General features: G+C 35.5%; 48 protein-coding genes and 1 rRNA gene (1 of these 49 running past the window's edge). 16 read left to right on the top strand and 33 right to left on the bottom strand.

The annotated features are described in order from the left end of the window. Window positions 1–2,242, bottom strand: the 5' portion of a protein-coding gene (locus DLK05_RS07765; RefSeq protein ID WP_127343445.1) for a bifunctional UDP-N-acetylmuramoyl-tripeptide:D-alanyl-D-alanine ligase/alanine racemase. Its footprint begins 239 nt before the window's first position; the window shows 2,242 of its 2,481 coding nt (coding positions 1–2,242); the start codon lies at window positions 2,240–2,242; the stop codon falls past the left edge of the window. 70 nt (window positions 2,243–2,312) lie between these two features. Continuing rightward, window positions 2,313–2,885: a thymidine kinase gene (locus DLK05_RS07760; protein WP_127343444.1), complete on the bottom strand. Its 573-nt coding sequence runs from the start codon at window positions 2,883–2,885 to the stop codon at window positions 2,313–2,315. 345 nt (window positions 2,886–3,230) lie between these two features. On the opposite strand from DLK05_RS07760, the gene DLK05_RS07755 reads away from it, so the two are divergent. Then, window positions 3,231–3,833, top strand: coding sequence for a DUF8457 domain-containing protein (locus tag DLK05_RS07755; protein ID WP_127343443.1), 603 nt, complete (start codon window positions 3,231–3,233; stop codon window positions 3,831–3,833). 1 nt (window position 3,834) lies between these two features. Then, window positions 3,835–4,548, top strand: coding sequence for a 16S rRNA (cytidine(1402)-2'-O)-methyltransferase (gene rsmI, locus DLK05_RS07750; RefSeq protein WP_127343442.1), 714 nt, complete (start codon window positions 3,835–3,837; stop codon window positions 4,546–4,548). 58 nt (window positions 4,549–4,606) lie between these two features. Here the strand turns inward: rsmI and DLK05_RS07745 are convergent, their stop codons facing one another. The 11 genes from DLK05_RS07745 to DLK05_RS07695 all read right to left on the bottom strand — a co-directional run bounded on the left by DLK05_RS07745 (window position 4,607) and on the right by DLK05_RS07695 (window position 19,846). Then, a complete protein-coding gene (locus DLK05_RS07745) occupies window positions 4,607–5,665 on the bottom strand; it encodes a PorP/SprF family type IX secretion system membrane protein (protein WP_209319779.1) in 1,059 nt (352 codons plus the stop codon). 207 nt (window positions 5,666–5,872) lie between these two features. Beyond that, window positions 5,873–8,404: a T9SS type B sorting domain-containing protein gene (locus tag DLK05_RS07740; protein ID WP_127343440.1), complete on the bottom strand. Its 2,532-nt coding sequence runs from the start codon at window positions 8,402–8,404 to the stop codon at window positions 5,873–5,875. Between the two features lie 18 nt (window positions 8,405–8,422). Further along, window positions 8,423–9,127, bottom strand: a complete 705-nt coding sequence (locus DLK05_RS07735; RefSeq protein ID WP_127343439.1) for a hypothetical protein — start codon at window positions 9,125–9,127, stop codon at window positions 8,423–8,425. A gap of 12 nt (window positions 9,128–9,139) precedes the next feature. After that, the gene (locus tag DLK05_RS07730) at window positions 9,140–9,868 is read right to left on the bottom strand and encodes a hypothetical protein (protein WP_127343438.1); all 729 of its coding nucleotides are present in this window, start codon (window positions 9,866–9,868) and stop codon (window positions 9,140–9,142) included. Window positions 9,869–9,878: 10 nt separating this feature from the next. Further along, on the bottom strand, window positions 9,879–10,631 hold the full coding sequence (locus DLK05_RS07725) for a hypothetical protein (RefSeq protein WP_127343437.1): 753 nt from the start codon (window positions 10,629–10,631) through the stop codon (window positions 9,879–9,881). An 85-nt stretch (window positions 10,632–10,716) separates the two neighbouring features. Further along, window positions 10,717–11,577, bottom strand: coding sequence for a hypothetical protein (locus DLK05_RS07720; RefSeq protein WP_127343436.1), 861 nt, complete (start codon window positions 11,575–11,577; stop codon window positions 10,717–10,719). Between the two features lie 28 nt (window positions 11,578–11,605). After that, a complete protein-coding gene (locus DLK05_RS07715; protein ID WP_127343435.1) occupies window positions 11,606–12,424 on the bottom strand; it encodes a hypothetical protein in 819 nt (272 codons plus the stop codon). Window positions 12,425–12,444: 20 nt separating this feature from the next. Beyond that, window positions 12,445–13,119: a hypothetical protein gene (locus DLK05_RS07710; RefSeq protein ID WP_127343434.1), complete on the bottom strand. Its 675-nt coding sequence runs from the start codon at window positions 13,117–13,119 to the stop codon at window positions 12,445–12,447. A gap of 21 nt (window positions 13,120–13,140) precedes the next feature. Further along, window positions 13,141–14,892 carry an HYR domain-containing protein gene (locus DLK05_RS07705; protein WP_127343433.1) on the bottom strand — a complete coding sequence of 584 codons (1,752 nt, stop codon included), beginning with the start codon at window positions 14,890–14,892 and terminating at the stop codon, window positions 13,141–13,143. A gap of 312 nt (window positions 14,893–15,204) precedes the next feature. Then, window positions 15,205–18,714 (bottom strand): choice-of-anchor L domain-containing protein, encoded by a 3,510-nt coding sequence (locus DLK05_RS07700; RefSeq protein WP_127343432.1) that lies wholly within the window; start codon window positions 18,712–18,714, stop codon window positions 15,205–15,207. Between the two features lie 643 nt (window positions 18,715–19,357). After that, complete coding sequence (locus tag DLK05_RS07695; RefSeq protein ID WP_127343431.1) at window positions 19,358–19,846, bottom strand: hypothetical protein; 489 nt, start codon at window positions 19,844–19,846, stop codon at window positions 19,358–19,360. 301 nt (window positions 19,847–20,147) lie between these two features. Here DLK05_RS07695 and DLK05_RS07690 point away from each other — a divergent pair, with 301 nt between their 5' ends. Continuing rightward, window positions 20,148–20,846, top strand: coding sequence for a YjjG family noncanonical pyrimidine nucleotidase (locus tag DLK05_RS07690; RefSeq protein WP_127343430.1), 699 nt, complete (start codon window positions 20,148–20,150; stop codon window positions 20,844–20,846). Window positions 20,847–21,181: 335 nt separating this feature from the next. Here DLK05_RS07690 and DLK05_RS07685 read toward each other — a convergent pair whose 3' ends face one another. Further along, complete coding sequence (locus tag DLK05_RS07685; RefSeq protein WP_209319778.1) at window positions 21,182–22,471, bottom strand: hypothetical protein; 1,290 nt, start codon at window positions 22,469–22,471, stop codon at window positions 21,182–21,184. Window positions 22,472–22,491: 20 nt separating this feature from the next. Further along, window positions 22,492–24,099, bottom strand: a complete 1,608-nt coding sequence (gene dnaB, locus DLK05_RS07680) for a replicative DNA helicase (protein ID WP_235831972.1) — start codon at window positions 24,097–24,099, stop codon at window positions 22,492–22,494. Between the two features lie 116 nt (window positions 24,100–24,215). On the opposite strand from dnaB, the gene ispE reads away from it, so the two are divergent. Then, window positions 24,216–25,031 (top strand): 4-(cytidine 5'-diphospho)-2-C-methyl-D-erythritol kinase, encoded by an 816-nt coding sequence (gene ispE / locus DLK05_RS07675; RefSeq protein ID WP_127343429.1) that lies wholly within the window; start codon window positions 24,216–24,218, stop codon window positions 25,029–25,031. 74 nt (window positions 25,032–25,105) lie between these two features. Here ispE and DLK05_RS07670 read toward each other — a convergent pair whose 3' ends face one another. From DLK05_RS07670 to tgt, 4 genes are all read right to left on the bottom strand, one after another. After that, complete coding sequence (locus DLK05_RS07670) at window positions 25,106–25,414, bottom strand: biotin/lipoyl-containing protein (protein WP_127343428.1); 309 nt, start codon at window positions 25,412–25,414, stop codon at window positions 25,106–25,108. An 11-nt stretch (window positions 25,415–25,425) separates the two neighbouring features. Beyond that, window positions 25,426–26,970: an acyl-CoA carboxylase subunit beta gene (locus DLK05_RS07665; protein WP_127343427.1), complete on the bottom strand. Its 1,545-nt coding sequence runs from the start codon at window positions 26,968–26,970 to the stop codon at window positions 25,426–25,428. 203 nt (window positions 26,971–27,173) lie between these two features. Then, window positions 27,174–28,250 (bottom strand): LptF/LptG family permease, encoded by a 1,077-nt coding sequence (locus DLK05_RS07660; RefSeq protein ID WP_209319777.1) that lies wholly within the window; start codon window positions 28,248–28,250, stop codon window positions 27,174–27,176. A 117-nt stretch (window positions 28,251–28,367) separates the two neighbouring features. Beyond that, complete coding sequence (gene tgt / locus DLK05_RS07655; RefSeq protein ID WP_127343426.1) at window positions 28,368–29,498, bottom strand: tRNA guanosine(34) transglycosylase Tgt; 1,131 nt, start codon at window positions 29,496–29,498, stop codon at window positions 28,368–28,370. Window positions 29,499–29,738: 240 nt separating this feature from the next. Between tgt and DLK05_RS07650 the strand changes: the two genes are divergently transcribed. From DLK05_RS07650 to DLK05_RS07620, 7 genes are all read left to right on the top strand, one after another. Next, window positions 29,739–30,839, top strand: a complete 1,101-nt coding sequence (locus tag DLK05_RS07650) for a glycosyltransferase (RefSeq protein WP_127343425.1) — start codon at window positions 29,739–29,741, stop codon at window positions 30,837–30,839. Between the two features lie 5 nt (window positions 30,840–30,844). After that, a complete protein-coding gene (locus tag DLK05_RS07645; RefSeq protein WP_127343424.1) occupies window positions 30,845–31,459 on the top strand; it encodes an RNA polymerase sigma factor in 615 nt (204 codons plus the stop codon). A 66-nt stretch (window positions 31,460–31,525) separates the two neighbouring features. Further along, window positions 31,526–32,146: a 16S rRNA (guanine(527)-N(7))-methyltransferase RsmG gene (gene rsmG, locus DLK05_RS07640; RefSeq protein WP_127343423.1), complete on the top strand. Its 621-nt coding sequence runs from the start codon at window positions 31,526–31,528 to the stop codon at window positions 32,144–32,146. Window positions 32,147–32,249: 103 nt separating this feature from the next. Next, window positions 32,250–32,408: a 50S ribosomal protein L34 gene (gene rpmH / locus DLK05_RS07635; RefSeq protein ID WP_127343422.1), complete on the top strand. Its 159-nt coding sequence runs from the start codon at window positions 32,250–32,252 to the stop codon at window positions 32,406–32,408. Window positions 32,409–32,675: 267 nt separating this feature from the next. Further along, window positions 32,676–33,503, top strand: coding sequence for a PASTA domain-containing protein (locus DLK05_RS07630; protein ID WP_127343421.1), 828 nt, complete (start codon window positions 32,676–32,678; stop codon window positions 33,501–33,503). A 10-nt stretch (window positions 33,504–33,513) separates the two neighbouring features. Then, window positions 33,514–34,572: an RluA family pseudouridine synthase gene (locus DLK05_RS07625; RefSeq protein ID WP_127343420.1), complete on the top strand. Its 1,059-nt coding sequence runs from the start codon at window positions 33,514–33,516 to the stop codon at window positions 34,570–34,572. Window positions 34,573–34,583: 11 nt separating this feature from the next. After that, the gene (locus tag DLK05_RS07620; RefSeq protein WP_127343419.1) at window positions 34,584–35,555 is read left to right on the top strand and encodes a D-alanine--D-alanine ligase; all 972 of its coding nucleotides are present in this window, start codon (window positions 34,584–34,586) and stop codon (window positions 35,553–35,555) included. Between the two features lie 344 nt (window positions 35,556–35,899). On the opposite strand, the gene gcvP is transcribed toward DLK05_RS07620, so the two are convergent. The 3 genes from gcvP to thpR all read right to left on the bottom strand — a co-directional run bounded on the left by gcvP (window position 35,900) and on the right by thpR (window position 40,406). Beyond that, window positions 35,900–38,791 carry an aminomethyl-transferring glycine dehydrogenase gene (gene gcvP, locus DLK05_RS07615; RefSeq protein WP_127343418.1) on the bottom strand — a complete coding sequence of 964 codons (2,892 nt, stop codon included), beginning with the start codon at window positions 38,789–38,791 and terminating at the stop codon, window positions 35,900–35,902. Window positions 38,792–39,048: 257 nt separating this feature from the next. Next, entirely contained in the window at window positions 39,049–39,699 is a 651-nt protein-coding gene (locus tag DLK05_RS07610; protein ID WP_127343417.1) for an MBL fold metallo-hydrolase, read from the bottom strand. Between the two features lie 131 nt (window positions 39,700–39,830). Next, the gene (thpR, locus tag DLK05_RS07605) at window positions 39,831–40,406 is read right to left on the bottom strand and encodes an RNA 2',3'-cyclic phosphodiesterase (protein WP_127343416.1); all 576 of its coding nucleotides are present in this window, start codon (window positions 40,404–40,406) and stop codon (window positions 39,831–39,833) included. 124 nt (window positions 40,407–40,530) lie between these two features. Between thpR and elbB the strand changes: the two genes are divergently transcribed. Together elbB and DLK05_RS07595 are read left to right on the top strand one after the other, a co-directional pair. Then, complete coding sequence (gene elbB, locus DLK05_RS07600) at window positions 40,531–41,184, top strand: isoprenoid biosynthesis glyoxalase ElbB (RefSeq protein ID WP_127343415.1); 654 nt, start codon at window positions 40,531–40,533, stop codon at window positions 41,182–41,184. Window positions 41,185–41,278: 94 nt separating this feature from the next. Next, window positions 41,279–41,833, top strand: coding sequence for a hypothetical protein (locus DLK05_RS07595; protein WP_127343414.1), 555 nt, complete (start codon window positions 41,279–41,281; stop codon window positions 41,831–41,833). Here the strand turns inward: DLK05_RS07595 and DLK05_RS07590 are convergent, their stop codons facing one another. From DLK05_RS07590 to DLK05_RS07580, 3 genes are all read right to left on the bottom strand, one after another. Then, a complete protein-coding gene (locus DLK05_RS07590; RefSeq protein ID WP_127343413.1) occupies window positions 41,834–42,931 on the bottom strand; it encodes a TIGR04133 family radical SAM/SPASM protein in 1,098 nt (365 codons plus the stop codon). Next, complete coding sequence (locus DLK05_RS07585; RefSeq protein ID WP_127343412.1) at window positions 42,928–43,374, bottom strand: radical SAM-associated putative lipoprotein; 447 nt, start codon at window positions 43,372–43,374, stop codon at window positions 42,928–42,930. The genes DLK05_RS07590 and DLK05_RS07585 overlap by 4 nt, the downstream gene beginning before the upstream one ends. Window positions 43,375–43,798: 424 nt before the next feature. Continuing rightward, window positions 43,799–44,428, bottom strand: a complete 630-nt coding sequence (locus DLK05_RS07580) for a DUF4294 domain-containing protein (RefSeq protein WP_127343411.1) — start codon at window positions 44,426–44,428, stop codon at window positions 43,799–43,801. Window positions 44,429–44,576: 148 nt separating this feature from the next. On the opposite strand from DLK05_RS07580, the gene ggt reads away from it, so the two are divergent. The 3 genes from ggt (at window position 44,577) to DLK05_RS07565 (ending at window position 48,542) form a co-directional block, all read left to right on the top strand. Continuing rightward, complete coding sequence (ggt, locus tag DLK05_RS07575) at window positions 44,577–46,265, top strand: gamma-glutamyltransferase (protein WP_127343410.1); 1,689 nt, start codon at window positions 44,577–44,579, stop codon at window positions 46,263–46,265. Between the two features lie 240 nt (window positions 46,266–46,505). Then, the gene (locus tag DLK05_RS07570; RefSeq protein ID WP_127343409.1) at window positions 46,506–47,795 is read left to right on the top strand and encodes an arginine deiminase; all 1,290 of its coding nucleotides are present in this window, start codon (window positions 46,506–46,508) and stop codon (window positions 47,793–47,795) included. A gap of 216 nt (window positions 47,796–48,011) precedes the next feature. Next, window positions 48,012–48,542 carry an RNA methyltransferase gene (locus DLK05_RS07565; protein ID WP_127343408.1) on the top strand — a complete coding sequence of 177 codons (531 nt, stop codon included), beginning with the start codon at window positions 48,012–48,014 and terminating at the stop codon, window positions 48,540–48,542. Between the two features lie 8 nt (window positions 48,543–48,550). Here the strand turns inward: DLK05_RS07565 and DLK05_RS07560 are convergent, their stop codons facing one another. The 8 genes from DLK05_RS07560 to rrf all read right to left on the bottom strand — a co-directional run. Then, a complete protein-coding gene (locus DLK05_RS07560) occupies window positions 48,551–49,360 on the bottom strand; it encodes an ATP-binding protein (protein WP_127343407.1) in 810 nt (269 codons plus the stop codon). A 127-nt stretch (window positions 49,361–49,487) separates the two neighbouring features. Further along, window positions 49,488–51,212: a tetratricopeptide repeat protein gene (locus tag DLK05_RS07555; protein ID WP_127343406.1), complete on the bottom strand. Its 1,725-nt coding sequence runs from the start codon at window positions 51,210–51,212 to the stop codon at window positions 49,488–49,490. 114 nt (window positions 51,213–51,326) lie between these two features. Continuing rightward, the gene (locus DLK05_RS07550) at window positions 51,327–51,962 is read right to left on the bottom strand and encodes a deoxynucleoside kinase (RefSeq protein WP_127343405.1); all 636 of its coding nucleotides are present in this window, start codon (window positions 51,960–51,962) and stop codon (window positions 51,327–51,329) included. A gap of 136 nt (window positions 51,963–52,098) precedes the next feature. After that, complete coding sequence (locus DLK05_RS07545) at window positions 52,099–54,222, bottom strand: prolyl oligopeptidase family serine peptidase (protein ID WP_127343404.1); 2,124 nt, start codon at window positions 54,220–54,222, stop codon at window positions 52,099–52,101. 64 nt (window positions 54,223–54,286) lie between these two features. Next, window positions 54,287–54,775 (bottom strand): hypothetical protein, encoded by a 489-nt coding sequence (locus DLK05_RS07540; RefSeq protein WP_127343403.1) that lies wholly within the window; start codon window positions 54,773–54,775, stop codon window positions 54,287–54,289. A 101-nt stretch (window positions 54,776–54,876) separates the two neighbouring features. Further along, on the bottom strand, window positions 54,877–57,009 hold the full coding sequence (gene pnp, locus DLK05_RS07535; RefSeq protein ID WP_127343402.1) for a polyribonucleotide nucleotidyltransferase: 2,133 nt from the start codon (window positions 57,007–57,009) through the stop codon (window positions 54,877–54,879). Between the two features lie 103 nt (window positions 57,010–57,112). Continuing rightward, window positions 57,113–57,382 carry a 30S ribosomal protein S15 gene (rpsO, locus tag DLK05_RS07530; protein WP_127343401.1) on the bottom strand — a complete coding sequence of 90 codons (270 nt, stop codon included), beginning with the start codon at window positions 57,380–57,382 and terminating at the stop codon, window positions 57,113–57,115. Between the two features lie 205 nt (window positions 57,383–57,587). Next, window positions 57,588–57,671, bottom strand: a 5S ribosomal RNA gene (rrf, locus tag DLK05_RS07525); the annotation flags it as partial.

The raw sequence follows: 57,671 nt of genomic DNA, 5'->3' as shown, positions 1-57,671 counted from the left end.
GCCTTCGGTTAAAACCATCGGCATATCCAATTGGAATAATTCCAATTGCTGTTTCTTTTTCCAAAGTCCCTTTGCGGGAATATCCAATAGTTTCAGAAGAAGAAATAGTCTTAATTTGAGAAATTGAAGTTTTGAGAGAACTTACATTCATCAAGTTCTCCTGATGCCTGAATGTACCAATTCCATACAATCCAATACCAAGTCTAACCATTTCGAATTGAGCATCAGGAAATCGTTCAATACCTGCTGAGTTTAAAATATGTCGATCAATTGGGTAATTAAAATTACTTCTAATTATATCACACCAACTTATAAAAGACTTTATTTGTTTCTCGGTATAGATATCGTGTTGTTCCTCATCAGCACCGGCCAAATGTGAAAATATACTTCGAATATAAAAGTTATCATTTTTTCGCAATTGCAGGATTAAATCATTCAAGTCATGCTGCATAAATCCCAATCGGTGCATCCCTGTATCCAATTTAATATGGATCGGATAATTTTTCACTCCACTTCGTTTCAATGATTTTTCAAATTCCTGAAGAATCGAAATATTATAAATTTCAGGCTCCAGCTGATACTCAATTATTGTTTCAAAACTGTGAATTTCCGGATTCATTACTATTATTGGAATAGTAATTCCCGCATTTCTCAATTCTACACCTTCATCTGCAATCGCTACAGCCAAATAATCCACCCGATGATATTGAAGTAGATTTGCTATTTCAGTAGAACCGCTTCCATAGGAGAAAGCCTTCACCATTACTACTATTTTTGTGCTCGGCTTTAAGAGTGATCTAAAATAGTTGAGATTATAGACCATCGCATTTAAGTTCACCTCTAATACTGTACGATGTGCTTTATATTGCAATGCATTGGATATCCTTTCGAAATGAAAGCTACGAGAACCTTTTATCAGGATAATTTCATTCTTGAACTCATTGCGATTTAAATCTGATAAAAAAATATCTGTTGTTCGATAAAAAGACTTTTCTAAAGAAAATAATTCTGATTGAGAGGCAATTCCTTCCCCAATGCCGATAATCCTATCAACCTTCTTTTGTTTTAATATTTTAGAAACCTCTCTATATAACTTTTTAGGACTATAACCTGTTTGATAAATATCGGAAAGAATAAGTGTTTTTTTCTTATCCGTTTTTTGTTGATTCATTAAATTTAAGGCAATCTCCAACGACCCTAAATCAGAGTTATAATAATCATTAATGATTGTACTCTCTCCAATGCCTTCCTTTATCTCCATTCGCATCGCGACCGGTTCTAAATTCGAAAACCTACGTTTTATTTCACTATCATCAACCTCTAATAGTAATAAAAACAACCAGCATAAAATAGCATTATCAATAGATGCCTTATCTGTAAAAGGAATCTCAATCTCTTTGATACACTCATAATAAATACCTTTCAGTTTAGTTCTCTTATTTTCTGAAATTTCCGTTAAAATTCTCAAATTGGCATTTTCTTTTCTTGACCAGCAAACCAATCGTTTTTCAGTTCCAAACTTTTTATACAATTCCTGATGAACCAATTCTTCATCTACACAATAGGCAATCCAATTGCAAGAATCAAATAGTTTTATTTTCTCCTCTAATTTCTGCTTGTCACTCGCAAAGTTTTCACGATGAGCATCTCCCAAGTGAGTAAATAATCCGATCGAAGGTTGAATTATTTTTGCCAGATGCTGCATCTCGTTAGGTTTAGAAATACCTGCCTCGATAATTGCCATATTCGATTCCTCCGCCATATTCCATATAGAAAGCGGAACGCCTATTTGTGAATTATAACTTTTAGGACTCCGAACAACCGAATAGTTCTCGCAAAGCAATTGATACAACCATTCTTTAACAATAGTTTTTCCATTACTCCCGGTTATTCCCAATACTGGATAAGAAAATCTATTTCTGTGATATTGCGCTAAAGATTGAAGTGCGGTAAGCGTATTATCAACTAATATAAAAGCAGCATCACCAAATTCTTCATCAGGTAATATGGAGTCCTTATTACTCACAACATAAGCTCTTACTCCTTTCTCATAAAGCTCGATAATATGAGAATGCCCGTCGTGTCGCTCGCCTTGTAGAGCAAAAAACAAGGCTTCGTTAGGTATTATTAGAGATCTGCTATCTATTGACAGAGAATGAATTTTCAGATTTGGATTGCCAATAAGGCTTCCCGTCAAAATTTGACTAATGAATTTTATCGTATAGTTATTGGCAGATCTCATTGATTTTTCATTTGCTTTTTATTCTTCTATCAAATTCTCCATTTTGTAATTTCATTCAATTAATATCCAATTACAATTTTTTCTGATAACAAGTTCTGCACAATGGTTCATATGCTTCTTTCTCTCCTAATACCACCAATTTCTCAGCTTCCGATAACCTGTGAGAATAATTTGCAAGACTCCCGCATCGCATACATACAGCATGTACCTTAGTTACGTATTCTGCCGTCGCCATCAGACTTGGAATAGGACCGAAGGGCTTTCCTCTAAAATCCATATCCAGACCAGCTACAACAACTCGAATCCCCTGATTTGCAAGCTCATTACATACCTCAGCCAAACCATCATCAAAAAATTGTGCTTCATCAATTCCAATAACATCAACATTACTTGCTAGAAGAAGAATATTTGCAGAAGTTTCAACAGGTGTAGAACGAATAGAATTGGCATTATGCGAAACTACTTCGTCCTCAGAATATCGAACATCAATATGAGGTTTAAATATTTCAACCTTTTGGCGGGCGATTTTGGCACGATTTAATCGGCGAATCAGCTCCTCTGTCTTACCAGAAAACATGGAACCAACTATTACCTCAATCCAACCTTGGCGACCAGCTCTGCTAATATCATTCTCGAGAAACATATATAAATAAGATTAAATATTTTTCACAAAAAACAATTAAAAAGTAATGAAAAGTGTAAGATTACGCTTCTCAGAATTGATTTATTGTTGAAAAATTTACGTTTAGTTATTTTATTGATATACAAAAATAAAAAAACAGTTTAAACTTACATTATCTATTGTATAAACTTATAAACAATCCATAAAAGAGAAAATTGTATCAATTGAATAGTAAGTATCAATAAGCAATAACAAAAAAATCTCCTTACTTTGCACTTACAAAGATTCTTGATTTTAATTTTATAGAAATAAAAGCAGTTGCTAGTCAAAAGCTTTAATTGATAGGCCTTTTTTAAAAATCTGGTTATGGATAATACACTAATGATTCAATTGCTCCGGAATAAAGCGGAAGAAATTAAAAGCTTATTGGAACATTTTCAAAACCACCCAAATGAACTACAGAATGAAATAGGGTTATTAGAGGATAGAATTAAAAGCTTGAGTAAAGATTTTAATTTACTCCAAACAAATATCAAAAACGATTCTGAGGAATTCGAATTAAACAATGAGAAGGAGCAAAACCTTCAAGGAAACAAGGAAATAAAAGATAATCCCGTATTTAAAACCAAGAAGAATCATATTAACGAAGACATATCAAAGGAATCTAAATTCCTTGATAATTCTACAATAAATGATCAACTAAAATCAGATTCTACGAATATTATTAGTGATAAATTATCATCCCAAAAACTAACAGATATTCGAACTGCAATAGGAATTAATGATAAATTTTTATTTATCAAGGAATTATTTGATAGTAAAAAGGAGGATTATAATTCCAGTATTGAATTTCTTAATCAATCTACAGATTTAGGAAAAATTCAAGAATGGATGGTAAACGAAAAGAATTGGGATATAGAAAACCCTACAGTTAAGCAATTTACTGAAATTATTAAAAGAAAATTCTAAAATGTCTAAATTATATCTTGTTCCAACACCTATTGGTAATCTGGAAGACATAACGCTGCGAGCATTAAAAATTTTAAAAAGTGTAGATCTAATTTTGGCTGAAGATACCAGAACATCAGGCTTTCTTTTAAAGCATTATGAGATTAATAAGCCTTTAATTTCACATCACAAATTCAACGAACACAAAAGCACAGAAGCTGTAATAAACAGATTGAAGGCCGGAGAATCGATTGCTTTAATTTCGGATGCTGGAACTCCTGGAATTTCTGATCCGGGATTTTTTCTGGTAAAAAATTGTGTTGAACAGGACATTGAAGTGGAATGTTTGCCTGGTGCTACCGCCTTTGTACCGGCATTAGTAAATTCAGGTTTGCCTTCGGATCGATTTTGCTTTGAAGGATTTCTTCCGCAAAAAAAAGGACGTCAAAGTAAATTAAATGAACTGGTCGAGGAGACACGTACTATGATTTTTTACGAATCACCTCATCGTTTAGTAAAGACCTTAGAACAATTTGCTCAAGTATTTGGAGAAGCTAGGAGAGCATCTGTTTCACGAGAATTAACCAAACTACACGAAGAAAATAAGCAAGGAACACTTCTTGAACTTATTCAGCATTTCAATGCCAAAACAGTTAAAGGTGAGATTGTTATTATATTAGAAGGTAAAATTATTGAAAAAAAGAAAAAGGAATATGTGAAAAAAGACAGGCTGTAACTGAAATCTGTTAACCATGAACAGTTAGTAGCAAACAAGCTGATACTGAGAATTAAATTTAATCCTCGTGCGAGAATTTTGGACAGGAAATAGCTTTATCTCCCAATTTCTTAACTTTTTGCCGACGTTTTAGTTTTCGAATTTCCCTCGGATTGGAATAATTATAATTATAAGTGAGTGAAATTTCCAAACCGCCTCTATTCGAGGAAGCAGTTTGTAAATCGGATACATTTATATCATATGAAATTAATATTTTCATCCGCTTTTTCTCATACCCGAAGACTGGAATAATATCTTTCGTAAATCGATACCATAATCCGTAATGAAGAATTGTTCCCTTCTCCCCATATAGCATCATGAAATTTGCACCGGTTATCCACTCATTCGCATTATTTTCGGTGATATGCATTATTTCCGGTTTAATGTACAATCTAGAATTTAACCTACTTTCCATACCACCATGCCATACAAACCTTCTCTTTAGGTTGTTCGTTACCTGATAAAAAGATTCATTCGGTTGATTAAGGTGACTAACTGCAGTACCCATAAAAAATTTAGATTTCCCCCGAAAATAAGTTGCCATCACTCCAGCAGAGAAGTCGGTATAAAAGAGAGACTGTGTTCCTAATGGCTCGCCTGTTTGATAGTTTGGGTCAAAGAGTTTTCCATCCCATTGATCGTCGAAGACAAGCTTATTATAATCAACAGATTTATTCACTAGTTCCATGCCTATACCAGCATGCAAAAACAATGTGTTACCGGCATTTAAACTTTTGTTAAGGGAAGCAGCTAACATTACCTGTGTAGTTTTTAAACTTCCTTCCCCTGCCTTATCATTAAAAATCATACCCCCAATGCCAAGCCATGAAGAACTTAACAATTGAGTGGAAAGTTTTCCATCAATAAAAACAGATTGTGAGACAAATGGAGTGGTTACACTATTCCATTGATTTCTATAATTCATACCAGCTCTTAGGTTGTAATCAGAATTTCCAGTCAAAGCTGGATTTAACAATAATGGTATAGAGTAGAATTGAGAAGAGTGCACACGTTGAGCTGAGACATCCATATTTCTCAGAACAACTAGCAGGAATAAAATAAAAAAACTCTTTCTCATAAACTTTATCAACGAGGCTTTAGCGACAGGATACTTGACCATTAGTCATAAACCCCCAAACAAAAATATAAAAATGGGTAATATTATCGTATTACCCACACATAAAATCTAATATAGAATTTAAATTTATTGCCCAAATTCGTCGGTTTAAATATAATTAATCAGAATTAATTTAAATACCAAAATATCTTCTATTCATCAAATATCTTAGTAGAGTAATGTAACATTTCCTCGTTTCTGCACCGAACTACCATCCAGGAAGGTAACTTTAAGGAAGTATACGTAAACATCCATATCTTGTTTTACTCCTCGATAAGTTCCATCCCATCCAACATCCTGACGGTTCGATTGGAATATTTTATGACCAAGACGGTTATAAACAATCAGATTCATTGTGGCAATATTGTTTCCTCGAACAAATAATACATCATTTTTACCATCTCCATTTGGTGAGAATCCGGATGCTAGGCCAACAAATTGATCGCTTCCCGGAATTTGAATATTAACGGTATCACGTCCCATACAGCTTTGCTGATTGGTAACCTCTACCCAGTAATCACCCGCTTTATCAACATCAATTTTTTGTGTAATTTCATCTGTTGACCATCTATAGAAGGAACCATCATTTTCTGCATCTAGTTCTACACTAGATCCTGCTGGTAAAATAACATCCTCACCCAAGTCAACAATAGGAGATGGATTAACCACCAATTCAATACAATCACCTTCCGTATTTCCAAATGGATCGGTTACATTTACACAATATTTACCTGTTTGATTCACAAAAATACCTTTATCCGTAGATTCTGATGGAATCCATTTGTAAATAGGGTCTGCACTAAAACTACGGTCAATTGTAGGTTCCAAATAAACTCTGTCTCCTTCACATATTTGAATATCACCACCTAAATCAACTGAGAATTTATGTCCATCCTTACGAATAACACTAGTATTATCAGAATTACTACACCCAAATTCAGTAGTTACTTTTACAGAATATACATTCTCATCGGTTACTGTAATAGTTTGACTAGATTCACCTGTATTCCATTCATATACTTCATTATTTCCAGCATCTCCGGCATCAAGTGTTGCTGTTTCGCCATCGTACAATACGATATCATCTCCTAAATCAACAATAGGTAAAGCATGAACGGTTACAAGTACTTCATCTGTTTTCTCATTTCCATCACTATCTCTTACAGTAACGGAATAAGTTCCGGATTCATTAACAGTAAGAGTAGGAGTATTGGCACCGTTAGACCATAAATAAGTATAGTCTTGTGCAATACTTGGGTTTGGATTCAAAACAATTTGATCACCTTCACAAATATCTTTATCTGCTCCCAGATCAATAGCGAACACATCGCTTACACTACTAACAATAATTTCATCGCTTGCAGAACAAGAATTTGCATTTGTAACAACAACACTATAAGTATTACTTGTACTTACTTGAATGCTTTGTTTGTTGTCTCCTGTAGACCATGTAAAAGTAGAACCAGGATTTCCAGCATCCAAAGTAATAACTTCTCCATCGGCTAATTGGTAATCGGCACCTAAATCAACCATTGGAATATCTAACACCCTAATATGTACAGAAGCTTTCGAAGTTTTACCAGTATTGTTATCCGTAGCAGTAACAGTGTAGTCACCTGCCTCTTTAACGGTCAGACTCGTTCCTGTTGAACCATCAGACCATAAATAGGAATAACTACCATCAAAGTCGATAACTGGAGTTAATACAGTACTTTCCCCTTTACAAATACTTATATCGTTACCTAAACTAACAACAAATGATTCAACAAGGGTAATATTAGCATAGACGGTATCACCCGCACAATCAAAAGCACTTCTCTCGATTAATTTAATTTGGTAATCACCAGGAGTATTTCCCCACTGTACATCGAAACTTAAATTACTATGAAAATTATCGCTTAAACGAGTCGTGTTTTCATTAAAAATAGTAGCATCTGCAGGAGCAAAAAGCTCGTAATTTTCAGCCTTCTCTATAGTTGCCGTATAAGATTGAGTGGTTCCAGCCTGAACAATAGGTTGGTAATCACCAAACTGTGTATTTGGTAATGCAAGGACATCAACTTCGAGCGTTTGTTTATCTAAATTTTCCTCAACCGGAATTCCGGATATTGTTTTTGCATCAACCAATAAAATTTCTGCCCGATGTGTTTTTCCCGTGGCATTAGGTATCGCTAAATCAAATTGAAATTCATCGGTATATATTTCATCGGCACCTGCTGGCATTATAGCCGGAGCTCTATCCACAGAATATTTAAATGTCCATGGTTTTGGTCCATTATACAAAACACTTACACCGATGATTCCATTTTTATCGCCACCATTATTTTGCGCACATACATAAGGTACTTTTAAATCCTCAAACACAGCTGTAGGTGCCGCTTGATCTACATGAATCACCATAGTTAAAGCATCACCAAAACAATGTGTTATAGAATCCTCCGGATAAACCTTCACTTTGTAATCACCAGCATCAACAAAAGTATAATTCCCAGATAAATTTGTTTTAGAAGCTAAGAATACGGCAGATGTTCCTTTGGTTATATTGGTTACAGACCAATGGTATTCAATCTTAGGAATTTTATCTACTTTAAAATTAAGCGTTGTTCCCTTTACCACATACTGCTCCGCCGCAACAGCCCATCCTCCTAAAAGGATGGCTATTGCAGTAAGCAGTGTTTTATGTAGTAAGGTTTTCAACATTTATTTAAGCCTTAATTTTTAGTTTAAAGTAAGGTTTGAGATAACTGGTTTAGTGTGAACAGTAATTGTTCTGGAGTCATCCGCATTGACTGTAACGGCAACACCATCTGCTGTTTTAGCAGAAGTAATCACAACCGTATAATTCAAATCAGCGCCAGTCTCATTTACAAAATTATTGTCGATGCTAAGATCGTCGCCATTATTTAGAGTAACTGTATTTGGACCTTGAACAACAGCATTGGATGCATCCCTAATCTCGTATGTCACATCAAATGGTGCAACACCACCAGTTAACTCTACTTTGAATAAACTTTGGTCAACTAAGCCACCTGATATTCCACCATTCAAGTCGGAACAGGTAATTACATCACTAGCTGTAGCTACAAAATTCACAAAGGCTTCAGCTGCAATTGTAACATCAACATAAACTACCTCCGAAATACAACCATTATTATCAACTACCTGAGATTTCAATCGATAAGTCTCCCCAACAGTTAAATCCCAAAGAATATTAACCGTTGCACCTGTTTCAGCAGACAAATCTCTTACTGAAACATTCGAAGCATCAACCAATTGCCACACATAATGGTCAACTGTAGTTCCTGCCTCGGGATTTGCAGTATACGATTTAGAAACCCCGGAAGTAACCGTCTGGGTCTGTTGGGCCATAGTAACTCCTACGAAGCTCACGGTTAACATTAATAATAAAATTAGTTTTTTCATATCAATATTATATTAGAAGGTAATTATTGGTTTAGCAGGAATTGGATTAACTGTAATCACGATATCCTCTGCTCCTGAAGTTGGGTTGAAAATAACACCATTTTTATCCTTAACCTGCACTAAAGTCACTGTTACTGTAGTAAATCCAGGATTTACAGCATCAGCAATAGTGATTCCTGGGATGTTAAATTTATTATCTGTTCCAATAGTTGCTGTTTGAGTTGCTCCACTATCTACTTTATATTGTACTTCCATACCATAATAAGTTGCAGCAGGAGCAGAACCAGCTAAGGTAACATCAAGAGTAATCTCCATACCTGAAGCAATATTGGCATCGTCAGCACAATATTCAATTTGTGTACCTGCATTATAAGCTACTGTATAATCGTTTGAGGATACATCTACTTGTATTGCATATTCGTTGGTACAGAGTGTTGTTGTATTAGTGGTAACCACTTTAATGTAAAAAGTTCCATTGGTATTCCATGTTATCTTTTTCTCATAATCCTGTACATCAACCAATGCAAATTCTCCACCAGTACCATCAATTACAGTACCAGTGCTATTAATTACAGACCAAGTCCACGATTGCCCCGCCGTATTTGGCACAGTATAAGTAAAAGATCCCCCTGCAACAACACCGGTTTGTGTAGCATCTGGAGTTGGCACTTGTGCATATGTGTTACTCAACATTCCTATGGTAAAACATAAAACGAGTAATAATTTCTGCAGCTTTTTCATATTTAAGTTTTTAATTTGTTACAGTTATTATAGGTTTTGCTGGTAAAGCAAATATTGTTCTTGTATGAATTTTTTGACCTGTTACCACATTCAAAATACCCCCAAATTTATTGGTTGCACTCATTATGGTAATATGATTTATAGTATCATTATTTTCATCTTCGATAACACCCATTATATTGAGCAATTTATCTGCAAAAGTTACAGTTGCAGTTCTGTCCGCTGTATCACCATCTAATCGATAGTTTACCGTAAGCGGATATTGTGATTCTGGCAATTGAGTACCTGAATCAAACATTGCTACCATTTCCGTAGCAAACTGAGGATCTAGGTCAGCACAATCGTCTGATGTTAGATCTTTAAACACAATAGTGGCTTCATTACCAAATACCTCAACAGGTATAGCTCTACGAGAAGAACAAAAATTAGTTCCTGTATTGTACTCCTCCACAATTGCGTAATATTTCCCTTCATTAAGAAAGGTAATGTCAACTTCAGCTTTTTTAAATTCTCCATTAACAAATAAAAAGTCATCATCTCCTCCCAATCCATCATTATCCGCTAATAAAGCGTCTTTTTGATCTGTCCAATTGTTCACCTTATAAACTTTCCATTCATAAGTATTCCCAACATGATCAGTTATAGTAAGCTTATGCGTGCTTCCAGGCAATATAACATACGGACTCTGTGCCTTAGCGGAAGCTAAAGCCATCATTGTAAAAACAATGACAATCAGAATTCTATGTAGTATACCTTTTAACAAATCTTTCTATTTTCATTTTTGAATTACCTTCCCGGATCGAAATCCGGGAAGGATTCTATATGTAAGTCAACAAACTTTACAATATTTAGTCAATAACAATCACACTAGTATTTGGTGAAGCAGTAATTACAAATTGATCAGGAGTATTATTCGCTAGATTACCTGCACCTTCATTTGTATTACCCGCACCTGTTGTTATGTATGCATTCGATGTAACAAAACCTAATGTTATATCATTTGCAGGAGTTGGACCTGGTGTATTTGCAACTTCTACTTTAAATGTTACACTAGATGTTGCAGTAGGAACCGTAATTGTTGTTGCCCCAATAGTTACTCCAGCAGTTGCTGTAGTTACTGTTGCGCCAGCAAGTGTTGAGAAATCAAATCCCCATGCACCGGAAGTCCATGCCTGACCATCTGTTGACATAGAAACAGTGAAGTAACGAGTTGAATTTCCAAAATTACTAGTGGCATTATCAATAATTGCACCACTACTGTCGTTACAATCTGTTAAAGCAGCACCTAATATTTGAGTACCAGCATTATCAGATGCAATTACGGCAAGATCAATAGCTCCAGCTGAAACAGCAATTTCCATTCTTCTTAATGTAGTACAAGCTCCAGCTCCATTTGCCTCGGAAACTTCAACGAAAAAAGTTCCTTCAGTTAACCACTGAATATCCACATTATTTACATCTACGCCAGTACTCGAACCAGTGAAGGAATAATCAGTACCGCTTGCGGCAGCAGTAGTACCATCACTTTTATAAACAGCCCAAGTGTATGTATTTCCAACATGATCTGCCAAATGAGTTGTTCCATCTGTATCCACATTCACTTTAAAATGATGAACAGATCCTACAGCATGAGTTGCATCCTGAGCATAAGTTCCAAAAGCAATTAATGAAATTGCTAAAACGAGTGTTATTTTAATTAATCTTTTCATGATTTATTAATATTTTCAGAGTTTCAATTTAGTCAGTGGTTATACCTGTTGTTGCAGGTACAGCTTTCACATTATAAGTAGCTAAATTATTCCCAGCATTACTATCTGGAGTACCTAGTTCATCTTTAGCATTAGAAATAGTTAAACTAATTGCAAAATCAGGATCCTGTCCATTAGTCCCAACAGTATTTTTATTGGTATTATAAACAACTGTAATAGTTTGAGAAGCTGTATTTGCAGGAACATTTATAGTTCCAGAAAGAGCAGCGACACCATTTACTAATACACCAGCTACATTATCAGATGTAGCAATATCACTTACCGCATAATCAAACGACCAAGTTTTGGCAGCATCACCGCCAGACATACTAACAGTATAGGTTCTTGTGGTTGTTCCAAAAACATCATCAGAATTATTTCCGTCTGCAGAAACATCAGTCACTGGATTAGATACTGTAGCACAAGCATCAGCTGCTGTATCTAGACTAGCAAGAACATCAAATGTATTATTGGTAACAGTAACAGAAATAGTTCTTGTTGTTGGACAACCAGATAGTGCAGGAGCTAAATCAGTTCTTGTTTCAGCTACTTGCAACGTATAAGTTCCAGTTGCCAACCATTGAACCTGTACGGATGTTCCATCTGTTGCACCCACAAAGTTAAAATCTGTACCTGAAGTACCACCAGAAATTGTCCATGCTAAAGTTGTAGCTGCAATGCTACTCTTTGTAATCGTATAAGTATGAGTTGATCCTGCATAAGGACTAGTTCCAGAATTTTGAGCCTGAACATTTGTAAATAGTAATGCTCCGGCAAAAATCATCAAAACTTTTAAAAGAGATTTCATATTATCTTATTTTATGCTAATTAAAAAGTTATATTTCCAGTATTTGGAAGACCATAAATTGTAACATTCGAAGTTTCTTCATCACCCGAAACGGTTAGATTTCCAAAACTATCCTTAACATCAGAGATTTGGACTTTGAAAGTTTGATCACTACCATCCGACACATTATTTAATGAAATAACAAGATTGTGTGTTCCTCCTGAAGCAGCAACATCATTTCCTGTCAATTCAGTTCCCAATCCAACAGTTGTATAATCAAATGTCCAATCATTATCACCATTTGTTTTGGTTAACACAAAAGTAACATCTGTAGTAGCAGCTGGTGTAGCACAATTTAGAGCTATTGCAGCATCTGCAATAACAACATCAAAGTCAGCATTAACAGTTACTGTTGCCGTTTTTCTAGTAGAACAATTTAATCCACCATGAGCTTCAGTTTCAGTAAAACTTAAATTGTAAGTTCCTGGCTTCTGCCAGTTAATAGTTACTGAAGCTTGATCAAGAGCTCCGGCAGTAATTGCCCAATCCGATCCTTGTGATCCGGAAACAGTCCAGGCAAATGTGTTACTTCCATTTTCAGGAGTAACTGTGTAAGCATGCGTTTCCCCTACACTTCGGATATCCTGTGCCATAACACCATAACCTAGAAGCAAGAAAAAGCATACGCTTAAAAGTTTTGTAAAATTTGTTTTCATGTCGACTATATTTAAAAATAATTAATAATTTATTTCTGATGGATTCGGTTTATGATTCACCGAAATCGTATATGTTTTTTCATTTGATATATTACCACTTTGATCCAAAACTCTAAAGTATAAAGTTGATATTCCTTCCGGAAATTCGAATCCTGAAGGATCAGCAGCTGAACTTGCACCCAAAGCAGCACTTCCATAACTATTCGCATACGAAGTATCAGGTAACTGGATTTTGTACTGAACCGTAAAAGTGGAAGAGCAATTGTCTGAATATCTCCCTGATGGTAAATCTAACCCCGCAAATGATTTAACCTGAGGAATACTGGTTTCATCTTGAGCACAATCATCTATACTCAAATCGGATAAATCTGCTAAAACTGGATCTGTTGTATCATCTACGATTACATTTTGAGTTTGTGTGCTGGTATTGCCTACCACATCCGTATATGTCCAGGTCACTACTGTAGTTCCCTGTGTATTGATTGGCAAACTGGCATCATTCGTTACAGTTACTGCAGAACAGTTATCGCTTGCTGTTGGTGCAACCAATGAACTTACGGAACACTGTGCTACAACATCAGATAAACTGGCTACATCTGCTACCGGTGCGGTATTATCTGTAATGACTACATTTTGTGTTTGTGTGCTGGAATTGCCTACTGCATCTTTATATGTCCAGGTTACTACTGTGGTTCCTTGTGTATTGATTGGTAGACTTGCATCATTCGTAACCGTTACTGCAGAACAGTTATCGCTTGCGGTTGGTGCAACCAATGAACTTACGGAACACTGTGCTACAACATCTGATAAACTGGCTACATCGGCTACCGGATCCTCATTATCACTTACAATTACATCAAAACTGCATGTATTGGTATTACCTGAATTATCGGTTACTGTCCAAGCCACGGTAGTGGTACCCTTAGGAAACTGTGCCCCATTTAAAGAATTTCCTCCATTAAAATCATTCGTAACACTTGCTACGGTACAATTATCAGAATAAGAAACTAAATCAAATTCAGTACCTGAAGCAGTATAATAACAAACACCAGCATCATTAGATCTGGTTTGATTTCCAACACAAGCAACAAGTGGATCAACATTATCGATGAGCGCAGTTTTAGCTAATAGAGAAGGTGCAGGATTGGCGACACAATTTGTTCCTCCATCATTAAACGCAACACTCTCTATATTATAAGTTGCATCGGAGGTAATAATATCAACTGTCAGATTTGCATCTCCACTCGCATTCGTAGTTATATTTTGTAATTTCGAAACCCCATTATCATTAAATCCAATTGTGTATGCAGTATTAGGACTTAATCCGGTTACGATGACAGAAGGGGAGGTATTCTTACAGACCAAAGAGGAAACTGTAAAGCCAAAACTTGATATATCCGGCAAAGCATTTACTGTAACAGTAAGATTGAGATCACCAGAAACACAAGAATTAGGAGTTTCTTCTCTGGCGGTTAAAACATAAGACCCCGCAGAGCTCCATTGTACTTGGATTACACTCTCATAAACCAAACCAGATATAACTGTAGTTTCATTAAAAGAAGTTCCTTGAGAAACCCCATCATTTATAATAACACCACCCGTTACAGTCCAGTAAATATTGGAATTAGCAAACCCTTCTACCCTATAGGATCTTAATTCACCAGCACAAACTGATTCTGATGCCGATAGCACAGTTTGAGCATAAAGATCAACTTTAAGCCAAAATATCAGAAAAACTAGAATGAAAAATTTTATGTAGAAATGTTTCGTCAATAGTTAAATTTTAATGTTAAAACCCTATAGTATGTGTTAAAATAATTTAAATTTCTAAAGATATAAGTTTCTATACGACATTATTCAAAAAGTGTTTTGGTTTTTTATAATAAATACTAATTCTTTTAATCCCTCAAATTAAATCAACATCTAATACACCTACACTACACACGACCAAATACATATTAATCACTTATTATTGTTTGTTTGTCAATATTTAAAAAAGACACATCTATCTTTTCAAAAATGATAATTATCTGCAATATTACAAATATACACAGTCAGTAAAATAATTCGTCATCAAATACTTTATTAATCATGATAAATACCAACTGGATTTGGCTTAGCATCAATTGTGAAACTACTTGAACTAGTGCATGATTTAGAATCACTTACAGTCACAGAATATCCACCAACACCAAGATTTATTGCATTTGGCGAATTAAGCGTACCATCATGACTCCAACTAAAATCATAGAACGGACTTCCTCCATATGGAGTACCTCCTGTCACATCAACATCAATTTCACCATTACTCCCATCTGAGCACAAATTACTAGATGTATTTAATGATACCACTGGCTCAGGATTTATCAAAACACCAGAAATATTTTCTGTATTATTACATCCATTCGCCTTCGTAATCGTTAATGAAAAATCCTTTGCACTTAATACAGTTTCATTATATGTAGCTGTTGTATTTGATGCGGCAGAATTTGCTACATCAGCAGAAGGTGTCCAAAGATAAGTATCACCAACATTACTATTAGCAATAGTGGATTGCAAACTAATCACTTCACCGCTACAATACTCCGGTTTATCTGTACTTATAGTAAAATGAGAATTTTCTTGAACTGTCAGAATCATATCATCAGTATCAACACAAGATGCCGAGGAAGACGAAGATTCTTTAACTGTTAAGGTAAAAGTATAGGTTCCAAAAGGAATATTTGCATCAACTGTTGGATTAGATACATTAACATCACTTAAATAAGTCAAGCCTGAAGCTGGAGAACAAGACCATTCATAATAAATACCACCACTACCTTCCAATTGCGGTGTATCTCCTTCACACATCGTTTTATCAGGACCTGCATTAGCTGCAATAGGAGTAACCTCAGGAATAACAACATCAAAAGTAGCACTTTTACAAGCATACCTATCTTGAACCAGTACTGTATAGGTTGAACCTACAGCAGGATTATTTAATGTAAAAACATTGTTATCCTGCAAAGCTCCACCGTCAAAACTATATTGGTAATCCGCTGGATCCAAACCCGATTTTAAATTTACAGTAATGGTTGCTACAGGTGTTGCCCCTAAACAAGAAACTAAACTTGTAGGGGAAGCCTCTATTTCAGGAATATCAACTATTGTAATTGTTTTTTCGTAATAATCCGGAGCAGAACAAGGGCAACTTTTCAAGAAAGATAATTTTAAGGTCTCATCTCCCTCTATAGAAGCATCACTTAAAGCCTTATAATAATAAGTTACGTCAGAAGTTCCTGCAGGCATGGTTACCGTGGACGGAATTTTTCCATCTCCAATTTGATTTCCAAATTCATCTACATATAAATAATCTACTCCATTTGTTGCAGTTCCACCAACATTTAAATCAAATGTCAAATTAACATCAATATCTTGAGTACGATTGAATTTAATATAACTACCTGTACAGCCTTCGTACATCACATCTACATCATTCTGAACACCAATTCCATTTTGGATTACCACCTCATTCGATTTGAAACTCTTTGCTTCCAGAAATACCGCTGAGTTGAAACTAGCGTCTGCTACATCAGAAATAATTAATCGAATATGATAGGTTTGACAAGCCTGCACATTGGCTGTAGCAGTAAGAGTAGTGGTTCTTCCATCAAATTCAGTAGCATATCCACCTGTTTCATCTACATAGTAAGTTGGATTTCCACAACCTTGATCATTTACATTATTAATAGTTACTGCATTCGTTGAGCCCGGAACCAAAGCAATATTTTTACCAGATAAGCCTGTATCGGCAGTAATACCGGGACCGCTAATAATAAAAGCAAAAACATCATTATAAGCTCCACAAGCATATTCATAATACTCTTCAGATGCAAAAATGTAATTAAAATTTAAGACATCACCGGCAGGTACGAAATCGAATTCCAAAATTTGAGCATCGTTTGCTGAATTACCAGTTAAATAATTCACATCCGAATCACCTGTAACCTGACCTATATTATCACTTGTTCCCGCACTTGAATTCGGACCTTCTGCCTTACTTACCTTTCCCGTTGACATTATAATTCCCGAAGAAAGGGGGAAATCTGAGGTACTCGCATTAAAATAACCAAGTCCTAAACTTTCATCTCCAGAATAAGTAACATTTGATGCAGTTAAACAACCGGTAACCAATACATTTTGCACTAATTCATCAGCTGTGTAACCATTTTCCGGAGCTTGTCGATCTACCTGAATCGGATCAGTCGAAGGGACATCATCATCAACGATAGTAACCGTTTGCTGTTGCGTACCATTTTCCATCCCATTTACAAGTGATGAGATACTAAAAATCACAGTTTCGTCGCCTTCGTTTAAAGCATCGTCGGTAGCAGTAAGCGTAACCGAACCACTTAAACTACCAGCAGGAACAACAATTTGTGTACTACTAAGTGTGTAATCTGAAGAACCTGCCGAACCCGTAACGCTTAAATTGACGGTTACATCCTGGGTATAGGTAACATCCATCGTAGCAGCAATAGAAGTAGAACCACCATTTTCATTGATGTTGCTAGTGAGTGCTGACAAGCTAACACTTGGCTGATGAGGTATTATATTAACAGAATAATCCTCAACTTCACCATCGAAGTCAACATCACATTCGTTTGGATATGCATTATACTTAGCGGCAACTCTCATTCGTGTAGTACCAAGCGTTGCACTTGCAGGAACTGTAATTGTATAAGGACAAGCATTTGTTGCACCATTTGACGTGTTTTTTACATTCCCTAAATCAAAAGCTTCACCCGTATCACTAAAATCACCATCCTGATTCCAATCAATCCAAGCACGGGCATATATTCGATAATTGCCATCAGTATTTACATTAACTGTTAAATCGTATGGATAGCCTATAGATATATCAGTAGTTTGCGAAGTATTATCGGAATAGGCTGCTGATTTACCACTGGAATTACTAATAGTATTAAAATCGACCTGTGTTACACTTGTATTATATACAACATTACCATAAGAATCACAATAAGGTGAAACAACACCATTATCTCCTGTAACTTCTATATTATCAATTCGATAATACTCTACATTACCCTGACCATTTTTAAAAGTAGCTCTAAGTTCCAGGCTAGTCCCATTTGCAACGGTTGTTGATGCATTTATAAAGGTATTATTCCTGGGAAAATCGTCATATTTTTGATAAAACTGAGTCCAAGTACCCCCATCCAGTCGATATTCAAATCGAACAAAATCCTCATCAGCATTACCTGCGGGTTCTAAAGTTCCTGACTCTTGTACATCAATAGATATAGCAAGTGATGTATATCCGGTAATATCAATCACATCCGTTGTCCAGGTTGCTTGATTTCTATTGTTATCTCGAATTTCAAGCATTTCATTCTGAACCTTGAACCAATAAGCACCCACATACCCGGAAGTAGTCCATCCTCCTACTTCCGCCACATTCCCATTATTACCTGTAAAATCCTCGCTCCATATGGTTGTTTGAGCCTTAGAAACTACCGAACAGAACAGAATTGATAAAAACAAAACAAACCGAAGCACAAAACCTGAAGAAGGAGTATAAGTAGAAGTGGTCATAAGCAAATATTTTACGAGCTTACTAGATTAAAATTAATCGCTAAATTTAAAAATATTTAATTCAATATTACCTATCTACGAAGAAAAGTAAGTTTTGTTTAATTTTTAATTGAAATTACAGATACAACCCAGTCTAATTTTAATCTCCTGAAATCCAAAATTTAAGGAAATGAGATCCTTCGCAAATTCTTAAATACGGAAACTGCATTTAAAACCATAATTAGAATCGAATTTTAGAACACCTTTAGTGCATTGGCAATTTTCTTTAAATTCAATAGGTACAACTACCCGATACAATACACCAACGACAATTTCAGGGAAGCTCTTGGCAAATTTGTGAAATCTTTAGTGATTTTAGGGAAGCTTTGGATTTTTCATGAAACACTTTGAGAAAAACATTAAAGCTTTGATAATTTTAGAGGTGCTTTTGGTAAATTGATCAAACGTTTGATAAAAAAACCAATTGCTTTGATCTTTTTATCAAAGCTTTGGTAAATTCAGCAAAGCTTTCCTCTTTTTTCCAAAAGCTTTAATCCAAGTATTAAAAGCTTTCAATATATCCGAAAAGCTTCCCCTTTTTAAAACAGAATGACGAAAAAAATAAATCTGTCGCCATTCAATAATTGTCAAACCCTAATTTTTATTATTCTTCTTCTGATTTTTTGTTATTGTTTTTATTCCCTGTCCCGGGGAAGTAATGTTTTAGATTTTCGTAGATTGGTTTAGCACCAGGAACACCATCTTTGGAAGCCTGCTTTATAAAATTATAGAAACTCAACATCGACGAATAGGCCTCGCTACCACTTAAGGTAGCAGTATCGTTTAACAAACTGAGTAACTGTTCCAGATCCCGGCTAACAGAATGTAAATATTTCCATGCATTCATATCTACCTTCACCTCTTCTAGATTTAAATAAGGAGGCACCACAGATAGATTTTGTTCTGCAGCATACACGGCTTCTTCAACAAAATTCATTAAATGCTCACCAATCTTAGGTAAGTCGCGCTTTTGATTTGGGGAAAGAGCAACTAACAAAGGGCTTAATTCTGTTTTTAAACCTATTAGATTATTTTTAATGCTTTCGCGTTTAGTCTCATCAATTTTAAGACTTATTCTGTTTTCAATAGTCATATTATAAGATTTTATTAGGTTTGACAGCCATTAAATTAATCAATTATTGTATTGTTAATTAAATATCCGAATGTTTTTTATCCTATTTTACATTAACAGACTCTAAAAACATGTCAAGGACCAAATAATGTATTTAAAATAAGCAATATATTTTAGGAGGTCACTTACTCCCTATTATTTGTGAATATTTTATTTTAGATTAGAGACAAGCACCACACAATTCGAAATACAATTAAAATCAAAAAAAAAAATCATTCTTAAAATCCTCGCTTATATTTGCAATACGAACAAAACAATAGCCATGGACTTAAAATACAAGCATATCTTTTTCGATTTAGATCGTACCCTTTGGGATTTCAATAAAAATTCGGAAGCAAGCCTAAATCTGCTTTATCGCGATTATCAATTACAATCTATATTTGGAAGCTTTCTGTTTTTTAAATCTCGGTTTGAATACCACAATGGCAAGCTCTGGAATGCCTACTACCAGGATAGAATTAAAAAAGAAGTTTTAATGTACCGTAGATTTTACCTTACCCTAAAAGAAGCAGGCAGGGATAATTTGGAGATGGCAAAAGATCTTTCTGCTGATTTTATTGAGATTAGTCCTTTGCAAACCAGAACTTTTCCGAATACACAGGAAACATTACAATACCTCAAGGAGAAAGGCTATCAACTACATATTATCACCAATGGATTTAACGAGGTGCAATCGAAAAAACTAGCCAATTGCAAACTAGATTCTTACTTCACGCATCTAATCACCTCGGAAAATGCAGGTGCCAATAAACCCAGCAAATTAATATTTGAATATGCCATGCAACAAACAGGTGCAGAACCGAATAACAGTATTATGGTGGGGGACGATTTAAAAACCGATATTGCAGGAGCAAGATCATTTCATATCGATCAGATATACTTCAATAACCTTAATATAAAGCACAATAGTGATATTACTTACGAGATAAAGGATCTTATTGAACTTAAAGCGATTCTGTAATATGTTGCGTAGCAGCTTTACCTTACGGATTGTAATCTACAGTTAATGTTTTTTAACATTTCCGAACAAAAAAACCGATTATACGTTAGATTAATAAGAAAACATGAATTACATTTGCGCCAGTAATAAAAACAAGACTTGGCATGCAAAACAAGTTCTTGTTTATCAACCATCGGTTTGTATCGTAACTTTCGTAAATAATTCTAAAGGGTTAGTTAAGTTACTAGGTTAATAGATTACAAATGGTTAATAATATATTGAGTAAAACAATACATCCGATGTTGATATATAAAGGCTGCGTTTAGGGGACGCAGCCTTTTCTTTTTGTCTGTTTTTTAGGTTTTTCTCTTCTTTTTCTTCGCTGCAGGAAACAGCACATTATTCAGAATTAACCGATAACCTGGCGAATTTTTCTTCAAATCGAGATCGGTAGGCGGATCTCCAACCAAATGCTGATAGTCTTCCGGATCGTGTCCCCCATAAAAAGTCCAGGTTCCCTTTCCATATTCCCCATGGATGTATTTGGCCTCTCCGGCAGAACGATTTTCACCTAATATCAAAACCCCTGGCTTGATCAGATCTTTTTTAAATGCGGTGGTTTGCCCCATAAATCCTTTAATGAGGTTCACATGATTCTGGCATAGCATACAGGGAACAGGATCCCATTTTGCTGAAAAATCGAATAGGCTAAAATAATCCTCATCGCGCTTGACAGTACGAGTTTGTGTTACATCAATATCAGAGAATTCGTAAACCAAAGGATTTTTCTCGATCGTAAAATTGGTGAATGCAAAAGTGGCCTTAAAATTCAATTTCTCCTGAGCATCCTGATCCATTGGATCCCCATCAAATGGATCAGAACAGATATCCGTATCTTTGGCAGACAGGGCGATATCGAAAGTATCTGTTGCCGAGCACATGGCAAACAAAAAACCACCGTTTCCTACAAAATTCCGAATCTTTAAAACAATAGCCTTTTTGAAATCAGAAACTTTAGAAAACCCATACTGATGTGCTCTATCGAGGTTAAGCTGTACTTCATCTTTATACCATTTCATGTTTCGGTACGTAGCATAAAACTTCCCAAACTGACCGGTAAAATCTTCATGATGAAGATGCAGCCAATCATAGCCTGTCAATTTTCCTTCCATAATTTCATCATCATAGATTTCATCGTAGGGAATTTCGGCATAAGTCAAGGCCATGGTAACCGCATCATCCCAGGGCTTTTTGCCCTTTGGAGTATAGACTGCAATTTTCGGTGGTTTTTCCAATTTTACAGCATCCATATTAATATCGGGTCTCGAAATTTCAGACATGATATTTTGTACACTTGCATCACTAATAACGGAAAAACTTACTCCACGGATTTGACATTCATCCTTTAAATTTTGTTGAAAAGGAAGTAAAAAAGAACCACCTCTGTAATTTAAAAGCCAATAGATTTGATACTCCTTATTGAGGGTCCAATAAGCGATTCCGTATGCTTTTAAATGATTCTTTTGAGCATCATCCATTGGGATTAAAATGCTTGCCGAAAAACAGCTTGGGGAATAGATCAGAAAGAGGAAACAGAACACCAATTTCCTCACAGTTAAAACTGCAAAAGATCTATTTTTCGTCATAAAATATAAACTAAATTGATTTAAAAAGGAGGAGCTTCCTCAAAATCACTACCACCAATAAGTCCTGCATTCAAATCATCCAATCCACCATGTTCCTGATTCATACGGGAACTAAATGTTTTTACATCCTCGGCATCTGCATCCACAAATGGATTTAACATCTCTCCCTCCATATCCATAAATTTTGCTAAATTATTTCTAAATCGCAATTGTATTTCACCAACAGCACCATTACGATGTTTCGCGATAATAATATCAGCAATACCTATTAGGGAGTTTCCTTCCGCATCTTCAGTAATTCCATATCGCTCGGGGCGATGAATAAATAGTACCATATCAGCATCCTGCTCGATGGCTCCGGATTCACGCAAATCGGACAACATTGGTTTTTTAGCATCTCCCGTACGCTGCTCTACCCCACGATTCAACTGAGATAGTGCAATCACCGGTACATTTAATTCTTTTGCAATAATCTTTAATTGCCGGGAGATCAAACTCACTTCCTGCTCTCTATTTCCACGCATGTCCGATCCTGCTGTCATCAATTGCAAATAGTCGATAACGATACAACCAATATCGAATTTTGCTTTTAACCGACGACATTTGGAACGCAACTCATAAATAGACAATCCTGGTGTGTCATCCACATAAATAGGAGCATCTACTAAATCTTTAATTTTAACATGCAGCTGTTCCCATTCAAAATCCTCCAATCGTCCATTTCTTAATTTCTCGGAACCCAGTTCTGTTTCACTTGAAATTAATCGTTTCACCAATTGGTCGGCACCCATTTCCAGAGAGAAGATAGCAATTGGCGACTTATGCTCCACTGCCATATTTCGAGCCATAGACAAAACAAAAGCTGTTTTTCCCATGGATGGACGAGCTGCAATAATTACCAAATCAGATTTTTGCCAACCAGATGTTATCCTATCCAGAGCCGTAAAACCGGAAGGCACACCGCTTAATCCATCGGGACGTTTCCCTGCCTCTACAATTTGATTAATTACCTCATCCGCCAATGGTCGAATGTGCGAAGATTCCTTCTTTATATTTCCCTCGGCAATCTCAAAAACATCCTGTTGTGCACGATCTAATAAATCGGCAACATCAACGCTTTCATCAAAAGCCTGTGATTGAATTTCAGAGGAAACACGAATTAATTCTCTTTGAATATACTTTTGAGCAATAATTCTGGCGTGGAACTCAATATGAGCAGCCGACGCAACACGGTTTGTAAGTTGGGTGATATAAAAAGGACCTCCCACTAACTCCAAATCGCTCTGTCGTTTTAATTCTTCGGTTACAGTTAAGATATCAATAGGCTCTTCTTTTGTGGAAAGGCTTAAGATGGCCTTGTATATTTTCTGATGAGCATCTTTATAAAAAGTTTCCGGATTTAAAATATCCCCAACCGAAATAATAGCATCCTTCTCTAACATCAATGCACCTAATACAGCCTCCTCCAGCTCTACCGCCTGAGGGGGAACCTTTCCAAAATCGAGGTCTATTTTATTTTTCGGATTGTTTTTATAGATATTTGCTCCTGCCATATGATATTTCAAGGTAAATAGCGGAATTCCCAAATGGTATTTTTCTATAAATAGTACCCATTCTGAGTCATCCAAAATTAAGAATGCAAGGACAAAGATAGAAAATTAAACTCCTATTCTTTAATTTTTTTTGCTCTTAGAAAACGGCTATTTTTACCAAATCAATAAATAAAACCTCTAAATATACCACTGTGCTTTGTTTTCCGAATGCAAAAATAAATATTGGATTAAATGTAATAGAAAAAAGATCTGATGGATTTCACAACATTGAAACAATATTCTACCCAATACCGCTCTGCGATGCTTTAGAAATAACCAATTCAAATATTTTACAGGACTATCAATTCTCTACAACAGGCATTCCTGTAACTATTGAGGATCATGATAATATTGTGATGAAAGCTTTTCAATTACTAAAAACTGAATTTGCAATTCCTCCTACTGCAATACACTTACACAAAAATATTCCTTTTGGTGCTGGTCTGGGAGGTGGATCAGCAGATGCGGCTTTCATGATAAAATTATTAAATGATCAGTATCATTTAAAACTCTCAGAATCAAGAATGGAACAATTGGCTGGGATGCTTGGAAGTGATTGCCCGTTTTTTATTCAAAACAAAGCTGTTTTTGCAGAAGGAAAAGGAGATATTTTTTCAAAGGTATCCATAGATTTAAGTAATTATTTTATCTACTTAATCAAACCAAACCTGCCTATTAGTACTCCTGAAGCTTATCGCTGTATTACCCCAAAATATCCGGATAAGTCGCTCCGAGAATTAATTCAACAACCTATAGAACTATGGAAAGATCTTATTTTTAATGATTTTGAAGACAGTATTTTTCCTAAGCATGAAGAATTACGAACCATCAAAGATATGCTTTATAAAAATGGAGCTATCTATGCTGCAATGTCGGGAAGTGGTTCTAGTATTTACGGTATATTTAAGCACAAACCCTTACCAATTAGCAATTTCAAGAATCATTTTACTTGGATATCTCACTTATAAAAATTAAGACAAAAAAAGAGCCTGTTTGCAAGTGCAAACAGGCTCTTTTAATCTATACTTTCATTAACAAAAGTTTATTCAATCTCTAACATCAACAATCTATTAGGAACCTTTACTCCTTCTGTTACATAAATTTTCTTAATAACGCCATCGAAAGGCATTTCGATTCTATTCTTCATTTTCATGGCCTCAAGAATCATTAAACCTTCTCCAGCCTTCACTTTCTGCCCTTCCTTAACGAAAATTTCAACAATAGCACCTGGAATGAATGACATAATCTGTTTCGGATCAGGCTTCTTCCATATTTTCCTGTTTTCAAACTTTTTAGTTAATTCTGTTTGATACAGCGTACCATCAATGTTGAATTCTGTAATTTTTCCCATATCAGTAGTTTTTAGAATGGAGGAATTCCGTGTTTTTTCTGAGGTCTGCGATCTGCCTTATTGCTAGAAACCTCGATGGAATGCAATAACATATTACGAGTTTCTAACGGCTCAATAACAGTATCGATATAACCTTTGGCCGCGGCAACATAAGGATTTGCAAATTTTTCCTTATACTCAGCAACTTTTTCACGACGAACAGCATCCGGATCTTCAGCAGCCATAATTTCCTTACGGAAAATGATATTTGCTGCACCTTCAGGTCCCATAACAGCAATTTCAGCTGTAGGCCATGCAAACATGAAATCAGCTTTCATATGACGAGAGTTCATTGCAATATAACCTCCACCATAAGCCTTACGGATAATCACCGTGATTTTAGGCACTGTTGCTTCACTGTAAGCATAAAGAATTTTCGCACCATGACGAATAACACCCATATGCTCTTGATCAACACCGGGCAAATAACCTGGCATATCCTCAAGGGTAACCAAAGGAATGTTGAAAGCATCGCAATAACGAATAAAACGAGCTGCTTTATCAGAAGAATCACAATCTAATACACCAGCTAACACCATAGGCTGATTTGCTACAAAACCTACAGTTTCACCATTCATTCTACCAAAACCAATAACGATATTCCCTGCAAAATTCTCCATTACTTCAAAGAAGTCTGAATCATCCACTACAGATTTAATTACGTTACGAATATCATATGGCTGAGTTGGATCTGCAGGTACAATATCCTCAATTTTGAATTCTGGTTTTGGAGGCTTTGGTGGGAAAGCTTTTGCTTTTTTACCGTTGTGCCATGGTATGAAGGTAAGAAGCTTCTTAATTTGTTCGAAGCATTCGTACTCGCTTAAAGCGTAGAAATGAGCATTACCTGTGATTTCGCTATGAACTTTAGCTCCACCAAGTTCTTCCATACTAATTTCTTCGCCTAATACGGTTTTTATTACCTCAGGACCGGTAATAAACATTTTTGAGATGTTCTCAACCACAAACACAAAGTCGGTAAGTGCAGGAGAATAAACAGCTCCACCAGCACAAGGACCAAGAATAACTGACAATTGAGGGATTACTCCGGATGCCAGAGTGTTTCGGAAAAATATCTCGCCATATCCGGCAAGTGAATTCACACCTTCCTGAATACGAGCTCCTCCCGAATCGTTAATACCAATCAATGGCACACGCATTTTTAAAGCGTGATCCATGATTTTCGTAATTTTACGTGCATGCATAAGACCAAGAGAACCACCAGCTACCGTGAAATCCTGTGCGAAAATACAAACAGGTTCACCATAAATTGTTCCGGTTCCAATGATAACACCATCACCATGGAGTTCTTTCTTTTCCATGCCAAAGTCGCGGGCTTCATGCTCAACAAATAAATCGTATTCATGGAAAGAATCCTCGTCTAGAATAGAGGTAACTCTTTCTCTAGCAGTCAACTTACCCATTGCAACTTGCTTCTGAATGGCTTTTTCACCGCCACCTTGAAGCACTTTTTCTTTTCTCTTTCTCAGATCAAGAATGTTTCGTTTCAATGACATAATCTGTACATTTAGTTAGAAAATATATATTGTCATATATATTGAATTTCAAAAGTTCATGAAATTCCAAGGTACAACGTTAGTAATTTTTAGGATAAAAAAAAATTCTATACAACATCTAAAAATACCTTGCTATACGAATATAAAATAAGCTCTTTCGCTTGATAATCAAAACAATTTAAAAAAAACTATTTAGAATGTTTCTATTTGGGAGCTACCCGATATAAATACAGGGCGACAAAAGTAAATAAAATATTTGGCAACCAAACAGACAACAATGGGTTCATGCTTCCATTAGTTGCAAAAACGACGGATATTTGCAGGAACAAAATAAAAGAAAAACTCAACAGCAAACCCAAGCCTAGATGAAGGCCCATTCCCCCTCTTATTTTTCGCGAAGCTAAAGATGCCCCAATTAAAGTAAGTATGAAAGTTGAAAATGGATTTGCCAATCGCTTATACTTCTCAATCTTATATGCATTTATATTGCTATCCCCCCTCATACTTTGTTGGTCAATAAACTGATTTAACTCCGGCAGATTCATTGCTTCCACTACATTATTTCGACGACCAAATTCATAAGGCCCAAAGTTTAAGGTAGTATCAATTTTAGTCCCTTGAATGAAGGATTCTTTTCCATCCTTAATATTGCGTATAAAATAATCACTAACAGTCCATTTCTTCTTTTTTTCATTCCACCTAATCGATCTGGAGGTAAGCTTAGAAACTAAGGTTTTACCATCGAATTTCTCCAAAGCAAACTTATAACCAGACTTGCTTGATGTTTCCCAGTTAATCATGTAAACAAAAATACCTGGTTCTATTTGCCGATGTATATTTCTTTCCCTATTTACAAAACGCTTCCGAATATAAGTATCCGTAAAATCCAATCGCTTTTTATTTGCCGGAGGAATTACATAATTACTCATCAAAAAAGAAAATAAGCCTATAATCAATGCGGAAATAAAATAAGGAAACATCAACCGTCTAAAACTTACACCACTACTAAGGATTGCAATAATTTCGGTATTATATGCCATCTTCGAGGTAAAATAGATGACAGCTATAAAAGTGAACAACGCACTAAATAAATTGGCGAAATAAGGAATGAAGTTCAGGTAATAGTCAAATAAAATTGCCCTGAATGGAGCTTCCTTATCAATGAATTCGTCCACATGTTCTGAAAAATCAAAGATTACCGAAATACTAACGATAAGGATTATTGCAAAAAAGAAAGTTCCAAGAAACTTTCGAATAATATATAAGTCTAATTTTCTCAAAACTTGAATTTTAATTTTTCATTTTTGAAATACATCCAAAAATAAATTATCGGAATAAAAGTAAAACTTATTCTTTAAATACCAATCGCCAAGCTTTAGGCTTAGATTTTTTAACACTTACAGTCTAATGGATAATTTCTTCACCATAATATCCTTCCATGCAGCAAATGTCCCCAAATTTATTTGCTCTCTAGCCTCTCGAACCAGCCATAAGTAGAAAGCTAAATTATGAATACTACAAATTTGAGATCCAAGCAGTTCACCCGAATGAATTAAATGACGAACATATGCTTTAGAATAAAATTTATCAACATAAGAAGTTCCATTAGGATCGATCACTGAAAAATCATTGGCCCACTTTTTATTCTTAATATTAATGGTTCCTTCGCTAGTAAACATCATTCCATTTCTCCCATTTCTGGTTGGCATTACACAGTCGAACATATCTACTCCTCTTGCAATTCCTTCTAATATATTTACTGGAGTTCCTACTCCCATTAAATATCTAGGCTTATTTTCCGGAAGAATTTCATTTACCACTTCAATCATGGAATACATATCTTCAACCGGCTCTCCAACAGCCAAGCCACCAATCGCATAACCTTCCCGATTAAGGGAGGCTGCATGTTCCGCTGCTTTTATCCTTAAATCCTTATAAACACATCCTTGAACTATAGGAAATAATGTTTGAGAATATCCATATTTGGATTCTGTTTCATCAAATCGTTTTACGCATCTCTCCAACCAACGCTGAGTCAATTCCAAAGAGTTTTTTGAATATTCATAATTCGAAGTTCCCGGAGGACACTCATCAAATGCCATAATGATATCTGCACCGATTGTCCTTTGGATATCCATCACACCCTCTGGTGTAAACGAATGTTTTGATCCGTCAATATGAGAACGAAAAATTGCCCCTTCTTCAGTCAATTTCCTATTTTCTGCTAAAGAAAAAACCTGAAATCCACCACTATCTGTAAGTATCGGACGATCCCAGCCATTAAATTTATGTAAGCCACCCGCTTGTTCCAATACATCAAGGCCTGGTCGCAAATATAAATGGTAAGTATTACCCAGAATAATTTCAGCATTAATATCCTCTTTTAATTCACGCTGATGCACTCCTTTTACAGAACCCAAAGTACCAACCGGCATAAAAATAGGAGTTTGAATTTTCCCATGATCAGTGGTTAGCTCTCCTGTTCTTGCCGATGATTTAGGATCAGTTTTGTATAATTTAAAATCCATATTAACTTATTTATTGCCAGCAAAACAAAAAGCAAATTCCATTTTGCAAAATCAGGCTGCAAAGATACTAATAAATCTATATTGCAAACACATTCATTTAATGATGCCACAACACATCTATGAAAGTTGATATCCCTACCTATTTGAATTAAAAAAATCAAAAATGATTTCCATTTTAATATCACAAAGATTCTTTTAAATTTGGGCAACATAAAACACTCACGCTGGCTAACCATCATTATGTCATTCACTTTAATTCAAATAGTATTTTTAATAGCGCTTTGCACTTCATTTGCAATTCAATTACTTTTTCAGATTTTTCATTTATTACGTTTCAAAAAGATAATTAGAAAAGAAGGAACAGCTACTTTTGAACCGGTTTCTATTATAATCTGTTCTAAAAATAATGCCTTGGAACTTAAAGATAACTTAACCTCTTTTCTGAACCAATCCTATCCGGATTTTGAAGTTATCGTAGTAGACAATGGTTGCACTGACAATACAGAAGAGGTAGTTAAATTATTACAAGCACAGTATTCTAACTTGCGGTTGACTAAAATCCCCATAGATGAAAAATTCAGACATAATAAGAAGCTAGCTCAGACTATAGGGATAAAAGCAGCAAGAAATAACAAGCTTTTATTCAGTAACCCGAATTGTAAGCCAACGAATGATTTATGGCTAAAAAACATGATGAAGTCCTGGACTAAAGGTGTATTGCTAACCTATTCGAATTTTGAGAATAAAAAAGGATTCTGGTTCAATATGATAAAATATCACCTTCTCGAACAACAACTTCTATTTGCAAGTTTTGCTTCCATAAAAAAAGCATTTGCAGGAGATGGCAATAATATGGGATATCTTAAATCAGATTTTTTCATCAATAAAGGATTTGCCAAACACTCCTATTTTGAAGCTGGATACGACCACTTAATGATCTATCAGTTAGCAAAACGTTCCGGGATTTCTATTTCATTATCCCCATCTACAAAAATGATTTCCCATTCCAAAAGCCCATATAAAGTTTGGTGTAAAAAGAATGCCAACTATTATAAAAGTCTCAGTTCTGTCTCTAAAAAAATCAAATATCTAATTTACGCAGAAAATACAAATAAAATTATCCTTCTGTCACTTCTTGTCTATATGTGTATGAGCACACAATTCTATATATTTATTGGACTTATTATTTTAATTACACTTGCCATTCATATTTATAAATATAAAATAGTTACCAGACATTTGAGGGAAGAGAATTTATTTTTATCTTCGTATGTATATGGCGTTTTTATGCCATTTATTAGATTATACTTATTTTTTAAAAATCTCATTTTCAGCATATAATCAGAATGGAAATAAATCCAAATCTCTCCGAGAAAGCTCAATACGATTACAGGTTAGTACTTTCAGCAATTAATGGTGATCAGAAGTCTTTTGAAGAGCTTTTTAAAAGATACAAGGATGCTATATATTTCATGTTATTAAAAATGGTTAATAACAAGAATGATGCTGAAGACTTAACTTTTGAGGCTTTTGGAAAAGCATTCCGCAACATCAAACAGTATTCTCCTAAATATGCATTCAGCACTTGGTTATTCAAAATTGCATCAAACAACTGTATCGATTTTTTACGTAAGAAAAAAGGTACAACCGTATCGATTGATGGCAAAGATGACAATCAAAATGACAGAAGCATAACTCTAGAATCCAACACTTTAAATCCGGAGCAAGATTTCATCAAAAAGCAGAAGGCTAAAATCATGCGGAAAGAAGTAGGGCGGTTAAAGGACCGATATCGCAGATTAATAGAATTAAGATATTTCGAAGAATTCTCTTACGAAGAAATTGCTCAGGAACTAAAGCTCCCAATAGGTACAGTTAAAGCCCAGCTTTTTAGAGCACGCGAATTACTTTTTAACACTTTGAAAGACTCAGAAGTTAAAATCGACAAGAAAAAAAAGTAGAATTTCCATTCAAATATTAATTCTAAATTTAAGTTTTATCTTTGCCAGCTCTAATTCAATCTTGGCATGGAAATCATAGAAAAATATTTCACAAATCTAAAAGCGGAACAAAAAGCAAAGTTCTCCCGCCTAAAAGAGTTATATACAATTTGGAACAATCAAATCAATGTTATTTCACGCAAGGATATTGACTCTTTATATGAACACCATGTACTTCACTCCCTTGCCATTGCTAAAGTAATTGATTTCAAACCCAATTCTAAAATAATGGATGTAGGCACTGGAGGCGGTTTTCCAGGCATTCCTTTGGCTATCCTTTTTCCTGATTGTGAATTCTATTTAATCGACTCTATTGGAAAAAAAATAAAGGTTGTAAATGAAATTGCAGCGGCACTACAATTAAAAAATGTAAAAGCAGAACAAATTAGAGTACAGCAGGTAAAAGATAAATTTGATTTTATTATTAGTCGTGCTGTAACAGCATTCCCAAGTTTCGTAAATATGGTTCGAAAGAATAGCAGTTCAAAGGATAATAATAGTCTGCCGAATGGAATTCTCTATTTAAAAGGAGGAGATTTTGAAGATGAAGTAGCTCAATACAGTAATAGAATTACTATTTATCCTTGTGCCACATTCTTTTCCGAAGAATTCTTTGAAACAAAAAAAGTTGTACATCTGCAACTTTAATAAAAATAATTCTCTCTATTTTTTTGATAGATTAAAAAAAACCTTATTTTTGCAATCCGAAATCAACGCATATAATAACTTTATTCGATAAAAATTTTTCGCGATGAAAAGAACATTTCAACCTTCAAATAGAAAAAGAAGAAACAAACACGGATTCAGAGAAAGAATGGCCTCTGTTAGTGGAAGAGCTGTATTATCTCGCAGAAGAGCTAAAGGCAGAAAAAAATTATCTGTATCTAGCGAGCGCAGACACAAAGCTTAATTCATTTAAGTAAGCAATATACGAAAAGTAAAGAATCAATATTCTTTACTTTTTTGTATTTATTACTTTTATTAATTGAATGACAAATGACAGAGTTCCAAAGGAGCTCTTTTTTTGTACCCTATAAATAACAATTCTCCGCACAGTAGATTTATTTTTCTTAAATCTAAAAATCTCTGTTATTTTTGTACAAAGCAATAAATCGGTAAAATTTCACACTCCTTTTCATTGTAATTCAGTTAAAGAATACATAATCTTATAATTCATATGAATTCATTAAAATTCCTTAAGAGCAAACTTTTTCTAATTCAATTAAGTCTTGCTTTTCTTATCACAATCGCCTTGATATGGATTACTCTTGCAAGTTTAAAATGGTATACCCATCATGGTGAAAAATTAACTGTTCCCGATTTATACGGAATGCATTTTGAGAACGCTATTGACACAATACAAAATCAACATTTAAGGTATTCTATTTATGATTCCATCTACAATCCCCAATTTGAGCCTGGAGCCATTATGGATCAACGTCCTCTCGCTGGAGCTATCGTAAAAAGAAATCGTAATTTATTTTTAACCATCAACGCAGGTCAACCAGAGCAAGTTCGTTTCCCTAACTTGATTGACAATTCATTCCGCCAAGCTTATGAACTACTTGTTACCAATGGATTTAAAATAGGAAAATTAGAATATCAAGAGAATAAATATTTTAATCTGGTACTTTATGCGAAATATCAAAACGATTCCATTGCTGCAGGTACAATGATTGACAAAGGAGCAACTGTCGATTTGGTACTCGGAAAAGGAGATAATCTAGGAATCATTGCCCCAAATCTGATTGGAAAAAATAAATCACAAGCCACTGAAGGAATAATTCTTTCGAATATGAATGTTGGGAATATTCAATTTGATGAATCAGTCATGAATCACTTTGACTCTATTCAAGCAAAAGTTTACAGGCAAAATCCCCTATACAACGAAAGAATTAAATTACGCCCTGGCACATCAATAAATATTTGGCTTACTCGCGATTCCATAAAAATTCATACTGCAGATTCTTTACTCCAAAGGAGATTAAGTAATTTGCTTTACTAAACAGAAGATAATGACATCACAAATACCAGAAGAAAACTATAATATAGATGAAGATTCCGAAAGTAATCAAGAACAATTCGAACATTTTCGTATTGTGGTTGATCCTGGACAAAAAGCCCTTCGGATTGATAAATTTTTAGTGGACAGAATTCAAAATGCTTCACGCAACAAAATACAAGAAGCAGCAGATAACGGTAATATTCTGGTTAATAATTCAGTAGCAAAAAGAAATTACAAGGTTAAACCCAACGATATTGTAACTATTGTCCTAAGCTATCCACCACGAGAAATTGAAATTATCGCAGAAGATATTCCTTTGAATATCGTATACGAAGATGATGCATTTCTTATCGTAAATAAAAATCCAGGTATGGTGGTTCACCCATCCTATGGACATTATTCCGGGACACTGATAAATGCCTTGGCTTATCACCTAAAAGATCTTCCTTTATTTAATTCACAAGATCCTCGTCCGGGTTTAGTTCACCGTATTGATAAGGATACATCCGGAATTTTGGTAATTGCTAAAACAGAAGAAGCAAAGACGAAATTAGGCTTACAATTTTTCAATAAAACCAGTGATAGAAAATACCGGGCATTGGTGTGGGGAAATATGGAAGAAAATGAAGGTACTATCACCGGACATATTGGGCGAAATCTAAAAAACAGAAAAGTGATGGATGTATTTCCTAATGGTGAATATGGAAAACACGCTGTAACTCACTATCGGGTATTGGAACGATTAGGATATGTGAATTTGGTTGAATGTGTTTTAGAGACAGGACGCACGCATCAAATCAGAGCTCATTTTAAGCATATTGGTCATCCGCTTTTTAATGATGCACATTATGGTGGAAATCAAATCCTAAAGGGAACTACCTTCACCAAATACAAGCAGTTTGTTCAAAACTGTTTTAAAATATGCCCGCGACAGGCTTTACATGCCAAGACTTTAGGATTTATTCATCCTGCAACGGATAAATATGTTTCTTTTGATTCTGAAATTCCTGAAGATATGGCTGCTTTAATTCAAAAGTGGAGAGAATATACATCAAATAGAGAAGATTAATAAAGACGCAAATGAAACGGAAAATTGCTGTTATTGCCGGTGGTGACTCGGCTGAATTTGAGATCTCGCGACAAACTGCGAACCATATATTAAACACTCTCGACAAAGAGATCTATGAAGCTTATCTTGTTGAATTGAGAGGATTGAATTGGCATGTACAACTGGAACAACAATCCTATCCTATTGATCGAAACGACTTCAGTTTCAACATAAACAATCAAAGCGTCAAATTTGATTTTGCCTATATAGCGATCCACGGCACCCCTGGCGAAAATGGGATTCTGCAAGGGTACTTACAACTTTTAAAAATTCCACACTCCACCTGCGATGTACTAAGTAGTGCTTTGAGCTTTAACAAACATGCATGTAATACTTATTTGAAATCTTTGGGATATCGAGTTGCTGAATCGATTCTATTAAAGAAAGGCAAGACTTTTTCAATTTCCGCCATATCAGATAAATTAGGAATGCCCTGTTTTGTAAAACCGAATGCTGATGGTTCTAGTTTTGGAATTTCTAAAGTAAAAAAGACAGAAGATTTAGAAGAAGCAATTTCCAAAGCATTTAAAGAAGGTAATGAAGTAATCATCGAAGCCTTTATTGATGGTTTGGAATTTACCTGTGGATTACTAAAAACTAAAAAAGAAAATCTTATTTTCCCAGTTACTGAAGTACTCCCCAAAAAGGAATTCTTTGATTATGAAGCCAAATACGACCCTAATATGGCGGATGAAATTACTCCTGCGAGAATATCAAACGAATTAAGTCTTCGCATCCAGAACCTTTCTTCAGAAATTTATGATGCTTTAAAATGTAAAGGAATCGTTCGGGTGGATTACATGATTGAGAATGAAGAAATTTTTGTCTTGGAAGCGAATACCATCCCAGGTATGACAGTCAATAGTTTTATTCCAAAACAAATTGCAGCAATGAATCGGGAATTAAAAGATATCCTAAGTTTAGTAATTGAAAATGAATTCTGAAAAATCAAATAAGGAAATATTTAAGGAAGCTTAAACTACTGAGCAATTGAAACTTACTCCAGATCAGAAAAAAATATTTTTTTATTTTTTTTCTGATTTTTTTTCTTCCTTTTGTAAGGCTTGAAATAAAAGAGATCAGGTCTTTCTTATGAAAATTACATTGAAAGAATATCCATCAATTTTCATTTTTCACACAACCTTTTTGAACCTCAATCGTAAGATAATGTAGATTTAATGGATTTGATTTTTCAATTCATTAATTTCATAGTTAAATTTTAGGGTTAGTAATAGAACATTAAAAGGAGGCAGGGGCAGCCTCCTTTTTTGTGTCTATGATTCTGCAATTAATCGCAATCGCAATGTTCTTCTACGTAAGCTTCTAATGCTGCACATGAACACATTAAATTACGATCTCCGTAGGCATCATCCACTCTACTTATGGTTGGCCAAAATTTATTGTCAGCAACCCAGTTCAATGGATATACAGCTTTTTTACGACTATAACTATGATTCCATTCATCGGCTGTCATTACCATATGCGTATGCGGTGCATTTTTCAATACATTATCCAATGCATCAGCAATGCCATCTTCAATCTCCTTCATCTCCTCGTTGATTTTTGCCAATGCCTCGATAAAACGATCCAATTCTTCCAATGGCTCACTTTCAGTTGGCTCTACCATTAGGGTTCCATGAACTGGGAACGATAAAGTAGGTGCATGAAATCCATAATCCATTAAACGCTTAGCAATATCTGTATCGATAATTCCAGCAGTCTTGCTAAACTCACGACAATCAAATATCATCTCGTGACCAACGCGACCTTTTTCGCCGGTATAAAGAATTTTAAAGCCCATTTTTTGGAATGATGATGCCAAATAATTCGCATTCATTATTGCCATTTTAGTAACTTCTTCTAAACCTTCAGCACCTAACATTGCAATATATCCATAGGTGATTGGCAATACACTAGCCGATCCGTATGGAGCTGCTGCAACTGCAGAAATTGAATTCTCTCCACCCGTTTTCACAACTTTGTGTGATGGTAAGAACTGTACCAAATGTTCTGCCACACAAATTGGCCCAACACCAGGTCCTCCTCCTCCATGAGGAATTGCAAATGTTTTATGAAGATTTAGATGGCAAACATCAGCACCAATAGTTCCAGGATTTGTTAACCCAACCTGAGCATTCATATTTGCACCATCCATATAAACCTGACCACCATTTTCATGAATCAAATCCATCATTCCTTTAATTCCAGACTCGAAAACACCGTGTGTAGATGGATAAGTAATCATGTAGGCACACAAATTATCTTTGTGTTTCTCCACCTTGGCTTTAAGATCTTCAAGATTTACATTCCCTTTATCATCGCAAGCTACCACAACAACATCCAATCCAGCCATTGCAACAGATGCAGGATTAGTACCGTGAGCAGAAGCAGGAATCAAAACGATATTTCTGTGAGTATCTCCACGTGAAATATGATACTGTCTGATTACCATCAAACCAGTATATTCACCAGCAGCACCAGAATTTGGTTGTAATGTACAACCCGAAAATCCGGTGATAACCGAAAGCCATTGCTCTAGTTCAGTAATCAATTCCTGATACCCTTGAGCCTGATCAACAGGAACAAATGGGTGAATAGCACTAAATTCTGGCCAGCTGATAGGTAACATCTCAACTGCAGCATTCAGTTTCATAGTGCAAGAACCCAAAGAAACCATAGAAGTATTTAAACCAATATCTTTTTTCTCAAGATTCTTGATATATCGCATCATTGCAGTTTCCGAACGATAACGCTTAAATACGTCAAGTGTTAAGAATTTGCTTACTCTTGCAAATTGCTGATTGAAATAAATTTTCTCCTCTACCTCTGATTCTGCAACTTCAGCTTTACCAGCTGCTTTAGCAAAAATATTTAAAATTGTATTTATTTCATTTTCACTGATTTTCTCATCAGTAGAAATACCAATAGTTGTATCATTAATATAGCGGAAGTTTAATTCAGCCTCAAGTGCAGCATTTCTGATATCCTCTACTGCAACACCATTCGGAAGAATTACTTCCAATGTATCGAAATAGTTTTCAATAGTTTGTTGATAATCCAAAGCCTTTAATCCTTCTGATAATTTCCCGGCAGCAGCATGAATATGACCTGCGATTCTCTTTAAACCTTCGGCACCATGATACACACCATAGAAGCCAGCCATTGAAGCTAATAAAGCCTGAGCGGTACAAATATTTGAAGTAGCACGTTCACGTTTGATATGCTGTTCGCGGGTTTGCAAAGCCATTCTCAAAGCAACATTTCCTTGTGCATCTTTAGTTACACCGATAATACGACCAGGAATATTTCTCTTATATGCTTCACGACAAGCCAAATAAGCAGCATGCGGACCACCATAACCCATTGGAACACCAAAACGCTGGGTAGTTCCCAAAACAATATCAGCACCCCATTCTCCCGGAGGAGTTAAAAGCACCAAACTCATTAAATCCGCAGCAACAGCAACCAATGATTCAGCAGCATGTGCACGCTCTACAAAATCAGTATAATCTTCCACGCTACCATTTGCAGCAGGATATTGCACGATTGCGCCAAAAACCTGATCGGTAAACTCAAAAGTTTTATAATCTCCAACAATCAATTCAATTCCACGGGGAACCGAACGAGTATTTAATACATCAAGTGTTTGTGCAAAAATATTTTTGTCTACAAAAAACTGATTTGCACCAGTTTTTTTCTTAGCACGGGAACGTAAGCCCTGCATCATATTCATTGCTTCGCCAGCAGCAGTAGCTTCATCTAAAAGAGAACAGTTTGCCAGTTCCATTTTAGTTAAATCCAATACAATGGTTTGGAAATTTAGCAATGCTTCCAATCTACCTTGCGAAACCTCAGCTTGATAGGGAGTATAAGGGGTATACCATCCCGGACTTTCCAATACATTTCGCTGTATTACAGCTGGAGTAATGGTATCGTAATAACCTTGCCCAATAAAAGTTCGGAACAATTTATTCTTAGCAGCAATTCCTTTTATTTTCGAAAAATATTCGTATTCAGACAATGCTTTAGGTAAATCCAAAGATTTTTTGAGACGAATATCCGAAGGGATTGTTTCTTCAATCAGGGCATCCAATGAAGGAGCACCAACAGTTTCCAACATGGTCTTAAGATCGCCTTGACGAGGACCAATGTGACGGGAAACAAACTTTTCGCTTGCCATATCGTTGTTTAGTATTAAATGTTGTTTATAAAAATTTGTGAGTGTAAAAGTAGCAAAAGATTTAAGATTTCGGGAGGAGTAATCATGAATTTCCTCTGTTTTTCAACATTACTGAAACACAAAATAAAGCACCTTAACAAATTGCTTTACAAGACAATACAAACATGATTTTTATCACACTTTCATCGATTTTCCAGTACAGTTACACCATAAAAAAACCTCTTCGAATCGAAGAGGTTGTCTGTATAGGAAAATTTTCAGCTCAATCCTTTCAAAAACACATTATTACGGCGTTCGTGACCAATACTTGTAGAACTTCCATGACCGGGATAAACCACCACCTCATCATCCAGTACCAAAAGCTTACTCTTAATACCCTCGATTAATTGTTCGTAATTTCCATAGGGCAAATCCGTCCGACCAATGCTTTCGCGAAACAATACATCACCTGCAATTAAAAATTTTTGCGCTTCGTTGTAAAACACGACATGACCGGGGGAATGACCGGGAACATGTAAAACCTTTAAATCTGAATTACCGAATTTAATAGTATCTCCTTCCTCTATAAAACCACCCAAATTAGGTGGTTCTACCACATTCTCTAATCCTAATCTAAAAGCATAATTTGGAGCTTCGGCCAACAAAAACTCATCCTCTTTATGGGCATAAGTAAGCAATCCAAACTGATCTTTCATAAACTGATTACCCAGAACATGATCGATATGCAGGTGCGTATTTAATTGTTTGACCAATTTCAGCCCATTTTTCTCCACAAAGTCAACCAATTTTTTGCCTTCTTCCTCGAAAAAAACACCACAATCAATTAATACTGCTTCCTTTGTTTCATCGTATAAGATATATGTGTTTTCCTGCCAGTGATTAAACACCAAAGTCTCTATTGTAATCATATAGGTTCAATTTTTAGTAGCCCAAATTTACATCTTCTCGCATATAAAAAAAAGAATACAGTTCGATTCATTAAAATAGAGAAAAAGATTTGGGTAAATCCATGCTTCATTTTTAGCAAGACATACAAAACCTATTCCATGCTATTTCCTAATTTAAATTGCTCTATCACCTTGTAAATCGGACCCGATTTTGTCAAAACACTCTCCATTAAAACAAAATGCCCAATCAGGACCTCCTTTTCCTGCCACGATTCATATTTCTTAAGAACTTTTTCTACCAACTTTGGATTTTGTACTCCATGCTTAATTCTTCCGAAGGTAAGATGCGGGAAAAAATGTGTAGCCTTAATTGGAGCGATATATTCCATTTGTTTTAAAATCTCTTTTTGCAAATCAAAAATAGTATTGCTAGTGTTCACTCCCAGCCATAAAATTCGAGGACGCTGAAGCGATGGAAAAGCACCCATCGATTTTAGTTGAATCGAAAATGGAGCTGAATTAGCAGCAATAACCTTCAATCTGTTTTTAATCATCGGAATTTTACGCGTATCTGTAGATCCCATAAAACCAAGGGTAATATGTATTCCATTTAAATCCACCCATTTGATTTGTTCCGAATCCAATTCTAATTGAACTTGTCGAAAAATCGCACGAATTTGATTGGTATTGGCTATCTTTATTGCTACGAATAAACGTTTACTTGTCATAGGTAAAGCTTATTGAAAAAATCTTTCTGAATATTTGTATGCCAATTTGGAACTACAAAATATCAGGAATATTACCTTTCATTAGATCAAATATCATTAACAATTAAAACTAAACCATATCGATATGAATTCAAAGAAAAAATTTGCAGTTGTATTATCGGGATGCGGTGTATATGATGGTTCCGAGATTCATGAAGCCACTTTATCCATGTATGCTATTTCAAAAAATGGTGGAGAATATCAGATTTTTGCACCGAATATCGACCAATATCACGTAATCAACCATCTTACAGGAGAAGAAATGGCAGAGAAACGAAATGTTTTGGTGGAAGCAGCTCGCATCGCACGAGGTAATATTAAAGATTTACAGGAATTCAGGGCAGCAGACTACGATGCCATCCTATTTCCTGGTGGATTTGGTGTGGCTAAAAACCTTTGTACTTTTGCCTTTAAAGGTGCCGATTGTGAGGTTAACGAGGATGTTGAACGTGTGTTAAAAGCAATGCATTCTGCAAGAAAGCCCATAGGTGCACTTTGTATTGCTCCGGCTTTAATTGCAAAAATACTGGGTGCGGTAGAAGTAACAATCGGGAACGATGCAGCAACTGCCGAAGCAATTACCAAAATGGGGGCTACGCACGTTAATACAGGGCATGGCGAAACTGTTTTTGATAAGGAAAACAAAATTGTTACGACTCCTTGTTATATGTTGGACGCTACCATAGCTCAAATAGGCGATGGAGCCGAAAATGTGGTTAAAACAATCATGGCTTTGTAAAATAAGCATTGCTGATATTAGCTTTTAGTGATGATATGCCACTAAAAGCCAATGCCTTTTACACTCACATTGAAAACCAATTCTCTCAAATTGTATGAAAAATCGGAATACTAAAGATGTTGCGGAAAACCACATCTACTCTTTTCTATTGTCAAATTTATCTTTGTTTGTAGCAATATTTTTTTCTTTGAATTCGGCTTCGGAGGTTGCGATCCTATTCTACGCACTTGCATTAAACCTATTTACCCATTGGTTTTTATTCTACACTTCGCGCAAAAAGAAGATGATTCATTTCTCGGAATATTACAACAACCTCATGATTGGAATTTATTGTGTAGCGGCATCTATTCCGGTCTTTCTCCTAATCTTTCCCTTATTATTCATGAATTCCGTTTCCAATCCCATCCTTTTATTATTGAGTTGGATTCTCTCCTTCCTTATTCATACGATACTAATAAAACGTTATGGTTGGGAAAGTCAAGCAGAGCAGCTATTCAGTGAATACCGCATGAATATCTCCGAGAAGAGAGAGGAGGCTTTTGAAAAGGTGAAAGAGTTTATCGATCAATCTGATCCAAAAAAATGTACAGATTATCTGAATAAATCAGAATTGTTTGATGAAAGGATTGAAGCTTATATAAAGGAATAATCATGTATTGATAGAATTCTCACCTTCCTGAATTCGTTTAAAATGACAGAAGAGCAAATCCTCATTCTTCTCATCACGTAAGTGTAAGCCATTGCCTTCGCAGTACCTGAAATAATCACAACTCGCACACACACCTTTCTTTGTCCAACTCCTGTCTCTGAATTTATCGTATCGGTTCTGCCAACAATCTTTAAGGCTATCCTGATAGATATTTCCCTGTGTGAAATTCGCACGTAAATTGGGACAGGCAGAAATTGATCCATCAACTAAAACGGAAGCAACATTGATTCCTGCACGACAGAAAAATAAATCATCTCTTACCTCCCCCTCATAATTTCCCAGAAATCCTTCGCACCCGTAATTCAATTGAATTCCTCCGGATTTTCGCTCCGCCTTGATAAAATCAAACAGACTTTTAAATTGGATAGAAGTAAGTTGCAAATCATCGTATCGTTTTGCTCTACCGATTGGGAATACAGTAAATATGCGCCATTCGCTCACCCCTTTCTCCATAAGGAAAGACTTCAACGTCCCTAATTCTTTTAAATTTTTTTGATTGGCACAGGTAACTACATCAAATTTTAAATCGGGAATTTTTGCCAAGAGCTCAATGGCACGAACAGCATTTTTAAAGCTATTCTTATTTCCCCGCAACCAATTATGCGCAGCTTCCATTCCATCCAGACTAATGGTTACGGCACGCAATCCGGCTTGAAGCAGCGACTGCAATCTTTGTTCATTTAGTCCCATTCCATTAGAAACCATTCCCCAGGGAAAACCTCTATCGTATAACTTTTGCCCGCAAATTTCCAGATCCTGACGTACGAGCGGCTCACCACCTGTAAATACAATCATGGTTTGGTGAGGATCCACGATATCCGATACATCGTCCACTGCGGCAATAAAATCATCTACCGGCATATCTTTTACCACAGCCTCCTTTTTACAATCGCTGCCACAGTGTAAACAATTTAGGTTACAACGCAGGGTACACTCCCAAAACAAATAATTAAGTTGATGAATTTTTGCAGCATTATGGCGATACTTTCGAAACAACTCCAGTGCAATTTTTTTGCGTAGCGGTATATCTGCAATCATTTTTGCTCGGCTTTCAGATTCACATTTACCTCTGTTGATGTTTCCCCTTCGTACCAGGAATCTCCATCAATATATTGTGGATTTACGAAACTGGCAGTAGTATCCTTCGGCTGATAGGCTCCATTTTCGCTACCATCCACATCCTTAAATCCCATAGCGAAATTCTGATTTCCAGGAAAATCGCTGATTTCGACCTCGTAAGCACCGTTTGCATCGGTAAAGGTAGTATCCTCTCGCATTACAACCCTGATATTGGGAATTTTCACATTGGTTTCGGAACTTACCACACCATGCACTTTAAAGGTAGCATGCGGTGTTCCATATTCCACTCTCGTATTATTAGATAGATCGCAGGAAGTAAGACTAAGGCTTGCTCCCATTCCAATTAAGGATAAGAAAATCGACAATAGCTTGTTGTACGATTTGTAGAATTTAATTTTCATAGCGTTGGGTTTTTCCTCTATGATGCATAAGATGTAAAAGGGTTGTATCCATATTCAAAATATCTCTCTAAAATAATTCTTAATTATTAGAAAAACTATAGTATTTGTTATACAAAAAGCTTATAAAAAAGCTGAATGAAGCAAATTACGGAAGACAATTCCACGACGAGAAACTTGTTTTATAAAGCATATCACCCCTTTTTAGATAAGAAGTTTGAATTCCTTAGTTTCCAGATTCGGAATCCAATTTTATCTGACTTTCTGGCACTTTTTTACAATTCCCCCAGCTTTTTAGCTTTTCCCCGCACTTTTGTCGGACTTTCTGTCGCTCCGGAGCAATTTTCCCGCGCTTTTTAAGAATTTCCCCAACTCCTAAGATATTTTCCATCATTTTCTTCTCTCCGCCACAGCTTTTGGGCAATTTTTATCTATCGATTTTAGGAGGACGCAATTCTCCTCGTTTCATTCTATCCAGAATCTCTTCCACCATCCAGTCCTTGCCTAGAGGATCGTATTCTTCCTTTAAGGAGGAACCAAACATCACGGCCACCGACTGCCAAAAAAATGCGATAAAAGATCCCTTCAATTCTTTCAGATGATAATAACTGCTATTTCCGGTTTCCCGATCGATTAATTTCATCAGCAAACGTCCCTGCGAAATTTTTAGTTTCATCAAAGGTTTCTTGTATTCCTTCATCAAGCCATTGTATTCTTTACGAATAAGTTTTCGTCTATCGCGTTTAGAATGCAGCTTCTCCAATTGCTTGTTCAAGTCTATAATGGTGGTATTAGCAGCTTCGGCATAAGGGTAAACAAGCCTAATATTGCGAACCGTACGCCAATACTTTCGCGTATTTCGGTAGTACTTTCTTTTTCTTCTTTTATAGCGTTTAATTTTCACTTCATCAAGCTTCACATGAAGCATCGAGTCCGGATAAACAATTGTATCCTGAATAAGATTAGACTTAATAATCTCCGGTTTAACTTCTGCTAAAACATTCGTAAACAGATGTATTAACACGAACCAAACCAAGATTTTCACACCGTATTTCATCAACTTTACCTTTTACCCTTCAAAGATAATCTTTTCCTATCTTTAATACCGAAAAACAAATATTTGGTCTTATGACTTATCCTTGCTTCTCCAAACACACAATACTTATCAATAAGTATTTGCAACACATTCAACCAAAATTTAAACCATGAAAAAAAACCTACCCTTATTCTTCCTTTTCTTTTGCACGATGCACAGCATTGCACAAGATCGCATTACCGGACTTCCCTTTGCCAGTCGATCCGAAGTGATTTCTCAACATGGCATGGCCTGTACCAGTCAACCATTAGCTACACAAGTTGCCCTTGATATTTTAAAAAAAGGAGGTAATGCAGTAGATGCTGCCATTGCTGCAGATGCAACACTAGGTTTAATGGAACCCACCGGCAGTGGAATCGGTGGCGATATTTTTGTGATTATCTGGGATGCGAAGACAAAAAAATTATACGGCTTAAATGGCAGTGGAAGATCACCTAAAAGTTTGAGTCTAGAATACTTTATAGACCATGGCTACAAAAAAATCCCTTCCTATGGTCCGCTTCCGGTATCGGTTCCTGGTTGTGTGGATGGTTGGTTCAGTCTACACAACAGATTTGGGAGTATAGATATGAAACAAATTCTGCAACCAGCCATCGACTATGCCCGAAATGGCTTTCCTGTAAGTGAATTAATATCCTATTATATGACTGCCAACGCCAAACGCTTGAAAAAATATAAAGGATTTGCCAAAACCTACATTCATAATGGAAAAATGCCACAGAAAGGAGATGTATTTAAAAATCCTTATTTAGCCAATACTTATGAAAAAATAGCAACAGGTGGACGAGATGCTTTTTACGAAGGTGAAATTGCAAGAACCATTGCCCGTTATATGAAAGAACAAGGTGGTTTTCTTACCTATGAGGATTTAGCATCACATCATTCCGAATGGGTTAAGCCTATCTCCATTAACTATCGTGGTTATGATATATGGGAACTACCACCCAATGGACAGGGTACTGCTGCTCTGGAAATCTTAAATATTTTAGAACAATATGATATTACAAGTATGGGATTTGGCAGTACGGACTACCTTCACACTTTTATCGAAGCTAAAAAACTAGCTTTTGAAGATCGTGCAAAATTCTATTGTGATCCTGAATTCGCCGATATTCCTTTAGATCAATTGATATCAAAGAGCTATGCAAAAGAACGCAAACAGCTCATCGATCCCGAAAAAGCTGCCCTATCCTATCCCTCAGGAGAACTGGAACAGGGCAATACTATTTATCTTACTGTTGCTGATAAGGAGGGGAATATGGTATCGCTCATACAAAGCAATTATCGTGGCATGGGCTCGGGAATGACTCCCGATAGTTTGGGTTTTGTATTACAGGACAGAGGTGAATTATTCAGTCTGGAAAAAGGACATGCGAATGTATTTGAACCCGGAAAGCGACCTTTTCACACCATCATTCCGGCATTTATTACCAAGGATGGTAAACCATATATCAGCTTTGGACTAATGGGAGGAGCCATGCAACCACAGGGACATGCTCAGATTGTAGTAAATTTAATTGATTTTGGTATGAACTTGCAGGAAGCCGGAGATGCTCCCCGAATCAGGCACAGCGGTGATTCTCAACCTACCGGTGGCAAAATGACCGATGGCGGCTGGATCAGTGTAGAATCGGGAATCCCCTACCAGAGTATTCGCGAACTAATCAAGAAAGGACACCGGATTAAATTCGATGCCGGAGGATACGGTGGTTATCAAGCTATCCTCTACGATGAAGCAAGAGGTGTTTATTTTGGCGCTTCCGAATCGAGAAAAGATGGTCAAGCAGCCGGATATTAGGAAGTGGAGTTATACCATGAGATATAAATGAGTTATATTTTACATATCACCCCTATTTAATTCAATAGAAGCAATATGTGTATCAACCAATAATTAAACCTATTCGATGCTGTTGTAGAAAACACAAAATTTACTTAACGCAATCCTTTTCAATACCCTTTATTTTTATTTCTTTTGCACATCAAAATGATATTTTACACAACAAACAAATAGAAATAAACAAGACTTAATAGATCAGGCATGGAGAATTATGTAGAGTTAAATGTTAGATCGGAGATTGGTGAATTAGAAGGAGTTATCCTTCATACTCCGGGCTCGGAAGTCGAGAATATGACACCTGAAAATGCCGAAAGAGCACTTTATAGCGATATATTAAATCTGGCAGTAGCAAGAGAAGAATATAAGCAATTGAGCAGCGTTCTGTCTACTGTTGCCCAAACCTATCAGGTAAAGGATCTCCTTACTACGGTACTAGGGAACGAAAAGGCAAAAGAGGCTATAGTAGATAAGGTTTGTCTTATGGAGCCACAAGTTGGTGTGAAAGGAAACACCTACTGCATTAAAGATTATCTTTTGGATCAGGAGCCTGCGGTATTGGCATCCTTACTAATCGAAGGAGTACCTTTAAAGGCAGATAATTTGACCAAATTTTTAAGCAAAGAACGTTATGCCATGCGTCCGCTTCATAATTTCTTCTTCACACGCGATGCATCTATGTCGGTTGTTGATGAAGTATTGATTGGAAAGATGGCCAATTCGGTTCGTGATCGGGAATCCCTGATTATGCAATCCATTTTCGATTATATTCCCGGATTTAAGACAAAAACAGTGAATCCAATTGACAATCCTGCCTTAGATTCAGCATGTACGATTGAAGGCGGGGATGTTTTGATTGCCCGTGATGATATTTTGATTATTGGTAATGGCACCAGAACTTCAACGCAAGGAATTGATTTTATATTAGCTCAACTACTTACACAAAAGGAAAAACGCCAACGCCATATTTTAGTTCAGGAATTACCGAGTCATCCGGAATCTTTTATCCATTTAGATATGGTATTTACATTATTGGATGTTGATAAATGCATGGTCTATGAGCCATTAATTCTTCGTCCGAACAAATACCAAACTGTACATATCACTATCGAAAATGGAAAGGTATTAAACATTGTTCACGAAAATAATCTCTTGGAAGCTTTAAAAAAATTAGGTATGGATTTAAAGCCTATTTATTGTGGTGGCAATGGAGATCCTTGGAATCAGGAAAGAGAACAATGGCATAGTGGAGCTAACTTTTTTGCTATTGGACCGGGTAAAGTGCTTGGTTACGGAAGAAACATCCACACTATGGAGGCAATGAATAAAAATGGCTTTGAAATCCTTCGTGCTAAGGATATTATTCGTCATAAAATTGAGCTTTCTGATTACGAAAAATATGTAATTACAATTGAAGGTTCAGAACTACCACGAGGCGGTGGTGGAGCTCGTTGTATGACTATGCCAGTCCGTCGTAAACCTGTTAATTGGTAAAGATTTATAGAAATAATTTACAAAAGGAATCCTAATCGGGTTCCTTTTTTTATTTTTGTATCCTATTTTAAAGGATTATATAGCTTAATAAGGCAAACTAAGTTGATTGTAAAGATCATAGAATGACTGACAATTATTCGTTGACTAGCTTTTAAATTGGACAACAGTCTAATCCTTTTATTGCAATAACAATTAACTACGCAGCAGTATAACCAAATGAGAAAACTTAAAAACAGCGAATTAAATCGCAAGAGTGTTGAGGAATTCAAACAATCCGAGAAAAATCCAATTATCATTGTATTAGACAATGTTAGAAGCATGAATAATATTGGATCGGTATTTCGTACCTCAGATGCACTTTTGATTGATTCTGTCTATTTATGTGGAATTACTGCTACCCCACCTCACCGCGATTTGCATAAAACAGCTCTTGGTGCCGAAGATTCAGTCCAATGGGAATATTTTAAAGATACTGAAGATGCCCTTACTAAATTAAGGGAGAAAGACTTTGAAATCTATTCTGTTGAGCAAGCTGAAAATAGTATTTCTTTGGAAGCTTTTAATGCTGATCCCACCAAAAAGTATGCATTAATTTTCGGCAACGAAATAAAAGGCGTTCAGCAAAAAATTGTTGATTTATCTGACGGATGTATTGAGATTCCACAATATGGAACCAAACATTCCTTTAATATCTCAGTGAGCTGCGGTATTGTACTTTGGGATCTTTTTGCAAAGCTTAAATTCTAAAAACACAATTAACCCAGATTAAATTCCAGCGTAATGATAGTGCCCGGGAATGATCTTTCGTAGGTTTTTGAAAATGAGCGGTGCTTTACCTGTTTCCATACACCATTTCCAGATACAATCTGAATTTTACCTTGATTTTGTTCGATGAATTGACGAATGGTATTTAGTCCGATTCCCTTTTGTTTTTCCGACTTCGAAGAAGTACCATCGTGAACAGCCCAATCTATTGCATCCACACCATTTAAAATTTTTCCTTCATCTGTCCTTGCAATATCTCTTATCGTTTTTCCTTGATCCACAATACTTATAAATAATTTATTATTATACACCGAGAAAAAATGAGCTATAAATACCTCCTTACAATCGCTATGTACAAAGGCATTTCTAAATGTTTCCGCAACGCATAATTCTATCGCCATTTTAAGTTGTGGATTTGTAGTTATTTCAGGGCGATTCGGAAAAATTTTATTTTCCAGATAATCCGATAACAATTCCTCGTCGGCTGACGTGAAGCATTGACTTTTTACCAGACATTTCCATATCCGCTTTTGTGCATGCTTATTTTCCAGCTTTTTAATATTGAATAAATTCTGAATCGAATCCTGCATACCTGTAAAACGAATCTTATTGCGTCGCCTTTCCCAAAAAGCTATCAGACAAGAAAGCACCGCAAAAAGATTAGATTCAAACAATTTTGTCTCCTCAAAATCAAGAACAATCTCCTGGTTATAGCAAGCTTTGGTTTGTGCATATAAATCTGAAAACAATACAACACCCTGAAAATTATTAGTCACCTTCTTTGGAATTTTAATTACCATATGCTTGTTTTTTTATTCTTGACTCTTAATTAAACAGATTAAAACAACAATTTCAATTCGTCTCTATGCTATCGTTAAAAAAAGCGAACCCCAAAGGATTCGCTTTAATATATCGTGTAATTATTAATTACTCAACAATAGCTTTGAATTTTGCATCTTCAAAAACTTTTACAAATTCCATATCAGTTTTTGCAGTGGCTTTCAATGAAGCATCTTTCGCAACAGCAGTTTCCAAATTAGTAAATACTAAATTGTTATTGTTAGTTCTTGCACCAACAACTGCTTTTAAGTAATATACCATAGCATCGTCGCTAGTATTTGCATTTAGCTTATCTAAAGCAACATTGTATTTACCAACAAGAATGTTAGCTAAAGCAGCATTTGCAGCAGTACACTCTCCGAATTGCTTAACAGCAGTATCATACTGAGCTTTTTTAACAGCAACAATACCTAAGTTGTAGTTCACTTCGTTTCCTGCACCAGTGGCAGCACCAAAAAGAACTTCTGCATCATCAATATTACCTTTTACCAATTCAACAGCTCCCATATTGTTTTTCACAATAGGATTATTAGAAGACAATTGGTCAGCTTTTTCGAAATTAGCTTTAGCTTCATCAACTTTATTCATTCCGAATAAAATCATACCAGCATCATTGTATCCTCTCCAATCTTTAGGAAATTGTTTCTTAGCAGCTTCATAAGCAGCTAATTTTTCATCAGCAGAATTTAATAAAGAAGCAGCAAATAATAATTCTTCTACATTCAATTCCGAAGGATTACTCATTACAAGAGACTTCAATTGTTCGTCAGTCTTTCCGATAAGATCAACACTCACAATAAATTTAGCTCTTCTTAATTTAGGTAAAACTTGTTCTTTTACTTCATCAAAAGCAGCAGAAATATTTCTGATTTCTTTTTCACGTACTTCAGGATCTGAATACATAGAAAGAACACGAAGAATTAATTCTTTATCCTGAATGTTAGAAGCTTTCATTAATTTCTGGAATCCTTCCCAATCTTCAGGAGTTACTTTAGATTTGAATAAGTCTTCAGCAGAATAAGCTTCCATGTCAGCTTTCTTCATTGCTTTCTTGATATACTTAGAAGAAGAAACTTCACGGTTATTGGCTAATTTTGCATTCCAATCTTGTTTTCCATCAGGAGAAGCATACGCATCTACCTCAATTCCTTTGTAATCTTTATTTTCATCTGCTTTCACAGTATTCAAATATTCCTTAAGAGAAGCAATATCTTCATCTTTCATCTCAGACCAACGTACTTTTGAGCTATTGATTAGATAATGGAGATCAGCCTCTTTGCTTTCAGGAATAATTCTTTGGAAAGCATCTTTACCAATAATGTTACGAGGAGCATTTTGTACTAGAGTTGCAGTTGCAATAACACCATCTGCAATTTTATAAGGATCAAATTCAACCGATTTTTCACCTTTACTAGCAGTCATTCTCACCTCAAGGTCAGAAATTCTCATGGCATTCTCATAAGGGATTTTGCCAGTGTAGGTAATGGTTTTACCTATTTCGAAAGGAACAACAGTATTGTTTCCTTGAACTTTTTCACCTTGTAAAGTTTTGGAAGCGAATGCTTTTTCACCACCATCATACTTAAGGACAGGAGTTGCAACAACAACTGCACTCTTGTTGAAATACTTTGCAGGAATGTTTACAGTAACTTTTACATCAACCATATCAGCGTGAGCTTCCAAAACTTCAGGAGTCACTTGATACTTGATATTACTAGCTTCCTTTTTCATTTTATTAAGTCCGGCACAACTTGTAAGTACCACACCTGCTAAAGCTAAAGAAGCCAAAGAAATAAGCTTTGATCTTTTCATAACAACTACTTAATTATTTTAATTTTAAAATTATAATCTAGTTCAGAAGCAAATTTAAGAAAATTTTATGCAAATTAAATCGATTCGATATTTTAATTTGACAGCACAGGGTTTTCAGAGTATCACCCTATTGACTCCATACTTGCATTTAGTTTGAAAAATTGCATTTAATACTTTCCTATAATCCTCCTCATTATTTACAAAGTCTATTTTATTAGTATCGATAATCAAAAACTTTAAATCCTGCTGCTGCTTAAAAAAATCGAAATAACTTTCCTGTATTTTCCGTAGATAATCGGCAGAAATATCCTGTTCATATTCCCTGCCTCTATTCTTTATATTTTGTAGTAGATGATCTGCGTCTGTATGTAAATATACATACAAATCGGGTTTTGGTAAGGAATTATATATGATGTGAAAAAACTGTCGATACAAGCTATATTCATCATCCTGAAGAGTTTGCTTTGAAAAAATCAAGGATTTCATAAAATAGTAATCCGAGATGGTAAAAGATTTAAATAAATCTCTTTCGCTTAATTCTTTTTTTAACTGATTATATCTATCTGCAAGAAAAGACATTTCAAGTGGAAAGGAATATTTTTCAGGATCCTTATAAAATTTTGGCAAGAAAGGATTCTCTGCATATTGCTCCAAAATAAGTTTAGCGTTAAACTCGCTAGCAATTTTGTGAGAAAGAGAGGTTTTTCCAGCTCCAATATTTCCTTCAATTACGATAAAATTATAATCCATTAAAACAGCATTACAGATTTGGAGACATAAAAATAGAAAATGAGGAACAAATATCAGTCTTTTTATTAAAAAAAAGAGGAGAGATTGCCAATAAAATATCAACAAAATCTCCTCTATAATTATTTTAATAATTCAACTATTTCATAAACTTAGGAGTAAGTTCCATATTATAAAATATAAAGGACCAAATATCAGTATATTCTTCAATTTGTTTTGATGTTGGCATTCCACCTCCATGCCCCGCTTTTGATTCTATTCTAATTAAAACAGGATTTTCACCATGGTATTTTTCCTGCAATGTTGCAATATATTTGAAAGAATGTGCTGGTACAACTCTGTCATCATGATCAGCTGTTGTAACTAAAATAGCAGGGTACTTAATCTTTTCAGTAATGTTGTGGATAGGAGAATAAGCATACAAATAATCGAACATCTCTTTGCTATCAGAGCTGGTACCATAATCTCCAGCCCATGACCAGCCTATTGTAAATTTATTGTATCTCAACATATCCATTACTCCTACTTCAGGTATCGCCACTTTAAATAAATCAGGTCTTTGATTTATCACTGCACCTACCAAAAGACCTCCATTTGACCCACCTTTCAATACGAGTTTTTCTGGATTTGTATAATTCTCTTTAATCAGATATTCGGCAGCAGCAATACAGTCGTCAAAAACATTTTGCTTATTCATTTTAGTACCAGCAGTATGCCATTTTTCACCATATTCTCCTCCACCTCGTAAATTAGCCAAAGCGAATACTCCACCATTTTCCAACCAAACCATTCGTCTTGGGGTAAAATATGGAGTCAAACTTATATCAAATCCTCCGTAACCATACAATAAGCATGGATTTGATCCATCTAATTTAACACCTTTTTTATGCACGATAAACATAGGAACTTTTGTCCCGTCTTTACTGGTATAGAATTTTTGCTCTGTCACAAAATCATCCGGATCGAAATTAATTTTAGGCTGATAGAATATTTCAGATTTACCGATAGTAAAATCATATTTATATGCGATACTTGGAGTAGTAAATGAGGTATAACTATAAAAGGCAATTTTATCTTCTTTTTTACCTGAAAAACTACCCACCGTACCTATACCGGGCATCTCCAATTTTGATTCAAACTTGCCGTTCAAATTCAAAATCTCAATTTCAGAGTAAGCATCTTTCATATAACTAGCCACAATTTTACCACCTGCAAGGTTCACGTCATGCAAAACATTCTCCTTTTCAGGGATAACTTCCTCCCAATTTTCCTTAGTTGGCCTATTTATATCTACGGCTACCAATCTGTTTTTGGGAGCTCCTTCGTTGGTAAACATTAGAAATTTACCGTCAACATCGTCAATTATAGAGTGTTTTTTTTGTAAGTCATCTGTAATTAACTGTATAGATGATCCTTTTTTAGTAAGATCTTTAAAATACAATCCATTTCCATTACTGGCCCCCATCTCCGAAATAATCAAATATTTCTGATCGTCCGTTACTGTCGCTCCATATAATCTCTTCGGATATTTTTCATTTTGATATATCAATTGGTCATTTTCTTGCGAATCGCCCAATTTATGATAATATATTTTGTGGTATTCATTAGAATTGGAAAGTGCCCCACCTTCTTCCGGAGCATTATACCGAGAATAAAAAAATCCATTTTGATACCATGCAACCCCAGTAAATTTGAGCCACATCAAATGATCATTTAGATCTTCACCAGTTTTAATATTACGAACATACAATTCGTTCCAATCGGAACCTGATCGAGCAATACGATAAGCTAAATACTTACTATCCTCAGAAACTGCAATTCCCGAAAGAGCAACAGTACCATCCTCTGATAGTTGATTAGGGTCAAGCAGAATTCTGGCTGTGTCTTTCAAAGAGTTCTGAACATATAACACATATTGATCTTGTAAACCGTTATTCCGATAATGAAAATAAAGATTTCCTTTTTTAAAGGGAACTCCAACCTTAGGATAATTCCAAAGAGCAGTCAGTCGTTTTTTAATTTTATTTCTATACGGAATTTTTGAAAGATAATTGTTCGTAACATTATTTTCAGCGATCACCCATTCTTTGGTTTCTGTTGAATTATCATCTTCCAACCAACGATAAGGATCTTGAACCTTAGTATCGAAATAAGTATCAAGAGTATCTACTTTTTTGGTCAGGGGATAATTCATTTTTGATACAGGACTCGAGCAGGCTCCAATCATCAGGCAAGTTAGTGTTAGCAATGCAATTTTTTCCATTTTGTGCGCTATTGTATTTATTGATGAATTAATCGTTTAATTTAATTAATCGCTCAATTAAATCCTAAATTTGTTTTCCCTGACTACGGTATTTTTTATCCTTATTATATCCAAGAATATTCCCAACAAACAGCCCTGCTCCTACACACATAAAAAAAAGTGAAGGATTAAAATAATAATACCATCCATAGGTCAATAACAAGCCAAATACACTACCAACAAGAGTATAAATAGCCGTGTAGGTATAGGTAAAATGAAATGCCTGATAAATGTCATGTTGCTTCTTCAGATGTATGATCAATTTTTCCACTCGTTTTTCATATTCACTTTTATTTACTCCGGATTTATTAATTAGTCTATCCAAATCATCAACGAGTATTTCCAATTCCGATTTTGCATATTTGCAGTCCAAGCATAAATTTTGCTTGTGAAGTAGTGCTGCAATTTTTTTCAATTTTTCTATCTGATAAAATCTGTAATCCCTTTTTGATATGAAACTTTCAACTTGGGTATCAATCTTATTCTCTATATATTCGATCCAATTATCTTTCATGATTCAAGGTTTAAAATTTAGCAATCAAAGATAAGTATTCCGTCTATAGAAAAAAAAATCCCGGAACGAATCCAGGATTTATATATTAAAATCGAAAAAATCTATTTTTCTTTCTTCTCAGGCTTTGGTAATAATACTTTTCTTGAAAGTTTTAATTTTCCTGATTTAGCATCTACCTCAATCAACTTTACCTCGACTTCCTGTCCTTCTTTCAAAACTTCATCAACGGTATTTAATCTGCGATGTTCAATTTCTGAGATATGTAATAATCCATCTTTACCAGGTAAGATTTCAACAAAAGCACCAAAAGTAACAATTGATTTAACTTTTCCTTTATAAATAGTACCAACTTCAGGTACAGCTACTATACCTTTCACTCTTGCCAAAGCAGCATCAATAGACTTCTTATCATTTGCTGAAATGTCAACGACGCCTTTACCGTCAACTTCTTCAATAACAATAACAGCCCCTGTTGATTCCTGAATCTCTTGAATAATTTTTCCACCAGGACCAATCACGGCACCAATCATATCTTTTGGAATATCAATAGAAATAATTCGTGGAGCGTGTGGTTTAAGATCTTCTCTAGGAGTTTCAATAGTTTCCAAAATTTTCCCAAGAATATGCATACGACCCAAACGAGCTTGTTCTAAAGCCTGCGCCAATACCTCGTATGGTAAACCATCAACTTTGATATCCATTTGAGTGGCAGTGATACCTTTTTCTGTTCCTGTCACTTTAAAGTCCATATCTCCCAAATGATCTTCATCACCTAAAATATCAGAAAGTACAGCATATTTTTTTGCACCTTCAGTAGAAATTAATCCCATTGCAATACCAGTAACTGGTCGTTTGATCTGAATACCTGCATCCATTAATGCTAGTGTTCCAGCACAGACAGTTGCCATGGAAGAGGAACCATTGGATTCTAAAATATCAGAGACAACGCGAATAGCATATGGAGAATCAGTAGGAATCATCCCTTTTAATGCTCTGAATGCTAAATTACCATGACCAACTTCTCTTCGACTAATACCACGAGTAGGTCTAGCATCTCCAGTAGAAAATGGAGGGAAATTGTAATGCAATACAAACTTCTCTTTTCCTCTGTACAAAACATCATCAACGATTTTCTCGTCTAATTTAGTACCTAATGTTACAGTTGTTAGTGATTGAGTTTCTCCTCTGGTAAAAACAGCAGAACCATGAGCACCAGGCAAATAATCAACTTCTGACCAAATAGGACGAATTTCGTTAGTTTTTCTACCATCTAAACGAACACGATCTTCCAACACCATATTTCTTACAGCATCTTTTTCCACATCATGATAATAACGTCCAATCAAACTCATATTAATATCTGAGTCCTCTTTACCTTCCGAATACCATGCAACAAACTCTTCTTTAACTTCAGAAAAAGAAGCAGAACGTTCATGCTTATTTGGATTTTGTCGGCGTGCTACTTCTAATACTTTATCGTAAGTCTTATCAATTATTAACTGACGAAGTTCATCGTCGTTTTCTTCATGACAATAATCTCTTTTCTCTGTACTCCCAACAAGTTCAGCCAACTCAACCTGTGCTTTACATTGAATTTTAATAGCTTCGTGAGCAACTTTGATGGCCTCAAGCATTTCTGCTTCCGACACTTCATCCATTTCTCCTTCTACCATCATGATATTATCCATTGTTGCTGCAACAATCATGTCAAGGTCTGCAACTTCCAATTCTGTTCTGGTAGGATTTATTTTATATTCACCATCAATTCTTGCAACCCGAACCTCTGATATAGCTTCCATAATTGGAATATCAGAAACAGCAAGTGCAGCAGAAGCTGCTAGTCCAGCTAATGCATCAGGCATAGCTTCTTCATCTGCAGAAATTAAATTAATGGTAACAAATGTTTCTGCATGATAATTTTCCGGGAATAGTGGGCGAAGAGCTCTATCCACAAGACGAGAAACAAGAATTTCATAATCTGAAGGTCTTCCTTCACGCTTCATAAATCCACCTGGAAAACGTCCAAATGAGCTAAATTTCTCTTTATAGTCGACTGACAATGGCATAAAATCCACATCAGGTCTAGCATCTTTAGCAGATACGACTGTAGCTAACAACATGGTCTTACCCATTTTCACTACAACAGATCCATCAGCTTGCTTAGCTAATTTTCCTGTTTCAATTGTGATGGACCTTCCATCACCTAATTCAATTATTTTTTCGATCACTTTCATCTTTGTGTAGTTAAATTCACACTTGTAATTTGGATAAGCAACAAGATGTCGCTATATATAAAAAGCAATCCCGATTAATTGGGATTGCTTTTTTAATATGATATTATTTACGAATATTTAAAGCTTTTATTATAGCTCTGTATCTTTCAATATCTTTTGCTTTAAGATAATCTAAAAAATTTCTTCTTTTACCTACAAGCAATTGCAGCGCACGTTGGGTACTGTAATCCTTTCTATTTTTCTTTAGATGCTCTGTTAGGTGAGCGATACGGTAAGAAAACAAGGCAACTTGAGATTCTGCAGCCCCAGTGTCTTTGTTAGACTTCCCGTACTTTTCGAAAAGCTCTTGCTTTTTTTCTGCTGATAAATACATAATTCTTTTATTTGAAAATTTAAACTTATTTAAATGATTGCAATACACAATCAATCTGCAAAATTAAGCAATATTTTCTTCTTACCAACATATCAAACAAAAACATTCCATCTATCTTTAAAATAGTCTGTATACAAGATAAACTAAGTTTGAGAAAGGGCAAAAAAAAAGAGTCTCATTCCATAAGGAATAAGACTCTTTTAAAGGTTGGCATCGACCTACTCTCCCACATCTCTGCAGTACCATCGGCGCTAACGGGCTTAACTTCTCTGTTCGGGAAGGGAAGAGG

It is taken from the genome of Ancylomarina longa, from assembly GCF_003996985.1.
Taxonomy (GTDB): domain Bacteria; phylum Bacteroidota; class Bacteroidia; order Bacteroidales; family Marinifilaceae; genus Ancylomarina_A; species Ancylomarina_A longa.
The sequence above is the reverse complement of the archived record's forward strand: the minus strand, read 5'-3'. Positions and strand labels throughout refer to the sequence as shown.

Excerpts from the sequence above, each read along its gene's own strand:
- DLK05_RS07685 (WP_209319778.1), bottom strand. The coding sequence starts at position 22,471 with ATGACGAAAAATAGATCTTTTGCAGTTTTAACTGTGAGGAAATTGGTG.
- DLK05_RS07710 (WP_127343434.1), bottom strand. The coding sequence starts at position 13,119 with ATGAAAACAAATTTTACAAAACTTTTAAGCGTATGCTTTTTCTTGCTT.
- DLK05_RS07580 (WP_127343411.1), bottom strand. The coding sequence starts at position 44,428 with ATGAAATACGGTGTGAAAATCTTGGTTTGGTTCGTGTTAATACATCTG.
- DLK05_RS07555 (WP_127343406.1), bottom strand. The coding sequence starts at position 51,212 with ATGAAAAGATCAAAGCTTATTTCTTTGGCTTCTTTAGCTTTAGCAGGT.
- DLK05_RS07690 (WP_127343430.1), top strand. The coding sequence starts at position 20,148 with ATGGACTTAAAATACAAGCATATCTTTTTCGATTTAGATCGTACCCTT.
- tgt (WP_127343426.1), bottom strand. The coding sequence starts at position 29,498 with ATGGATTTTAAATTATACAAAACTGATCCTAAATCATCGGCAAGAACA.
- DLK05_RS07590 (WP_127343413.1), bottom strand. The coding sequence starts at position 42,931 with ATGATTGCAGATATACCGCTACGCAAAAAAATTGCACTGGAGTTGTTT.
- DLK05_RS07755 (WP_127343443.1), top strand. The coding sequence starts at position 3,231 with ATGGATAATACACTAATGATTCAATTGCTCCGGAATAAAGCGGAAGAA.
- DLK05_RS07620 (WP_127343419.1), top strand. The coding sequence starts at position 34,584 with ATGAAACGGAAAATTGCTGTTATTGCCGGTGGTGACTCGGCTGAATTT.
- DLK05_RS07585 (WP_127343412.1), bottom strand. The coding sequence starts at position 43,374 with ATGAAAATTAAATTCTACAAATCGTACAACAAGCTATTGTCGATTTTC.
- DLK05_RS07560 (WP_127343407.1), bottom strand. The coding sequence starts at position 49,360 with ATGGTAATTAAAATTCCAAAGAAGGTGACTAATAATTTTCAGGGTGTT.
- ggt (WP_127343410.1), top strand. The coding sequence starts at position 44,577 with ATGAAAAAAAACCTACCCTTATTCTTCCTTTTCTTTTGCACGATGCAC.
- DLK05_RS07570 (WP_127343409.1), top strand. The coding sequence starts at position 46,506 with ATGGAGAATTATGTAGAGTTAAATGTTAGATCGGAGATTGGTGAATTA.
- DLK05_RS07670 (WP_127343428.1), bottom strand. The coding sequence starts at position 25,414 with ATGGGAAAAATTACAGAATTCAACATTGATGGTACGCTGTATCAAACA.
- DLK05_RS07740 (WP_127343440.1), bottom strand. The coding sequence starts at position 8,404 with ATGTTGAAAACCTTACTACATAAAACACTGCTTACTGCAATAGCCATC.
- elbB (WP_127343415.1), top strand. The coding sequence starts at position 40,531 with ATGAATTCAAAGAAAAAATTTGCAGTTGTATTATCGGGATGCGGTGTA.
- DLK05_RS07550 (WP_127343405.1), bottom strand. The coding sequence starts at position 51,962 with ATGGATTATAATTTTATCGTAATTGAAGGAAATATTGGAGCTGGAAAA.
- rpmH (WP_127343422.1), top strand. The coding sequence starts at position 32,250 with ATGAAAAGAACATTTCAACCTTCAAATAGAAAAAGAAGAAACAAACAC.
- rsmI (WP_127343442.1), top strand. The coding sequence starts at position 3,835 with ATGTCTAAATTATATCTTGTTCCAACACCTATTGGTAATCTGGAAGAC.
- rsmG (WP_127343423.1), top strand. The coding sequence starts at position 31,526 with ATGGAAATCATAGAAAAATATTTCACAAATCTAAAAGCGGAACAAAAA.
- DLK05_RS07650 (WP_127343425.1), top strand. The coding sequence starts at position 29,739 with ATGTCATTCACTTTAATTCAAATAGTATTTTTAATAGCGCTTTGCACT.
- DLK05_RS07610 (WP_127343417.1), bottom strand. The coding sequence starts at position 39,699 with ATGATTACAATAGAGACTTTGGTGTTTAATCACTGGCAGGAAAACACA.
- DLK05_RS07540 (WP_127343403.1), bottom strand. The coding sequence starts at position 54,775 with ATGAAAGATAATTGGATCGAATATATAGAGAATAAGATTGATACCCAA.
- DLK05_RS07565 (WP_127343408.1), top strand. The coding sequence starts at position 48,012 with ATGAGAAAACTTAAAAACAGCGAATTAAATCGCAAGAGTGTTGAGGAA.
- DLK05_RS07545 (WP_127343404.1), bottom strand. The coding sequence starts at position 54,222 with ATGGAAAAAATTGCATTGCTAACACTAACTTGCCTGATGATTGGAGCC.
- DLK05_RS07630 (WP_127343421.1), top strand. The coding sequence starts at position 32,676 with ATGAATTCATTAAAATTCCTTAAGAGCAAACTTTTTCTAATTCAATTA.
- DLK05_RS07735 (WP_127343439.1), bottom strand. The coding sequence starts at position 9,127 with ATGAAAAAACTAATTTTATTATTAATGTTAACCGTGAGCTTCGTAGGA.
- DLK05_RS07720 (WP_127343436.1), bottom strand. The coding sequence starts at position 11,577 with ATGAAAAGATTAATTAAAATAACACTCGTTTTAGCAATTTCATTAATT.
- DLK05_RS07700 (WP_127343432.1), bottom strand. The coding sequence starts at position 18,714 with ATGACCACTTCTACTTATACTCCTTCTTCAGGTTTTGTGCTTCGGTTT.
- DLK05_RS07745 (WP_209319779.1), bottom strand. The coding sequence starts at position 5,665 with ATGAGAAAGAGTTTTTTTATTTTATTCCTGCTAGTTGTTCTGAGAAAT.
- rpsO (WP_127343401.1), bottom strand. The coding sequence starts at position 57,382 with ATGTATTTATCAGCAGAAAAAAAGCAAGAGCTTTTCGAAAAGTACGGG.
- DLK05_RS07730 (WP_127343438.1), bottom strand. The coding sequence starts at position 9,868 with ATGAAAAAGCTGCAGAAATTATTACTCGTTTTATGTTTTACCATAGGA.
- DLK05_RS07715 (WP_127343435.1), bottom strand. The coding sequence starts at position 12,424 with ATGAAATCTCTTTTAAAAGTTTTGATGATTTTTGCCGGAGCATTACTA.
- DLK05_RS07665 (WP_127343427.1), bottom strand. The coding sequence starts at position 26,970 with ATGTCATTGAAACGAAACATTCTTGATCTGAGAAAGAGAAAAGAAAAA.
- DLK05_RS07625 (WP_127343420.1), top strand. The coding sequence starts at position 33,514 with ATGACATCACAAATACCAGAAGAAAACTATAATATAGATGAAGATTCC.
- DLK05_RS07645 (WP_127343424.1), top strand. The coding sequence starts at position 30,845 with ATGGAAATAAATCCAAATCTCTCCGAGAAAGCTCAATACGATTACAGG.
- DLK05_RS07760 (WP_127343444.1), bottom strand. The coding sequence starts at position 2,885 with ATGTTTCTCGAGAATGATATTAGCAGAGCTGGTCGCCAAGGTTGGATT.
- thpR (WP_127343416.1), bottom strand. The coding sequence starts at position 40,406 with ATGACAAGTAAACGTTTATTCGTAGCAATAAAGATAGCCAATACCAAT.
- DLK05_RS07695 (WP_127343431.1), bottom strand. The coding sequence starts at position 19,846 with ATGACTATTGAAAACAGAATAAGTCTTAAAATTGATGAGACTAAACGC.
- DLK05_RS07595 (WP_127343414.1), top strand. The coding sequence starts at position 41,279 with ATGAAAAATCGGAATACTAAAGATGTTGCGGAAAACCACATCTACTCT.
- pnp (WP_127343402.1), bottom strand. The coding sequence starts at position 57,009 with ATGAAAGTGATCGAAAAAATAATTGAATTAGGTGATGGAAGGTCCATC.
- gcvP (WP_127343418.1), bottom strand. The coding sequence starts at position 38,791 with ATGGCAAGCGAAAAGTTTGTTTCCCGTCACATTGGTCCTCGTCAAGGC.